Source organism: Ponticoccus litoralis (genome assembly GCF_039769985.1).
In the GTDB taxonomy this organism is placed as follows: domain Bacteria; phylum Pseudomonadota; class Alphaproteobacteria; order Rhodobacterales; family Rhodobacteraceae; genus Ponticoccus; species Ponticoccus litoralis.
On sequence record NZ_JBDNCH010000004.1, the window covers coordinates 114406 to 171346 of the forward strand.

Annotated in this window: 51 protein-coding genes, 5 pseudogenes and 2 riboswitches (2 of these 58 running past the window's edge); of the genes and pseudogenes, 38 read left to right on the plus strand and 18 right to left on the minus strand. The window is 67.7% G+C overall.

The features are described from left to right. The 10 genes from ABFB10_RS21180 to dctP form a co-directional block, all read right to left on the minus strand. Positions 1 to 627 carry the 5' portion of an aspartate dehydrogenase gene (locus ABFB10_RS21180; RefSeq protein WP_347168225.1) on the minus strand. It extends 189 nt beyond the left edge of the window, so only the first 627 of its 816 coding nucleotides appear in the window; it begins with the start codon at positions 625 to 627; its stop codon lies beyond the left edge, outside the window. A 61-nt stretch (positions 628 to 688) separates the two neighbouring features. Beyond that, a complete protein-coding gene (locus ABFB10_RS21185; protein WP_347168226.1) occupies positions 689 to 1747 on the minus strand; it encodes a threonine aldolase family protein in 1059 nt (352 codons plus the stop codon). A 133-nt stretch (positions 1748 to 1880) separates the two neighbouring features. Continuing rightward, complete coding sequence (locus tag ABFB10_RS21190) at positions 1881 to 2618, minus strand: amidase (protein ID WP_347168609.1); 738 nt, start codon at positions 2616 to 2618, stop codon at positions 1881 to 1883. Further along, complete coding sequence (locus ABFB10_RS21195; protein WP_347168227.1) at positions 2590 to 3288, minus strand: amidase; 699 nt, start codon at positions 3286 to 3288, stop codon at positions 2590 to 2592. The genes ABFB10_RS21190 and ABFB10_RS21195 overlap by 29 nt, the downstream gene beginning before the upstream one ends. A 3-nt stretch (positions 3289 to 3291) precedes the next feature. Continuing rightward, a complete protein-coding gene (locus tag ABFB10_RS21200; protein WP_347168228.1) occupies positions 3292 to 3495 on the minus strand; it encodes a hypothetical protein in 204 nt (67 codons plus the stop codon). A 63-nt stretch (positions 3496 to 3558) separates the two neighbouring features. Continuing rightward, on the minus strand, positions 3559 to 4728 hold the full coding sequence (locus ABFB10_RS21205) for a M24 family metallopeptidase (RefSeq protein WP_347168229.1): 1170 nt from the start codon (positions 4726 to 4728) through the stop codon (positions 3559 to 3561). A gap of 11 nt (positions 4729 to 4739) precedes the next feature. Then, positions 4740 to 5744 (minus strand): M24 family metallopeptidase, encoded by a 1005-nt coding sequence (locus tag ABFB10_RS21210; RefSeq protein ID WP_347168230.1) that lies wholly within the window; start codon positions 5742 to 5744, stop codon positions 4740 to 4742. A gap of 237 nt (positions 5745 to 5981) precedes the next feature. Then, on the minus strand, positions 5982 to 7277 hold the full coding sequence (locus ABFB10_RS21215) for a TRAP transporter large permease (protein ID WP_347168231.1): 1296 nt from the start codon (positions 7275 to 7277) through the stop codon (positions 5982 to 5984). Position 7278: 1 nt separating this feature from the next. Further along, a complete protein-coding gene (locus ABFB10_RS21220) occupies positions 7279 to 7887 on the minus strand; it encodes a TRAP transporter small permease (RefSeq protein ID WP_347168232.1) in 609 nt (202 codons plus the stop codon). A 59-nt stretch (positions 7888 to 7946) separates the two neighbouring features. Next, positions 7947 to 8951 (minus strand): TRAP transporter substrate-binding protein DctP, encoded by a 1005-nt coding sequence (dctP, locus tag ABFB10_RS21225; RefSeq protein ID WP_347168233.1) that lies wholly within the window; start codon positions 8949 to 8951, stop codon positions 7947 to 7949. A gap of 162 nt (positions 8952 to 9113) precedes the next feature. On the opposite strand from dctP, the gene ABFB10_RS21230 reads away from it, so the two are divergent. From ABFB10_RS21230 to ABFB10_RS21240, 3 genes are read left to right on the plus strand one after another with little or no spacing between them, the layout of a single operon-like run. Continuing rightward, positions 9114 to 9455: a hypothetical protein gene (locus ABFB10_RS21230; protein ID WP_347168234.1), complete on the plus strand. Its 342-nt coding sequence runs from the start codon at positions 9114 to 9116 to the stop codon at positions 9453 to 9455. A 6-nt stretch (positions 9456 to 9461) separates the two neighbouring features. Further along, a complete protein-coding gene (locus tag ABFB10_RS21235; protein WP_347168235.1) occupies positions 9462 to 9866 on the plus strand; it encodes a maleate cis-trans isomerase family protein in 405 nt (134 codons plus the stop codon). A 57-nt stretch (positions 9867 to 9923) separates the two neighbouring features. Beyond that, the gene (locus ABFB10_RS21240; RefSeq protein ID WP_347168236.1) at positions 9924 to 10580 is read left to right on the plus strand and encodes a GntR family transcriptional regulator; all 657 of its coding nucleotides are present in this window, start codon (positions 9924 to 9926) and stop codon (positions 10578 to 10580) included. Between the two features lie 39 nt (positions 10581 to 10619). Here the strand turns inward: ABFB10_RS21240 and ABFB10_RS21245 are convergent, their stop codons facing one another. After that, positions 10620 to 11576 carry a GlxA family transcriptional regulator gene (locus tag ABFB10_RS21245; protein WP_347168237.1) on the minus strand — a complete coding sequence of 319 codons (957 nt, stop codon included), beginning with the start codon at positions 11574 to 11576 and terminating at the stop codon, positions 10620 to 10622. 110 nt (positions 11577 to 11686) lie between these two features. Here ABFB10_RS21245 and ABFB10_RS21250 point away from each other — a divergent pair. The 8 genes and pseudogenes from ABFB10_RS21250 (at position 11687) to ABFB10_RS21285 (ending at position 21363) form a co-directional block, all read left to right on the plus strand. Further along, positions 11687 to 12938 (plus strand): annotated as a pseudogene (locus ABFB10_RS21250) (sarcosine oxidase subunit beta family protein). A 10-nt stretch (positions 12939 to 12948) separates the two neighbouring features. Then, complete coding sequence (locus tag ABFB10_RS21255; protein ID WP_347168238.1) at positions 12949 to 13230, plus strand: sarcosine oxidase subunit delta; 282 nt, start codon at positions 12949 to 12951, stop codon at positions 13228 to 13230. Further along, positions 13227 to 16173, plus strand: a pseudogene (locus tag ABFB10_RS21260) (sarcosine oxidase subunit alpha family protein). Before ABFB10_RS21255 ends, ABFB10_RS21260 begins: the two are co-directional and overlap by 4 nt. Next, positions 16166 to 16726, plus strand: a complete 561-nt coding sequence (locus ABFB10_RS21265; protein ID WP_347168239.1) for a sarcosine oxidase subunit gamma — start codon at positions 16166 to 16168, stop codon at positions 16724 to 16726. Before ABFB10_RS21260 ends, ABFB10_RS21265 begins: the two are co-directional and overlap by 8 nt. A gap of 153 nt (positions 16727 to 16879) precedes the next feature. Then, the gene (purU, locus tag ABFB10_RS21270) at positions 16880 to 17764 is read left to right on the plus strand and encodes a formyltetrahydrofolate deformylase (RefSeq protein WP_347168240.1); all 885 of its coding nucleotides are present in this window, start codon (positions 16880 to 16882) and stop codon (positions 17762 to 17764) included. A gap of 289 nt (positions 17765 to 18053) precedes the next feature. After that, positions 18054 to 19199 carry an HPP family protein gene (locus ABFB10_RS21275; protein ID WP_347168241.1) on the plus strand — a complete coding sequence of 382 codons (1146 nt, stop codon included), beginning with the start codon at positions 18054 to 18056 and terminating at the stop codon, positions 19197 to 19199. Positions 19200 to 19563: 364 nt separating this feature from the next. After that, complete coding sequence (locus tag ABFB10_RS21280; RefSeq protein ID WP_347168242.1) at positions 19564 to 19824, plus strand: NUDIX hydrolase; 261 nt, start codon at positions 19564 to 19566, stop codon at positions 19822 to 19824. A gap of 48 nt (positions 19825 to 19872) precedes the next feature. After that, on the plus strand, positions 19873 to 21363 hold the full coding sequence (locus tag ABFB10_RS21285) for an inorganic phosphate transporter (RefSeq protein ID WP_347168243.1): 1491 nt from the start codon (positions 19873 to 19875) through the stop codon (positions 21361 to 21363). 415 nt (positions 21364 to 21778) lie between these two features. On the opposite strand, the gene nrdF is transcribed toward ABFB10_RS21285, so the two are convergent. The 4 genes from nrdF to nrdH are packed head-to-tail and all read right to left on the minus strand — an operon-like array spanning position 21779 to position 25536. Beyond that, a complete protein-coding gene (nrdF, locus tag ABFB10_RS21290; RefSeq protein ID WP_347168244.1) occupies positions 21779 to 22756 on the minus strand; it encodes a class 1b ribonucleoside-diphosphate reductase subunit beta in 978 nt (325 codons plus the stop codon). 11 nt (positions 22757 to 22767) lie between these two features. Further along, positions 22768 to 24900: a class 1b ribonucleoside-diphosphate reductase subunit alpha gene (gene nrdE, locus ABFB10_RS21295; protein WP_347168245.1), complete on the minus strand. Its 2133-nt coding sequence runs from the start codon at positions 24898 to 24900 to the stop codon at positions 22768 to 22770. Further along, complete coding sequence (gene nrdI, locus ABFB10_RS21300) at positions 24882 to 25298, minus strand: class Ib ribonucleoside-diphosphate reductase assembly flavoprotein NrdI (RefSeq protein ID WP_347168246.1); 417 nt, start codon at positions 25296 to 25298, stop codon at positions 24882 to 24884. The genes nrdE and nrdI overlap by 19 nt, the downstream gene beginning before the upstream one ends. A gap of 16 nt (positions 25299 to 25314) precedes the next feature. Beyond that, on the minus strand, positions 25315 to 25536 hold the full coding sequence (gene nrdH, locus ABFB10_RS21305; protein WP_347168247.1) for a glutaredoxin-like protein NrdH: 222 nt from the start codon (positions 25534 to 25536) through the stop codon (positions 25315 to 25317). A 94-nt stretch (positions 25537 to 25630) separates the two neighbouring features. Continuing rightward, positions 25631 to 25824, minus strand: a riboswitch (cobalamin riboswitch). A 387-nt stretch (positions 25825 to 26211) separates the two neighbouring features. Then, positions 26212 to 26403: riboswitch (cobalamin riboswitch) on the plus strand. Here nrdH and ABFB10_RS21310 point away from each other — a divergent pair. From ABFB10_RS21310 to ABFB10_RS21330, 5 genes are all read left to right on the plus strand, one after another. Beyond that, the gene (locus tag ABFB10_RS21310; protein WP_347168248.1) at positions 26387 to 26512 is read left to right on the plus strand and encodes a hypothetical protein; all 126 of its coding nucleotides are present in this window, start codon (positions 26387 to 26389) and stop codon (positions 26510 to 26512) included. (Overlaps the previous riboswitch by 17 nt.) Before the next feature lie 95 nt (positions 26513 to 26607). Then, complete coding sequence (locus ABFB10_RS21315; protein WP_347168249.1) at positions 26608 to 27561, plus strand: ABC transporter substrate-binding protein; 954 nt, start codon at positions 26608 to 26610, stop codon at positions 27559 to 27561. A gap of 8 nt (positions 27562 to 27569) precedes the next feature. Further along, entirely contained in the window at positions 27570 to 28700 is a 1131-nt protein-coding gene (locus tag ABFB10_RS21320; RefSeq protein WP_347168250.1) for a FecCD family ABC transporter permease, read from the plus strand. Then, entirely contained in the window at positions 28697 to 29470 is a 774-nt protein-coding gene (locus tag ABFB10_RS21325) for an ABC transporter ATP-binding protein (protein ID WP_347168251.1), read from the plus strand. The genes ABFB10_RS21320 and ABFB10_RS21325 overlap by 4 nt, the downstream gene beginning before the upstream one ends. Continuing rightward, positions 29467 to 30453, plus strand: a complete 987-nt coding sequence (locus tag ABFB10_RS21330; protein ID WP_347168252.1) for a hypothetical protein — start codon at positions 29467 to 29469, stop codon at positions 30451 to 30453. The genes ABFB10_RS21325 and ABFB10_RS21330 overlap by 4 nt, the downstream gene beginning before the upstream one ends. Here the strand turns inward: ABFB10_RS21330 and ABFB10_RS21335 are convergent. Both ABFB10_RS21335 and ABFB10_RS21340 read right to left on the minus strand, forming a co-directional pair. Next, a complete protein-coding gene (locus ABFB10_RS21335; protein ID WP_347168253.1) occupies positions 30405 to 31463 on the minus strand; it encodes an LLM class flavin-dependent oxidoreductase in 1059 nt (352 codons plus the stop codon). The genes ABFB10_RS21330 and ABFB10_RS21335 overlap by 49 nt on opposite strands. A gap of 517 nt (positions 31464 to 31980) precedes the next feature. Beyond that, the gene (locus tag ABFB10_RS21340; RefSeq protein WP_347168254.1) at positions 31981 to 32856 is read right to left on the minus strand and encodes an EamA family transporter; all 876 of its coding nucleotides are present in this window, start codon (positions 32854 to 32856) and stop codon (positions 31981 to 31983) included. 92 nt (positions 32857 to 32948) lie between these two features. Here ABFB10_RS21340 and ABFB10_RS21345 point away from each other — a divergent pair, with 92 nt between their 5' ends. From ABFB10_RS21345 to nadC, 19 genes and pseudogenes are all read left to right on the plus strand, one after another. Then, positions 32949 to 33431 (plus strand): MarR family winged helix-turn-helix transcriptional regulator, encoded by a 483-nt coding sequence (locus ABFB10_RS21345; RefSeq protein WP_347168255.1) that lies wholly within the window; start codon positions 32949 to 32951, stop codon positions 33429 to 33431. 459 nt (positions 33432 to 33890) lie between these two features. After that, positions 33891 to 35012 carry a TonB-dependent receptor plug domain-containing protein gene (locus tag ABFB10_RS21350; RefSeq protein ID WP_347168256.1) on the plus strand — a complete coding sequence of 374 codons (1122 nt, stop codon included), beginning with the start codon at positions 33891 to 33893 and terminating at the stop codon, positions 35010 to 35012. Continuing rightward, a complete protein-coding gene (locus ABFB10_RS21355) occupies positions 34996 to 36072 on the plus strand; it encodes a TonB-dependent receptor domain-containing protein (RefSeq protein WP_347168257.1) in 1077 nt (358 codons plus the stop codon). The genes ABFB10_RS21350 and ABFB10_RS21355 overlap by 17 nt, the downstream gene beginning before the upstream one ends. Before the next feature lie 70 nt (positions 36073 to 36142). Next, positions 36143 to 36685: a TRAP transporter small permease gene (locus ABFB10_RS21360; RefSeq protein ID WP_347168258.1), complete on the plus strand. Its 543-nt coding sequence runs from the start codon at positions 36143 to 36145 to the stop codon at positions 36683 to 36685. Further along, a complete protein-coding gene (locus ABFB10_RS21365) occupies positions 36679 to 37950 on the plus strand; it encodes a TRAP transporter large permease (RefSeq protein ID WP_347168259.1) in 1272 nt (423 codons plus the stop codon). Before ABFB10_RS21360 ends, ABFB10_RS21365 begins: the two co-directional genes overlap by 7 nt. A 13-nt stretch (positions 37951 to 37963) precedes the next feature. Continuing rightward, positions 37964 to 38929 carry a TRAP transporter substrate-binding protein gene (locus ABFB10_RS21370; RefSeq protein ID WP_347168260.1) on the plus strand — a complete coding sequence of 322 codons (966 nt, stop codon included), beginning with the start codon at positions 37964 to 37966 and terminating at the stop codon, positions 38927 to 38929. Beyond that, positions 38926 to 39216, plus strand: coding sequence for a hypothetical protein (locus tag ABFB10_RS21375; RefSeq protein WP_347168261.1), 291 nt, complete (start codon positions 38926 to 38928; stop codon positions 39214 to 39216). The genes ABFB10_RS21370 and ABFB10_RS21375 overlap by 4 nt, the downstream gene beginning before the upstream one ends. After that, entirely contained in the window at positions 39129 to 39833 is a 705-nt protein-coding gene (locus ABFB10_RS21380) for an alpha/beta hydrolase (protein WP_347168262.1), read from the plus strand. The genes ABFB10_RS21375 and ABFB10_RS21380 overlap by 88 nt, the downstream gene beginning before the upstream one ends. 195 nt (positions 39834 to 40028) lie before the next feature. Then, positions 40029 to 41393 carry a YncE family protein gene (locus ABFB10_RS21385; protein ID WP_347168263.1) on the plus strand — a complete coding sequence of 455 codons (1365 nt, stop codon included), beginning with the start codon at positions 40029 to 40031 and terminating at the stop codon, positions 41391 to 41393. Positions 41394 to 41537: 144 nt separating this feature from the next. Then, positions 41538 to 42576: pseudogene (locus ABFB10_RS21390) on the plus strand (AMP-binding protein); the annotation flags it as partial. A gap of 150 nt (positions 42577 to 42726) precedes the next feature. Then, positions 42727 to 43086, plus strand: coding sequence for an AMP-binding enzyme (locus ABFB10_RS21395; protein ID WP_347168610.1), 360 nt, complete (start codon positions 42727 to 42729; stop codon positions 43084 to 43086). After that, positions 43083 to 43325 carry a phosphopantetheine-binding protein gene (locus ABFB10_RS21400; RefSeq protein WP_347168264.1) on the plus strand — a complete coding sequence of 81 codons (243 nt, stop codon included), beginning with the start codon at positions 43083 to 43085 and terminating at the stop codon, positions 43323 to 43325. Before ABFB10_RS21395 ends, ABFB10_RS21400 begins: the two co-directional genes overlap by 4 nt. Then, on the plus strand, positions 43322 to 47212 hold the full coding sequence (locus tag ABFB10_RS21405; protein WP_347168265.1) for an amino acid adenylation domain-containing protein: 3891 nt from the start codon (positions 43322 to 43324) through the stop codon (positions 47210 to 47212). The genes ABFB10_RS21400 and ABFB10_RS21405 overlap by 4 nt, the downstream gene beginning before the upstream one ends. Positions 47213 to 47682: 470 nt before the next feature. Next, positions 47683 to 48000 (plus strand): Dabb family protein, encoded by a 318-nt coding sequence (locus ABFB10_RS21410; protein ID WP_347168266.1) that lies wholly within the window; start codon positions 47683 to 47685, stop codon positions 47998 to 48000. Positions 48001 to 48256: 256 nt separating this feature from the next. Next, positions 48257 to 48772 (plus strand): annotated as a pseudogene (locus ABFB10_RS21415) (chorismate-binding protein); the annotation flags it as partial. Between the two features lie 28 nt (positions 48773 to 48800). Then, entirely contained in the window at positions 48801 to 49169 is a 369-nt protein-coding gene (locus ABFB10_RS21420) for a chorismate-binding protein (protein ID WP_347168611.1), read from the plus strand. Between the two features lie 170 nt (positions 49170 to 49339). Beyond that, positions 49340 to 50392 (plus strand): quinolinate synthase NadA, encoded by a 1053-nt coding sequence (gene nadA, locus ABFB10_RS21425; RefSeq protein WP_347168267.1) that lies wholly within the window; start codon positions 49340 to 49342, stop codon positions 50390 to 50392. 4 nt (positions 50393 to 50396) lie between these two features. Continuing rightward, a complete protein-coding gene (locus tag ABFB10_RS21430; RefSeq protein ID WP_347168268.1) occupies positions 50397 to 51959 on the plus strand; it encodes an L-aspartate oxidase in 1563 nt (520 codons plus the stop codon). Further along, positions 51956 to 52804 (plus strand): carboxylating nicotinate-nucleotide diphosphorylase, encoded by an 849-nt coding sequence (nadC, locus tag ABFB10_RS21435; RefSeq protein ID WP_347168269.1) that lies wholly within the window; start codon positions 51956 to 51958, stop codon positions 52802 to 52804. Before ABFB10_RS21430 ends, nadC begins: the two co-directional genes overlap by 4 nt. A 78-nt stretch (positions 52805 to 52882) precedes the next feature. On the opposite strand, the gene ABFB10_RS21440 is transcribed toward nadC, so the two are convergent. Beyond that, the gene (locus ABFB10_RS21440; RefSeq protein ID WP_347168270.1) at positions 52883 to 53878 is read right to left on the minus strand and encodes a LacI family DNA-binding transcriptional regulator; all 996 of its coding nucleotides are present in this window, start codon (positions 53876 to 53878) and stop codon (positions 52883 to 52885) included. A 210-nt stretch (positions 53879 to 54088) separates the two neighbouring features. Here ABFB10_RS21440 and iolG point away from each other — a divergent pair. From iolG to ABFB10_RS21455, 3 genes and pseudogenes are all read left to right on the plus strand, one after another. Continuing rightward, positions 54089 to 54925: pseudogene (gene iolG / locus ABFB10_RS21445) on the plus strand (inositol 2-dehydrogenase); the annotation flags it as partial. A 322-nt stretch (positions 54926 to 55247) separates the two neighbouring features. Next, positions 55248 to 56132: a sugar ABC transporter substrate-binding protein gene (locus ABFB10_RS21450; protein WP_347168271.1), complete on the plus strand. Its 885-nt coding sequence runs from the start codon at positions 55248 to 55250 to the stop codon at positions 56130 to 56132. Between the two features lie 62 nt (positions 56133 to 56194). Further along, positions 56195 to 56941 carry the 5' portion of an ABC transporter permease gene (locus ABFB10_RS21455; protein ID WP_347168272.1) on the plus strand. 360 nt of this gene lie beyond the right edge of the window, so 747 of the gene's 1107 nt are visible here — the first part of the coding sequence; it begins with the start codon at positions 56195 to 56197; its stop codon lies off the right edge, out of view.

The window sequence follows — 56941 nt, forward strand, 5'->3', positions numbered from 1 at the left end:
CATCCGGGTGCGATCCGGGCCAAGCCCGGCAAGACTGAGCGCCGCCGCGACGTTCACATTGGCCGGGAACGCTTTCGCCACCTCGCTCACCGAGCCTTCGATGATCTGCATCGGCTCGGTCAATCCGGTCAGGTCGAGCCCGGCCTTGGCAAGATACGGGGCGTTTTGCAGCCCGGCGACCGGTTTGCGGGTTTCGATGACGACGCTGTCGATCCGGCCCACGGCAACCGCCTTCAGCGCGTCCAGCCCCAGCATGGCGCCCGAGGGCACGACAATCCGCGCCCCGGTCTTCTTGGCCAGATCGATCAGATCGCCGCGCTGGAGCAGCTGGCTGCAGGACATGACCACAAGCGTCTTGCCGGCCTTCAGAACCGGTTCGGCGAGATCGGCGAACAGGGAGGGCGGCAGGGCTTCCAGCACCCAGTCGCAGCGGTCCGCCATCTCGTCGAAGGTCAGAAAGGGCTGTGGCCGCGTCAAGTCCGCATTCAACGGTGCCAGCCGGTCCGGGTGGCTGGCGGACAGGCCGCACAGCTCGAAACCGGGCACGCTGCCGCTGTCGATCGCGCGGGCGACCCGCGCGCCGATCGCTCCGATGCCCGCGATTCCGATGGTTTGAGTGGTGATCATCTCGTTCCTTGCATGGTTGGACCTGCGCCGGGACCGGAAAGGCTGCCGCGCCGGTGTCAATTCATCTGGGGCTGCCCTGGTCAGTGAAAGCGGCGAAGGCAGTCGGCAAAGGCGTCGACCTCCGCGTCGCTGTCCGCAAAGGACAGGACGATCCGCACGCCCGACCGTTCCCCGAACGACCAGGGTCGCAGGGGAAGCCTTCGGCCCTCAGGTGCTCGGCAAGGGCGGGTGGCAGAACCGCGAAGACCTCGTTGATGTGGACGGGATGCATCAGCCTGACGGCGTCACAGGCGCCCAATGCCCGCGCGACCCGCGTGGCATGGCCATTGGCGCGCGCAGCGTTCCTGCGCCAGAGATCGCCCTCGAGATAGCTTAGCAATTGCGCCGACATGTATCGCATCTTTGACGACAGGTGCCCGGCACGCTTGTGCATGACGCGCAGGACCCGCGCGATTTCGGGGTCGAAGGTGATGACCGCCTCGGCATTCATGGTGCCGTTCTTGGTGGTGCCGAAGGTCAGAAGATCCACGCCGGCCTTCCAGGTCATCTCTGCCGGTGTCGCGCCCAGATGGACCAGCGCATTGGCAAAGCGCGCGCCGTCCATATGGACCTTCAGGCCCGCCTGCCGGGCGATGGCCGACAGCCCTGCCAGCTCGTCCAGCGTGTAGGTCACGCCGGTTTCGGTCGCCTGCGTCAGGCAAAGCGCGCTTGCGTGCATGTGGTGAACATTGCCGATCCCGTGGGCGTCAAGCGCGGCGCGCAGGGCATCGGCGGTAATCTTGTTGTCGGCGCCATCGATCAGGGTGATCCGGCCACCGCCCGAATAGAACTCTGGCGCGCCGCCTTCCGTCGTGACGATATGAGCCTGCGCGTGGCTGAACATCGTGCCGTAGGGCGGAGTCACCGCACCCAGCGCCAGCCCGTTGCCGGCGGTGCCGGTCGGGACCGGAAAGACGAAGCACCTTTTCTCGAAGAAATCCGAATAGGCGCTGTCGAGCCCCTGCGACCAGCGGTCGGAGCCATAGGCCGTCTCGACACCGTGGTTGCATCGCACAAGCGCGTCCATCACCTGATCGCAGACGGGCGCGCCATTGTCGGAATTGAATTTATAGATCGCCATGTCGGACCATTTCGCTGTGAACTTCCTGCGGATTGTCTGAGCGCCGCGGCGCTTCACGGTCGGGTGCCCCCACCGGGGAGGGGATGAGGTGTGGGGGCACCCGCAAGGGCGCCGGACTGAACCGGCGCCCTGTCTACAGATCGACCTTCGGGCGCGGGATCGCGAAGGCGTCGTTGCGTTCCAGCGCATGGGCCGCGCGCAGGACGGTGCTTTCCTCGAAGTAGCGCCCGACCAGTTGCAGCGCGATCGGCAGACCTGCCGAATGCATGGCGCAGGGCATCGTCAGCGCGGGATGGCCCGACATGTTGAAGAAGGTCGTGAAGCGGGTGATCGCGTTGCCCACGGCTTCGTCCACGCCGTCGCGGGTTGTCTTGACCGTGCCCAGAGGCTGCGCGATTTCCGGCGTCGCGGGGGTCAGCATCAGGTCGACCTCGTCGAACAGGGCGTTGGTCCTTTGCCGGTAGACTTCGACAAACCGCTTGGCGCGCACGTAATGCTCGGCCAGCAGCGTCTGGCCGAGGGCAAGACCGGCGCGGAAATCCGTGCCGTACAGCGCGCCACGCTCTTGCAGATATGCCGAATGTGCGCTCAGCGCTTCCGGCATCTGCACGGTCAGCGACACGGCGCGGCTGTGTTCCATGTCCGGGAACCGGACGGCAACCAGCTTGGCACCCTGCGCGACCAGATAGGATTTGACCGCGTCCATGGCGGCGAGGATCTCGGGGTCGGTCCGGTCGTAGTAGAAGTTCTCGGGAATGCCGACGCGCAGGCCGCTGATGTCCCGGTCAAGCGCGGCGGCATAGTCTTCGACCGGGATGTTCTGCGCGCCGGGATCGCGGGGGTCATAGCCCGCGACAATGCCCGAGGAAATCGGCGCAGTCCGCGACGTCGCGGGTCATCAGGCCGACGTGGTCCAGCGTCCAGCAATAGGGCACGACGCCGGTGGTCGGCACCCGGCCAATCGTCGGCTTCAGGCCGACCAGCCCGTTCAGCGCGGCAGGCGCGCGGACCGATCCGCCGGTGTCCGTGCCAAGCGATGCCGGCACAAGCCCGAAGGCGACCGCGGCGGCAGAGCCGCTTGACGATCCACCCGCAAGCCGTGTCGTGTCATAGGCGTTGACGCAGGTGCCATAGACCTCGTTCTCGCCGGTCGCGCCGTAGGCGAATTCATGCAGGTTGGTCTTGCCCATGCTGACGGCACCGGCCTGCCGCATCTGTGCGACGGCGAAGGCATCCTCTGTCGCGATGCGGTCGTGGAACACGCGGGATCCGGCAGAGGTCAGAACACCCGCGACGTCGAAGAGGTCTTTCGAGGCATAGGGCACACCGGCAAAGGCGCTTGCGGTCAGGTCGTCAGCCGTCAGGCGCGCGGCCTCGTCCCGCGCCTGATCGGCGGTCACGGTGATGAAGGCTTTCGACCGTTCGTTATGCGTGGCGATCCGGTCGGCGAAGACATCCACCAGTTCTCCGGGTGTGATCTCTCCGGCGGTCAGTCTGCGTTTCAAACCGCGTACGGTGTCAAAGGCGATCTCGGTCGACATCGTTTATCTCTTCTGCACGGTCAAGGCGGGGGGAGTGGTTTCAAGGTCGATCCTGCGCAGCACGTCGAGCTCGTTCAGCAGGTCCTGGAACCCGGTGATGATGCCAAGCTGCGGGTCGACGAGTTCGTTGATCTCGGCGTCGGTCCAGTCGTGAGACGCCATCTGCGTGCAGATGCCCGTCAGGGTATCCTTGGTCAGTTTCTTCATGGGAAAGCTCATGCTCTTCGGGCAGGGGATGGAGCGCGCCGACAGGCGGCGCGCTCTGATGGCTCAGCACAGGATCAGCGTTTCCGGTGTCTGGCTGGTGAGGATTTCCCCACCCTCTTCGGTCACCATGACGGTGTTGGAGATGAAGTAGTCGGCCACGCTGGTGTTGGTGAACCAGGAGTGCGCGTGAACGACCATGCCGACCTCGATCTTGCGGGTCGAGTTCGGGAACAGGCTGGTGACCATCGAACCGCCGGTCCAGCTGGGCGGGAAGCCGATCCCGACCAGGTAACCGCAGTGGTGGCGGTGGTAATCGTTCAGGCCCGCGCTTGCGGCGACATCGTGCCAGGCCTCATAGGCCTGACCCGCTTCATTGCCCGGTTTCAGCGCCTCGCAGATCGCCTTCATCCCGCGAATGGCCAGGTCGACGGATGCCTCGATACCGGCGGGTGCCGAACCGACATAGGCAAGCCGCCCCATCGGCGCCTGATACTTCCGGTAGGCCGCGCAGGTCTCCATGAAGACCGCATCGCCCGAGCGGAAGACCTCGCCGCGCCAGGTGGTGTGCTCTTCGCCCAGCCGCGAGGTGGGGCGGAAGAAGGGGCCGAAGCCGGGGTACTCGCTGCCCGCAAGGATCATCTCCTTGTGGTAGGCGGCGGAGACTTCGTAATCCGATGCGCCGTCTTTCAACGCCTCGATCGCCGCAAGCGTGCCCATGTCGACCGCATGCGCCGCCTTGCGCGTATAGGACATCTCGAGCGGCGATTTCACCAGGCGCAGATCGTCGATCAGGCCGGAGGCATCGCTCCACCGGGTGCCCGCGCCGTCGTCCTGAATGCGCTCGGCGTGACGCGGTGTCAGGAACAGGCTGCGTTTTTCAATCCCCACGCGACCGCCCCAGAGCCCGAGGTCCTTCATCGCCTGATGCACGTAGTCGGAAAGCTCTTCGTGGTCCTTGTGGCCGTAGAAGGTGGCGTTTTCGACCTGGTTGTCGAAGGTGATCTTTTCCATCGCGCGGCAGGCAAGGCCCATCTTGCCGTCACGGTTCAGGATCAGGACGTGCGCCGCGAAGAAGCCCCAGTGGTCCATCCCGGTCAGGTAGTAGATGCTCTCGGGGACCGAGATCAGGATCCCGTCGAGGTCGTTCCGCTCCAGCACGGTCCGGGCGCGGGCCACCCGCTCTTGCAACTCTTGCTGCGGAAACGGCTTGTTGATCATGTTCAGATCTTTCATCGTCGTCGGCCTTACTTGCTCAGCAGGATTTCGCGGGGGTACTGGGTGATGTAGTCAAAGCCGGTTTCGGTCACGACGATCGAGTCGCCGATGCGGCCTGCGGTGATGCCGTCGACCGAGATGCCGCCGTCGACCGCAAAGGTCATGCCGGGCTGAAGCACGGTCTTGTCGCCGGATTTGAGTTCCGGCGCCTCAAGGTAGGCGACACCGATGGAGCGACCGGTGCGGTAGCCGGTCTCGTAACCGCGCGACCGGTAGACCTCGTTCGCTGCCGCCGCGACATCCTCGGCAGGCACGCCGGGACGGATGGCGGCAAGGGCGGCCTGCTGCGCATCGATGGCAGCCTGCTGGACCCGGCGGTCCTCGTCGCGCACATCCCCGATATGGAACATGCGGTCGAAGCCCAGCTTGTACTGCTTGAACTGGGCCATGTTGCAGAAGCAGAAATACACCGGGTCCAGCCGCTCGTAGGCGCGGACGCTCGCACGGCGGTGCACCATCGACGCGTCCTTGCCGCTTTGCAGGATCTGCAGGTTGTGGATCATCGGCGATACGAAACGATCCCAGCCCTTGTCGGTCAGGAACCCGGCGGCCTTGCGCGATCCCGCCTCGATCACCGCGATGGCGGATTCATACTCGCGGGCGCCTTCCGACAGCGAGTTGTGCGCGGCTTCCATCATCGCGCCCGCGATCTGGCCAGCCTGCTTCATCACCTCGATTTCAAACGGAGTCTTGATCATCCGGATGCCACCCAGCACCGGCGAAATGTCCAGCAGCGGCACGCCGGGATACCGGTCGTCCAGATGGTTGCGCACGATGGCCGGAATGCTGTTGCGCTCGATGTAGATGGCCGAGGGGTTGTCCCCCAGCGCCCCGGCAAGGGCACGGCCCCATGTCCGTTCGCCGATGTCTTCCCAGGTCCGCACGTCTTCCACCCAGGTCATTTCTGCGACCATCTCGGATTCCATCAGCGGTGTGATCACGATGGGCGCATCGTCCGCATCGACCACCAGCATCGAGGGGCGGTACGAATTCGATCCCGAGATAGCCCCAGAAGCCCGCCAGATAGGCCATCGAGCTTTCGTCGGTGAAGACCGCCTTCTGAATTCCGGCGTCTTTCATGCGACGCTGTAGTTCGGCGGTGCGCTGTTTTGCTTGGTCCAACATTGTTTTTTTCCTTGATCAGAAGGCACAGGGGAGCCGTTGCCCCGCCTCGGCGGGGCATTGGAGAAAGCGTTGAAAGGGCGGTCAGGTCAGTCGAGCAACCCGGGCAGGAAGAGTGAGAATTCCGGCACGAAGGTCACAAGCAGCACCATCGGGACATGTCCGAGCAACAGGAACTTCATCGTCGGGCCGATGTAGGTGGCCAGGGGCTGTCCCGTGACTCCGCCCGCCATGTACAGCAGCGGTGCCGTCGGAGGCGTGATATTGCCAAGACCCAGGTTGGTGCCGACGATGGCCGCGAAATGGATCGGATCGACCCCGATTTCCTGCACCACGGGCAAGAGGATGATCGCCGCCAGGATCCCGCCGGACACATCGTCGACGATCATCCCCATGATCAGCAGCAGCAGATTGATCAGCAGCAGGATGACGATCTTGTTGTCCGACACCGTCAGCAGCATCTCGGCGAATTTCGTCGGGATTTCCGCCAGGACCATCCCCCGGCTCATCACGAACAGGAAGAACAGGATCATCAGGATCGCTCCGGTCAGGCGCGCGGCTTCGACCGTCGACTCGAACAGGGTGCGGAACGGCAGCGTGCGGTAGATCAACATCCCGACGGCCAGCGTGTAGACCAGCGCGATAGAGCCCGCTTCCGTGGGCGTTGCGATGCCGCTGTAGATGCCGCCCAGGATGATGACCGGCATGATGATCGCAAGGCTGGCCCGCTTCCCGGTGCGCCCGATCAGGGCCACGGCCTCTTTCGGGGGCAGCTTGTCTTCGACGCGGATCGTCTTGTTGTTCCTGAGGAAGTAGAAGTTGAGAGCGCAGTAGATGATGGCCAGCGTGATCCCCGGCAGCATGGTCGACAGGAAGGCCTTGGCGACGGATTCGCGGATGGCAACGGCAAAGACGATCATCGGAATGCTGGGCGGGATCATCAGCGCAAGGACCGAGGACACGGCGACCAGGGCCGTGGCATGGCCCGGCGGATAGCCTTCATCGATCATGCGCGGCACCATGATCTTGCCGATCGCGGCAATCGCGGCAGAGGCAGAGCCCGAGATCGCGCCGAACAGGGCGCAGGTCACGACGGTCACGGCGCCAAGCCCGCCTTTCGTGCGCCCGACGAAGGCATTCACGAAGTTCAGCAGGCGTTCCGAGATGCCAGAGGCCCCCATGAGCGTGCCGGACAGGATGAAAAGCGGGATCGCAAGCAGGGAAAAGGTGCTGACCTGCGTGTAGCCAAAACCGGCGTGGAAGGAAATGTCGATGCCCTGCAACCAGCCGAAAGCCAATGCGCCAATGCCAAAGGCAAGGCCGACCGGCACTTCGATAAACAGGAGGACAATAACAAGGGCGGTGGCAATCAGGAACAAGCTCATGTCATGCCACCTTCGATTTGGAGAGCAGTGCGCGGGCCTCGAGAAAGGCCTGAAGCAGGTAATAAAGGCACATCATGCCAAAGCCGAAAACCATGCTGAGATCCCAGAGATATTTGGGAAGGCGCATATAAGAGCTCTTTCTGTTCAGAGATATGTTGAAAGAGGCAAAGTCCCAGGCGAATTTCAGGAATATCACCATCGCGATCAGGCAAATGATCGATCCGAACAAGCGCACCGCAAGCAGGACTTTCTCATTTTTGACGATCAGCGAAAGAAGGCCGCCTTCGATATGCTCGCGGTTGCGGGTCGAATAGGCCATGCCGACGAAATACACCCAGACCGCAAGCATCGGGGCCATTTCCTCGATACCCAGAAAGGGCAGTGAAACCACGTAGCGCATGAAGACCTGCGCGGCCATCAGAAGGCCAAGCGAGATCATTGCGACGAACATCACGACACGCATGAGCCAGGCGATGCCGGCCTCGGCCTGATAAAGGCCGCCCAGCCCGGTGTACGGCGCAGTCCGGCGGTCCTCGGCGTCCGGCACCGGAGCGATCGCCGGGGGCGACAGGATGCCGTCCAGGCTGTCGGTGTGATGCAGTTCTTTCATGTGACCCCCCGTTAGTCGCTGCGGGGCGCGAGCTTGATGACCGCGCCCCGGCTTCGGTATTACTCGATGCCTGCGGCTGCCTTGATTTCAGCCATGATTTCGGACCCGATCACCCCTTCCATGTAGGGGTATTCGGCGGCCACGATGAGGCTCTTGTAGGCTTCAAGCTGCTCGGGTGTCAGTTCGACCACCTCGATGCCTGCGTCGCGGATCTGCTCGAACCACTTCGGGCTTTCGGCTTGGGCGCTTTCCCAGGCCCAGGTCGTGGCTTCGTCCGCGGCGGTCTTGATCCAGCCTTGCTGCTCTTCGGTCAGGCCGTCGAACCAGCGCTTGTTCGCATTCCAGAAGGTGTGCTCGAAGTTCTCGCGGGTGAACACATAGGTGCTGATGACGTCCTTGAAGATCAGGACTTCGGAGGGCGGGGAATAGGCCCGGCCATCGATGGCCCCGGTCTGCAGCGCGGTGTGAACCTCGGAGAAGGCCATCGGCACCGGCGAGAAGCCGGTCGCCCTGTACCGCTCGATCGCCATCGGCTGACCGGGCACGCGCATCTTGAAGCCCTTGGCATCGTCGGGGAAATTGGTCGGGACATCGACGCCCTTGCGCACCACGAAGCCGGTGAAGTCGGTCGGGATCGTGCCAAGCAGTTCCATGCCCATGTCGTTCATGATGCCGTTGTAGACGCCGGCCATCACCGAACCCGGGCCGTAGACCTGCTTGCCGGTCTCCCAGTCCTCTGCAACGTATCCCAGGATCGAGACGTCCCAGCGCGGGTCAAGCTCGGAGTGGTTCCAGGACATCGTCATCTGAACGGCGCCCTGCGCGACCTGCTCGACGATGGAGGTCCAGTCGCCAAGATCCCCGCCGGGGTGATGGGACACGGTCATCGTGCCGCCCGACAGCTCGTCCAGGCGAGCGCTGAACTGTTCGGCCACTTTGTAGAAGATATGCTCCTGGTCCATCACATGGGCCAGAATGATCTCCTCGGCGGCGGCGCTGGTCGCAGAGGCTCCTGCGAACCCAAGCGCGAAAACGCCCGCCCTTACAATTTTCGACAGCTGCATGCTGCTGCTCTCCCTATCAGTGAATTCTTCGCCTCGGCCTGCCGTAGCGTATCGACACACCTACACGGAACCGTTACGCTGCATACAGCATGCGCGTCAAATCCTTTTTTTACGCAAGAATCAGCGGATTTGACCCAGCAAACCTGAGAGGATGCATACAGCATGACTTGCAATTCAGATCTGGGTGAGCTTTTCGACGACGGTCGTCATCCGCGCGCCAAGCTTGGCTTCGTGCTGCTTTCCACAGAGCGCACCATCGAAGACGACATGTTCCGCTTGCGCCCCTATGGCGTCGGCGTTCATTTCACAAGAGCTTACAACAAAGATGACATTTCCGTCGAAACGCTGAGCAATCAGGTCGATGATCTGGCCAGGGCTGCCAGCACCTTGCTGCCCGACGGCAGTCTCGACGTGGTGTGTTATGCCTGCACCTCGGCAAGTCTCCTGATCGGAGAGGACAGGGTGATCGGCGAACTGTCCAGGGGCGCGCCGTCCGCCCGGTAGACCACTTTGATTTCGGGCGTTTTGCGGGGGCTCGAGGCCCTGGGCGTGCGCCGGGTTGCGGTGGCGACCCCCTATCTGGACGAAATCAATGCGCGCGAAGCGGACTACATGGAAGATGCAGGGTTCGAGATCAGCGCCATTCGCGGCCTGAACCTCGACAAGGATGCAGATATGGTGCGCGTCAGCCCCCGGGCCATCGGGCGCCTTGCCGCCGCGGTCGACCGACCGGATGCCGAGGCCGTCTTTGTCAGCTGCGGCGCCTTGCGAACACTTGATATTGTTGAAGAACTTGAGAAAGAGTTGGGCAAGCCGGTTATCTGCTCAAATCAGGCGATGATGTGGGATGTGCTGCGCCTTGCCGGTCTGGATGACCGGATCGAAGGATACGGCACCCTGCTGCGGGCGCATTGAACCCGCATGTGAAGAGGCCGCGCGCCGATGTTGTGTACGAGAGGGCAGAAAGACACGATGACCACAGAAACGCAGAAAATGGATGCGGCAACCATACAGCGCATCCTGCTGGAACGAATCTGCCTCCTCGAATACCGGCCCGGTGACCAGCTCAAGGAAGCGGCGCTGGCCTTGGAACTGGGCGTGAGCCGCACGCCGATTCGGGACGCGCTCAATCGCATCAGCCATCTCGGCCTGATCGAGTCGCGCAATGGCGTGGGAACGGTGGTCGTCGGGCTGACGCAGGAACAGCTGCGCCATGTGTACGAAGTCCGGCTGGAACTGGCCTGCCTGATCGGCAAGCTGTCACCGATCGTCCCGAACGCCGAGCATTGCGCGGCGCTCAGGGTGCTGCTGGAGCGGGCGACCGAACTGGCCGAAAACGTCGCCCCCGACGAGTTCGTGAAGATCAATCACGAGCTGAACGAGACGGTGGCCTCGATGATCGGCAATTCCTCGCTGCGCTCGATCTGGCTTCAGGTCTATGTGCAGGCGGCAAGCACCTGGCATCGGTTGGCCGAGACCATCGGCGGGGATGCGACGCAGGCGCTGGTCGAGGAATTGACCGCCCTGCTGACGGCGGCGGAACGGGGCGATTCCGATGCCATCGGGCACGTCCAGCGGATCTACATCGGCTACAGCTTTCGAAAGCTTCAGGAGATCGGGCTGATCTGACGGCAGGGGCCAATCCCGGGCGCGGGCTGCGGCCCCGCCCTATGCCGCGGGCACCGAGGCGCGCCTGTCGATCGAGGGAGGCTCGTTGAACAGCGCCCGATAGGCCTCGGTGAAGTGCGACTGACTGCCAAAGCCCACCATCTGCGCGACTTCGCCCAGCGACAGCCTTGTGGTCCTGACCAGCTCCCGCGATGTTTCCAGCCGCATCCGGCGGTACTGGTCCATCATGCCGATCCCCAGCGCCTCGGTGAACAGGCGCCGAAGGTGACGTTCCGAAACGCCGACCAGCCCGGCGATCTGCTGTTGATCCAGCGGATCGGCGATATGCGTCTCCATCAGTTCGAGCGCCGCGCTCACGGGTTTCGGCAGCGTCCCGTAGCGCGATGCGGTCGAGGGCTTTTGCGGTGTGTCCGTCGGCCTGATCTCGGTCTGGATGAACCAGTCCGAGATGCGCCGGGCAAAACGCGTGCCGTGGTCCCGCGCGATGATCGCATACATCATATCGAGGGGCGCGGAACCGCCGGCACAGGTGTATCGGGTGCGGTCGATCACGAACAGCCGCCGCTCCAGCAGCCAGGATCCCGGCATTGTGGCGAAGGCTTCGTAGTGGTGCCAATGAACCGTGAAGCGGTAGCCGTCCAGCAGGCCCGCCTTTGCCAGGATAAGCGACCCGCCGGAAATGCCGCCCATGGCGACACCGGCGTGATCCGCCCGACGGAGCCATCGAAACAGCACCGGGTCGCGAACGGTTTTGTTGCCGCCGCCCGCGACGACAAGGATCAGGTCGAAGTCGGGCGCCACATCGGCGAAATGCCGGGACGCAAAGCTCGCACCCATGCCGGTGCCCGCGCTGTCTGGGTGCGTGCGCAGAAGCGAAATCTCGTACAGCGCCTGGGTCGAGAACATGTTCGCGGCGCGCAGCGGCTCCAGCACCGATGACGTGGACAACAGGGTGAACCCATCCACCAGCAGCACGGCGATTCGTATTATGGCCACCTGAAAACCCCGGCTTCCACGATTGTCCGATTTTCGACAGCATCAGGCCGAAGGGCAAAAGACATAGGCGGCGCCCATCCCTAGAACAATACCGAAAAAGGAGCGCGGCTATGAAATTTTCTGGCTTCAAAGTGGCGAAAGAGGCTTTGACCGGCCACAAGGGGTGGAAGCCTTTGTGGCGCAATCCCGAACCCAAAAAGTCCTACGATGTGATAATCGTCGGCGGCGGCGGTCACGGGCTGGCCACCGCCTATTACCTTGCGACGCAATATGGCCTGACCAACATTGCCGTTCTTGAAAAGGGCTGGCTGGGTTCGGGAAACATCGGGCGCAATACAACCATCGTCCGCTCCAATTACCTGCTGCCCGGTAACCAGCCGTTCTACGAGTTCTCGATGAAACTCTGGGAGCGGCAGGAGCAGGATCTCAATTTCAACTCGATGATGAGCCAGCGGTCGGTGATCAACCTCGCCCATACAGACGGTCAGCGCGACGCGTTTCGTCGGCGCGGCAATGCCATGCAGCTGTCCGGCGCCGGTGGCACGCTGTTGTCGCGTGACCGGCTGCGCGAGATGCTGCCGTTTCTCAACTTCGACAACGCGCGTTTTCCGATCAAGGCGGGCCTCATGCAGAAGCGCGGCGGCACCGCGCGTCACGACGGGGTGGCCTGGGGCTATGCGCGGGCGGCGGACCTGCGCGGCGTCGACATCATCCAGAACTGTGAGGTCACCGGATTCCGGACCCGGGCCGGACGCATGGTCGGCGTCGAGACCGCGCGCGGCTTCATCGGGGCGAAGAAGGTCGGCGTCGCGGTTGCGGGCTCGTCCTCGCGCGTGATGGCGATGGCTGGCATGCGGCTTCCGATCGAAAGCCACGTCATGCAGGCCTTCGTGACCGAAGGGTTGAAGCCGACGCTTCCGGTACGTGATTTCCTTCGGGGTCGGCCATTTCTACATCAGCCAGTCCGACAAGGGCGGGCTGGTCTTCGGCGGCGACATCGACGGCTACAACTCTTATGCGCAGCGTGGCAACCTGCCGATTGTCGAGGACGTCATCGAAAGCGGCATGGCGCTGATGCCGATGATCGGGCGGGCGCGGCTGCTGCGCAGCTGGGGCGGCGTCATGGACATGTCGATGGACGGCTCTCCGATCATCGACCGCACCCATATCGACGGGCTCTTCTTCAACGGCGGCTGGTGTTACGGCGGCTTCAAGGCGACCCCGGCCTCGGGCTACGCCTTTGCGCATCTGCTGGCCACCGGCACCCCGCACGAGACTGCGACGGCCTACCGGATGGACCGTTTCGCACGCGGCTATGTCATCGACGAAAAGGGCGTTGGCGCCCAACCCAACCTGCACTGAGGAGACAAGAATGCTGATCCCTCATCCGCTTCTCGGGCTGCGCGACAGCCAGGAATTCACCTATCTCGGCGATGCCAGCCTGATGAACCGGCCGGACCCGGTCGCCGACAATGCCGAGGCCGCGTTTTGCGACTACGTGTACCTGCGCGACAACCCCGCCGGGATCCATCGCGAGCTTTGGTACCACGAGCAGGGCGACCGGTCCTGGCTTGTCGTGACCCGCAACACCGTGACCCACGAAATCCTCGGCGCCGAACTGGCCGCCGACGTCAATCTGCGAGGCTCGAAATGACCCGTCTGACCGGCGGTCACATCGACCGCGACACAGCGCTTCCGTTCCGCTTCAACGGCACGACCTATGTCGGCTACCACGGTGACACGCTGGCCTCGGCGCTTCTGGCAAATGGCGTGCAGCTGGTCGGGCGAAGCTTCAAGTACCATCGCCCGCGCGGGATCTTCTCGGCCGGGTCCGAGGAGCCCAACGCCCTTGTCACCCTGCGCGAGGGCGCCCGCTCGGAACCCAACACGCGCGCGACGGTCACCGAGCTCTTTGCGGGGTTGACGGCCCGGTCGCAGAACCACGTGGGTTCGCTGGGGCGCGATCTTCTGGCGGTCAACGACCTGCTGTCGCCCTTCTTCGCCGCCGGTTTCTACTACAAGACCTTCATGTGGCCCAAGGCGTTCTGGGAAAGGCTTTACGAGCCCGCAATCCGCAAGGCGGCGGGGCTGGGGGCCTTGTCGATGCTGCCCGACCCGGACCGCTACGACAAGGGCTTCCTGCATTGCGACCTGCTGGTCATCGGCGGCGGGGCGGCGGGTCTTGCGGCGGCACTGACCGCCGGACGGGCCGGGGCGCGCGTGATCCTCGCGGACGAAGACTTCCGGCTTGGCGGGCGCCTGCTGGCCGAAAGCGATCCGCTGGATGACGCGCCCGCCGCCGATTGGGTGGCCCGGGTGCAGGCCGAACTCGAAACCCTGCCAAACGTGCGGATCCTGTCGCGGACCACGGTCTTCGGGGCCTATGACCACGGCATCTACGGCGCGGTCGAGCGGGTCGCCGACCACCTGCCAGAGCCGGGCGAAGGAGTCCGCCAGACGCTGTGGCGCATCACAGCGCGGCGCGCGGTGCTGGCCGCCGGGGCCATCGAACGCCACATCCCCTTTGCCGACAACGACCGCCCGGGCATCATGCTCGCCGGGGCGATGCGCGCCTATGTCAACCGATGGGCCGCCGCGCCGGTGCGATCGGCCTCGGATGCGGTGGCGGTGTTCACCAATGGCGACGACGGCCACCGCACGGCGATGGACCTGATCGCCAAGGGCGCGAAGGTGCTGGGCGTCATCGACAGCCGGGCGGATGCGCCACGGTTCGGCGACTACGCCGTCTTCGCGGGCGGCACCGTCACCGGCACGCGTGGCCGCAAGGGGTTGAGCGCCATCGAGATCACGCGAAACGGCAGATCCTCCTGGCACGATGTCGGGGCCCTGGCGGTCTCGGGCGGCTGGAACCCCAATGTCCATCTCGCCTCGCACCATCGCGGGCGCCCGCAGTGGAACGACGAGCTTCTGGCCTTTGTGCCGGGTGACACCGGGCCGAGCGGTCTTGTCGCCGCGGGGGCGGCGGCGGGGCAGGGCAGCGCGGCTGCCGCTTTGACAGGCGGGATGCGCGCGGCGCAAACGGCGCTCTTGGATCTGGGCATCACGGCGCGGGACATCGCGCTGCCCTCTGCTGAGGATCGCGTCATGGCCCAGGCCGCGTTCTGGCACGTGCCCGGCAAGAAACGCGCACTGGGTCGATTTCCAGAACGACGTGACCGTCAAGGACATCGCGCTGGCGCATCAGGAGAACATGCGTTCGGTCGAGCATCTCAAGCGGTGGACGACGCTTGGCATGGCGACCGATCAGGGCAAGACCTCCAATATCTCCGCGCTGGCTGTCATGGCGGAACTGACCGGGGCGACCATTCCCGAAACCGGCACGACGATCTTCCGCCCGCCCTACACCGGCGTTTCGCTCTCGGTGCTGGGCGGCGGCGACACGGGGGCGCATTATCGCCCGCGCCGGCTGACGCCCACGCATAGCTGGGCCGAGTCGCTGGGGGCCGAGTTCGTCGAAGTGGGGCAATGGATGCGGGCGCAGTATTTTCCGCAACCGGGCGAGACGCATTGGCGCCAGTCCGTCGACCGCGAGGCCGGGGCCGTTCGCGAGGGCGTGGGCCTGTGCGACGTCACGACGCTGGGCAAGATCGACGTGCAGGGCACCGATGCCGCAGAGTTCCTGAACCGCATTTACGCCAATACCATGGGTACGCTGAAGGTGGGCAGGGTGCGCTACGGGCTTATGCTGCGCGAGGACGGCACGCTTTACGACGATGGCACCTGCGCCCGTCTGGCCGAGGATCACTATGTGGTCACGACGACCACCGCGAATGCCGGGGCCGTGTATCGCAACATGGAGTTTGCCCGTCAGTGCCTCTGGGCGGACCTCGACGTGCAGCTGATCTCGACAACGGATGCCTGGGCGCAAATCGCGGTTGCGGGTCCGAATTCACGCGCGCTGCTAAGCCGGATCGTCGACGGGTTCGATCTGTCCAACGAGGCCTTCCCCTTCATGGCCTGTTCCGGCCTGACGATCTGCGGCGGGCTTCGGGCGCGGCTTTTCCGGATCTCATTCTCGGGCGAACTTGCCTATGAGATCGCCGTGCCCGCCCGCTATGGCAACGCCCTGGTAGAGCGTTTGATGCAGTGCGGCGCGGATCTGGGGGCGACGCCCTACGGGACCGAGGCGCTTGGTGTGCTGCGGATCGAGAAGGGCCACGCGACGGGCGCCGAGATCACCGGCCAGACAACGGCATCGATGCTGGGGCTGGGCAAGATGGTGTCCGCCAAGAAGGATTCGATCGGCGCGGTCATGTCCCGCCGCGAAGGTCTGGCGAACGAACCGCGCCGCCTTGTCGGTCTCAGGCCGCGCAGCCCGGATATTCAGATCCCCGCCGGGGCGCATCTGTTCACAAGGGGCGACAGGCAGGATCTGCAAACCGATCAGGGCTGGGTCACCTCCGCCTGCTATTCGCCCAATCTGGGAAGCCACATCGCGCTTGGATATCTGGAGAACGGCGATAGCCGTCTGGGCGAGGTGATCACCGCGGCCAACCCTCTGGAAGGGCAGGACTGCGACGTCGAAGTCGTGTCCGCCCAGTTTGTCGACCCCGAAGGAGTGCGCCTCCGTGACTGATCTCATCCCGATGACCGCCCTTGGCGCGACCGAGCCCCGCCGCGAGACCCACGGCGCCCTGACCCTTGTCGAGAACGCCGACCTCGCGCTGGCGTCCCTGACCCTGCGCAGGGGGCAAAGCGCGCCAAGCCCCTTCGGCCTGACCCTGCCCCCCGCCGGGCAGGCGGTTGCGGGCGCCAATGCCGGGGCATTCTGGATCGACCGCGACCAGTGGATGATCGAGGGGCCCGGTCAGGGCGCCTCCGACTTTTGCGCCGGGGTCCTGGCCGAGGCCCCGGCGTGTTCGGTCAGCGAGCAGACCGACGGGTTCACCGCCTTCGAGATCACCTCAAGCGGGGGCGCGGGCTTCGTCGAGCCCTTGCTGGCAAAGCTCGTCAACCTCGACCCGAAGGGCTTCACCCCCGGCAGCGTTGCGCGCACCAACCTCGAACACATGAGCGTCTTTCTCCTGCGCCGGAGCGATGACCATCTGGCCGTGATCGGGATGCGCACCTATGCGCAGGCGCTGTGGCATGCGCTTGCGACGGCGGCACGCGGCTGGGGCGGTCGATGACCGCGCCCCCTGCCGCTGCCACCGCCGGCGCGGGAAAGCCGCCGCTGCGGGCGGCCCGATCCGCCGGCCCTGCGGGCCCGACCCAACCCTAACCCTGACCCACAGACAGACAGACCGCGCCGCCACACGCGCGCGGTCATCGCGGAGAAACCCATGACCAAATACTGCCTGACCGTGACCTGCCCGGCCCGTCGCGGAATCGTCGCCGCCATTTCCACCTTCCTGGCGGAGCACGGCTGCAACATCACCGACAGTTCCCAGTTCGACGACCTCGACACGGGGCGCTTTTTCATGCGCGTGGCCTTCGAGGCGGAAGCGGGGACGACCCTTTCCGAGCTGGAGGGCGAGTTCGCGCAAATCGTCGAGACGTTCTCGATGCAGGCCGCGTTCCACGATGTCGCCCGGAAGATGAAGGTGGTGATCATGGTCAGCCGGTTCGGGCACTGCCTGAACGACCTGCTGTACCGCGTCAGGATCGGCGCGCTGCCGGTCGACATCGTCGCCGTGATCTCGAACCACATGGACTATCAGAAAGTGGTGGTGAACGCGGATATCCCGTTCCACTGCATCAAGGTCACAAAGGAAAACAAACCGCAGGCCGAGGCCGCCATCATGAAGGTCGTCGAAGAGGCGGGGGCCGAACTGATCGTGCTGGCGCGTTACATGCAGGTGCTGTCCGACGAGATGTGCGAGACGATGTCGGGCCGGATCATCAATATCCACCATTCCTTCCTGCCGTCCTTCAAGGGCGCGAATCCCTACAAGCAGGCCTTCGAACGCGGGGTGAAGCTGATCGGCGCCACCTCGCACTACGTCACCGCCGACCTGGACGAAGGCCCGATCATCGAACAGGACATCATCCGCGTGACGCATGCCCAGTCCGCATCCGACTACGTCTCGCTTGGCCGGGATGTCGAGGCGCAGGTGCTCGCCCGCGCGATCCACGCCCATGCCAATCATCGCGTCTTCCTGAACGGCAACAAGACCGTGGTGGTGCCCGCAGGCCCCGGTTCCTACAGCTCGGAGAAGATGGGCTGACCCGACGCCAGGGCCGCAACCGGTCATCAAGCGCGTCAGGCGCAGGATCCGGGCCCACAGACCGGCTTCCCCGCGCCCGGCGGCGGGGGGGCTGTGTGACGTCGATGCGGTGGGCGGCGCGGGGGCGGACAGCCGCGCGCCGCCCGGGGCGCAGGCCGGGGCCGGGTGGCGGAATGCCCTCGCACCCGGCAGAGACCTTGGATAGAAGCCGGGGGGCGACGCATTGCGGCGCCTTTTTTGCACGGCCCCGCGACGCCACGCGTGTGGCAGGAAGAGGGGAGTGCCCGGTATGAGTATTTTCAGATCCCTTGGCCCGGCGGTTGGCCATACCCCCCCGGCAGAGGCGCTTCGGAACGGGTTCGGGGCCTTCGCCGCGCTTGTGGTCATCGCCGTCTTCGTGCTGTCGCCCCTGGTCGACCTGTCCACCGGGCTGTTCCTCATCGCGCCCTTCGGGGCCACCTCCGTCCTTCTGTTCGCGGTGCCCAACAGCCCGCTGGCCCAGCCCTGGTCGGTGGTCGTCGGCAACACGCTGGCGGCCATCGTCGGGGTCGCCGCCTGCCTCTGGATCCCCGATCCGACCCTGCGGATCGCGGTGGCGGTCGGCGGGGCGATCGTCGTCACCATCCTTGCCCGGGCGGTGCATCCCCCGGCGGGCGCGGTGGCCATGGTGGCCGCCATGAGCCCCGAGACGGTAGAGGCGATGGGGTTCACCTTTGCGCTGACGCCGGTGGCGGCGGGAAGCCTTGCGCTGGTCGCCACGGCGGCGGTCTACGCGCGCCTGACCGGGCGGCGCTACCCGTTCCGCCAGTTCAACGAACCCAACACCCACGGCACGGACGAACCCGGCGCGCTCGAACGGATCGGTCTGGGCGAGGCAGAGCTGACCGCGATCCTCGAACGCTATCGCCAGTCCTTCAACCTGGGCGTCGAGGACCTGGCCCGGCTGATCGGCGCGGCGGAATTGCAGGCCGCCAGCCACGAGGTCGGCCCGCTGACCGCCGCCGACATCATGTCGCGCGACCTGATCACGGTCGGCCCCGGGACCCCGCTGGTCGAGGTGGCAGAGCTGTTCCGGCGCCACCGTTTCACCTCTCTTCCGGTGGTGGCCGAGGATGGGCGGTTCCTTGGGGTCATCTTCCAGATCCACCTGATCTCGCGGGTCAGGGAGGACGCGCTGCGGCTGGACCGGCGCTTTGTCGCGGCCATGCGGCGCCTGCTGGACCCTGCGCGGCGGCAGCCGGTGCGGGCGGGCGACATCATGAGCAGCGCCGGGGCCCGGGTTGCACCGGATGCGCCGCTGACCGTGCTCTTGCCGCTGCTGGCCGAGGGCGAGGCCGATGCCGTTCCGGTCATCGAAGACGACCGGATCGTCGGCATCGTTACGCGGACCGATGCGGTGGCCGCCATGGCGCGCCTATCCATGCGCCGCCCCTGACCTTTCGCGGGGCTTTGGCGGGGCCACGTGGCCGGTAGACTTGAAACCGGGCCGCAAAGCGTCATGTTTAGACCGGCAGGGCCGCTTTGTGCGCAAAGCCGCCTGCGGGTTTCTTGCAGTTGCGAAAGGTATTCTTTGAAGCATCGGATTTTCAGTTTTTTCACGGACTATGTGCTGCCACTTGTACGGCGACCAGACATGATCCAGATCGCGGCCCTGTGTTATCGTGGCGAGGGGGCGGGGCGCGAAGTGCTTCTGATCACCAGCCGGGACACCGGGCGCTGGGTCATTCCCAAGGGCGGACTCATGCGCGGTACGGGACGCCGCAGAGGCCGCGGCAGAGGAAGCCCGGGAAGAGGCGGGCGTGCGTCCCGTCGCGATTCCCGCCGAGGCGATCGGCGAATTCCGCTACCTGAAGACCAAGCGGTCGGGCCTGCCGATCCCGGTCCGGGTTCTGGTCTACCCGATGGAGGTCGCGGGCCTTGAAGAGCGTTTTCCCGAAGCCGGTCAGCGCCGCCTGGCATGGCACGCGCCGCGTGACGCGGCGACACTGGTCGCGGAACCGGGCCTTCGGGAGATATTCGAACGTTTCCATACGGCATCTTCCGACGTCGCCTTGTTGTAAATCTGTTACATTGCCGTTACCCGCGTCTGCGTATTGCGGGAGTGAGTAATGTCGCACAACGATCTGGACCCCAGCCACCTCGAGACACTGGACCGTGACCTCGGACGGCTTTCGACGCTAGAGCAGGCCACGGCCTATGTCAGCCGACCGGTCATCGGGCTGGGAGTCGGGCTGGTCTTCGTGGTCTTCGCCGCGCTTCTGGCGGCGCTGATCTTCGGGCAGGCGAACAACACGCTGGTCGTGGTGATCGCGGCGGCCTTCGGGGCCTACATGGCGCTGAACATCGGCGCCAACGACGTGGCCAACAACATGGGCCCCGCGGTGGGCGCCAACGCGCTGACCATGGGCGGGGCCATCGCCATCGCGGTGGTCTTCGAAAGCGCGGGCGCCCTGATCGCGGGCGGCGACGTGGTCTCGACCATCGCCAAGGGCATCATCGCGCCGGAAAGCATGGGCACGCCCGGCGCCTTCATCACCGCCATGATGGCGGCGCTGCTGGCCTCGGCGCTCTGGGTCAACCTTGCCACATGGATCGGCGCGCCGGTCTCGACCACGCATTCGGTGGTCGGCGGCGTGATGGGCGCGGGCATCGCCGCGGCGGGCTTTGCCGCCGTCAGCTGGGGGCAGATGGGCGCGATTGCCGCAAGCTGGGTGATCTCGCCGATGCTGGGCGGGGCCATCGCCGCCGGGTTCCTGTGGTTCATCAAGTCGAACATCATCTACACCGAGGACAAGATCGCCTCTGCCCGGCGCTGGGTCCCGGTTCTGGTGGGCATCATGGGCGGCGCCTTTACCGCCTATATCGCGCTGAAGGGCCTGAAGCAGCTGGTGAAGATCGACCTCGGCGCGGCGCTGTTGATCGGTCTGGGCGCCGGGGTCCTGATCTGGCTGGTGATGATCCCGGTGATCCGCCACCAGTCCGAGGGGCTGGAGAACCGCAACAAGTCGCTCAAGGTGCTGTTCGGCATCCCCCTGATCGTCTCGGCGGCGCTGCTCAGCTTCGCCCATGGCGCCAACGACGTGGCCAATGCGGTCGGGCCTCTGGCGGCCATCGTGCAGGCCTCGAGCACCGGCGATTTCACCCATGCCTTCGGCATCCCGATCTGGGTCATGGTGATCGGCGCCATGGGGATTTCCTTCGGCCTCTTCCTCTTCGGGCCGAAGCTGATCCGCATGGTCGGCAACCAGATCACCAAGCTGAACCCGATGCGCGCCTATTGCGTGGCGCTTTCGGCGGCGATCACGGTGATCGTGGCCAGCTGGCTGGGGCTGCCGGTCAGCTCGACCCATATCGCCGTGGGCGGCGTCTTTGGCGTGGGCTTCTTCCGGGAATGGGACGCAGAGCGCCGGATGCGCAACGTCAAGGCCGCCGTGCCGAAAGAGATGCGCCCGGCCCCCGAGGAACGGCGGCGGCGCAAGCTGGTGCGGCGGTCCCATTTCATGACCATCATCGCGGCCTGGGTGATCACGGTCCCGGCGGCGGCGCTGCTGTCGGCGGCGATCTTCACGGTGATCCGCGGCGTGCTGGAAGTCTCGTAACCGCCTGCGCGGGGCCTTTTCCCGTCGCGCCGGAGGGGATGTGCGGCCTGCCTGCAAGATGCCTCGCCTCGGGTGGCAGGCGCTGGCAGGCAAGCCGGGTGAGGGCCGGGCGCCAGCGCCTCCGACCGCACCGCCCCAAGGGCTCAACGGCGCGGATGACGGGCAGGGCGCAGCGGCGCTGAGGGCCAGCTATCCGGTCGGAAAACAGGTGCCCGGCCTCGCCGCCGCGGGCGGCGTCAGGGCAGGGGGCGCTAAAGCCGCGTCACGCAGGGGTGGTGCTGTCGGGCGCGGCCCCGCGGGCACACAGGCCCCGAGCCGCCGCCGGATCACGCCCTACCCGCCGATCTGCGCTTTCGTCCAACGCCCCCCTGTGCCGGTCCGCCCCGGGCCGGAGCGGGCCGACAAGCGACGGGCGTCAGAAATCCCAGTCGGCGTCTTCGGTCGCGACGGTCTTGCCGATGACGTAGCTCGACCCAGACCCCGAGAAGAAGTCGTGGTTCTCGTCCGAACCCGGCGACAGGGCCGCCATGATCGCGGGGTTCACCCGGCAGGTCTCGTCCGGAAACAGCGCCTCGAAGCCGAGGTTCTGCAGCGCCTTGTTGGCGTTGTAATGCAGGAAGGCCTTGACGTCCTCGGTCAGGCCCAGCGGATCGTAGAGCTGCTGGGTATAGCGCGCCTCGATGTCGTAGAGGTCGAAGAGCAGCGCAAAGGCAAAGTCCTTCAACTCGGCCCGTTCGGCCTCGGGCAGGCGCTCCAGCGCGCGCTGGAACTTGTAGCCGATGTAATAGCCATGGATCGCCTCGTCCCGGATGATCAGCCGGATCAGGTCGGCGGTATTGGTCAGGCGCGCACGGCTGGACCAGTGCATGGGCAGGTAGAAGCCCGAGTAGAAGAGGAAGCTTTCGAGGAACACGCTGGCGATCTTCTTCTTCAGCGGGTTCGCGGTGGCGTCGTATTCGTCGAGGATCAGGCGGGACTTGGCCTGAAGGTGTTCGTTCTCCGCCGACCAGCGGAAGGCCTCGTCCACCTGAACGGTCTGGCACAGGGTCGAGAAGACCGACGAATAGGACCGCGCGTGCACCGCCTCCATGAAGGCGATATTGGTCAGCACCGCCTCTTCGTGCGGCGTCTGGGCGTCGGGCATCAGGGCCGGGGCGCCTACCGTGTTCTGGATCGTGTCCAGCAGCGTCAGCCCGGTGAAGACCCGGATCGTCAGGGTCTGTTCGTCCTCGGTCAGCTGCGACCAGCTTTGGATGTCGTTCGACAGCGGCACCTTTTCCGGCAGCCAGAAATTGGCGGTCAGGCGGTTCCAGATTTCCAGGTCCTTGTCGTCCTGAAGGCGGTTCCAGTTGATCGCGCGGGGGACGGGGCGGGTGTGGGTCATGTCTTTCATCGTCTCGTTCCTCAAAGCGTGCAGGACACGCAGCCCTCGACTTCGGTGCCTTCCAGCGCGGCCTGGCGCAGGCGGATGTAGTAGATTGTCTTGATGCCCTTCTTCCAGGCGTAGATCTGCGCGCGGTTGATATCGCGGGTGCTGGCCTCGGCGGGGAAGAACAGGGTCAGCGACAGGCCCTGGTCGACGTGTTCCGTCGCCGCGGCATAGGTGTCGATGATCGCCTCGGGGCCGATGTCGTAGGCGTCGCGGTAATACTCGAGGTTCTCGGCGTTCATGTAGGGCGCCGGATAGTAGACGCGGTCGATCTTGCCCTCCTTGCGGATCTCGATCTTCGCGGTGATCGGATGGATCGAGGAGGTCGCATAGTTGATGTAGCTGATCGAGCCGGTGGGCGGCACCGCCTGCAGGTTGCGATTGTACAGCCCGTGCGTCATCACGTCCTTCTTGAGCGCGACCCAGTCCTTCTTGCCCGGCAGCTCGATGCCGAACCGCTTGAACAGCGCCTTCACGGATGGCTGCTCGGGGCGCCAGCTGCGGTCGGTATACTTGTCGAAATAACTGCCGTCGGCATAGGCCGAGGTCTCGAACCCCTTGAAGCTGCGGCCCTTTTTCTGCGCCAGCCGGCAAGAGGCGGTCAACGCGTGGAACAGGATGGCGGCGAAATAGGCGCTGGTGAATTCCACGCCTTCGGGGCTGCCGTACTGGATATGCTCGCGCGCAAGGAAGCCGTGCAGGTTCATCTGCCCAAGCCCGATGGCGTGGCTTTCGTCGTTGCCCTTGCGGATCGAGGGCACCGAGTCGATGGCCGACATCTCGGACACCGCGTTCAGCGCCCGGATCGCGGTGCCGACAGAGGCGCCCAGATCGCCGCCATCCATGGCCCGCGCGATGTTCATGGACCCGAGGTTGCAGGAGATGTCGGTGCCCATGTGCGCATAGCTGAGGTCGTCGTTGAACTCCGACGGCTCGTTCACCTGAAGGATCTCGGAGCAGAGGTTCGACATGGTGATCCGGCCCGCGATCGGGTTCGCGCGGTTCACCGTGTCCTCGAACATGATGTAGGGATAGCCGCTTTCGAACTGGATTTCGGCCAGCGTCTGGAAGAAGGCGCGCGCGTTGATCTTCTTCTTGCGGATCTTCGGGTTGTCGACCATCTCGGCGTATTTTTCGGTCACCGAGATTTCCGAGAAGGCACAGCCGTAGACCCGTTCGACGTCGTGCGGCGAAAAGAGATACATGTCCTCGTTGCGCTTCGCCAGCTCGAAGGTCACGTCGGGGATCACCACGCCAAGCGACAGCGTCTTGATGCGGATCTTCTCGTCGGCGTTCTCGCGCTTGGTGTCGAGGAAGCGCAGGATGTCCGGGTGATGCGCGTGCAGATAGACCGCGCCCGCACCCTGCCGGGCGCCCAGCTGGTTGGCGTAGCTGAAGCTGTCCTCCAGCAGTTTCATCACCGGGATGACGCCCGAGGACTGGTTCTCGATCCCCTTGATGGGCGCGCCGTACTCGCGGATGTTGGTCAGCATCAGGGCCACGCCACCGCCGCGCTTGGACAGTTGCAGGGCCGAGTTGATGCCGCGCCCGATGCTTTCCATGTTGTCTTCCAGCCGCAGCAGGAAGCAGGACACGAATTCGCCCCGCGCGGTCTTGCCGGCGTTCAGGAAGGTCGGCGTCGCGGGCTGGAACCGGCCCGAGAGGATTTCCTCCATCAGCTGCATGGCCAGCGTCTCATCGCCCTGCGCCAGCGCCAGCGCGTTCATCACGACGCGGTCTTCGTAGCGTTCGAGGAACCGCTGCCCGTCGCGGGTCTTCAGCGTGTAGGAGGTGTAATACTTGAACGCGCCAAGGAAGGTCGGAAAGCGGAACTTCTTGGCAAAGGCGGCCTCCCAGATCCTGCGCAGGAAGTCCCGGGGATACTGTTCCAGAACCTGCGCCTCATAGTAACCCTCGTCGACGAGGTAGCCCAGCTTCTCTTCCAGCGAATGGAAGAAGACCGTGTTCTGGTTCACATGTTGCAGGAAGTACTGCCGCGCCGCCATGCGGTCGGCTTCGAACTGGATGTTGCCCTCTGCGTCGTAGAGGTTCAGCATCGCGTTCAGCGCGTGGTAATCAAGGCCTTGGGTCAGGCTGGCGTCAAGCATCGGGTTCCCCAGAAGGTTTGCAGCCCGTCACGAACACGGGCGATGTCGGCGTCGGTCCCCGCGAGTTCGAACCGGTAGAGCACGGGCACGTTGCATTTTCGGGCGATGACCTGTCCGGCCATCGCGAATGTCTCTCCGAAGTTCCGGTTGCCGCTGGCGATCACGCCGCGCAGCAGGGTCCGGTTCGCTTCGATGTTCAGAAACCGGATCACCGGCTTGGCCACCGCGCCGCGCCCCGCCCCGTCCGCGTAGGTCGGACAGATCAGCACGAAGGGCGCGGTCATCAGCGGCGGCGCGGCATCGCCGCGCAGGGGCAGCCGGGTGGCGGGAAGGCCGAGCCGCTCCACGAACCGGGCCGTGTTGCCCGAGCCGCTGGAAAAATAGGCGAGGCCCCCCATGACCGACCGCCCGGCGTCAGGACAGGCGGCTGATCATGTCGGGACGGAACCCGGCCCAGTGCTCGTCGCCCGCGACGACAACCGGCGCCTGCCGGTATCCAAGCCCGGTGACCAGTTCCATGGCCGCGGCGTCCTCGGTCAGGTCGACGAGGCGGAAATCGATGCCGCGCGCGGTCAGGGCGCGGGTGGTTGCGGTGCATTGCACGCAGGCGGGCTTGGAATAGACGGTGATACTCATGCGGTTGTCCCTTTGCCGGTTTGCTGCCTGTGGGCGAAGCGGACACGGGGACAGGGCCAAACGACCTATCCGCGCGCCCGGGCCCTCCGCCGCGGTCGTCGTTCATGCTCTGGCAGGTCTCCTGACTTGCGGCTCAAACGTTTCCTGTCCGCCTTCCCGGTGCCGTCCGACACCAGTGGAATGGACAGAAACTCGCCGTTTACAGTTGCGGGGGCAGTGCCGGACCCTCACCGGCTTCCCTCTTAGCCGACGAGTCACCCCGCCGGAACCAAAGCAACTGCATATTGCGATCCGGGGCAGGGGGGTGTCAATATATTGAAGGTCGTTTTCCGGGGATAAGTCGACGTCCGGTATCGGCAGGGGCTTTTCGGGTCCGTTATCCTGCCTGTCGCCCGGGCGGGAAGCGGCGGGCCGACCACCGGAGGATGCCCCGTCGCGAAGGCCGGGCTGTGGCGCGCCGGGCCCGGCTTTCCGCGCCCGCTGGTCCTGCGGCGAACAGCGCGCATCCACAAGGCCCCCGCCGCCGCGCGCCGGGCATCGGCCAGCATGCTCCGCGGACGGGCTGTCGGGGGTCCATCAGTTCCAGCGCCACCGAATATCCCGATGCGCCAATGCGTTACCCCCTCACGGCCGGGGACCCGCTGCCTTTGCTGTTGCCGCGGAGCGCGATCTCTGTATCTTCCGGCCTGCCACGGTTCCGCAACGGCGGATGAAAAGGGAACGCAGGACGGGGAGACCCGGGCTGCGGCTGCCCTCGCAACTGTAGGCGGCGAGTTCGCGATCGTGCCACTGGCCCCCGGGCCGGGAAGGGATCATCGAACGTCCGAGCCGCGAGCCGAGGAGACCTGCCATGGCAGACGCAACCGCCGACGAGGGGCTCGGCAGGGTGGCAGCCATGGCCATGGGGCCGGACGCCGAAGGGCGCCGGGTCCGGCGCCGTGATGCACCCCAAGAGCACCTCGGGAAACAAAACTGATCGAGGTGATCGCATGTTGTTCAAATCCACCCTCTTCGCCGCGGCTGTCGCGCTGGCGACCTCGGTGCCCCTTTGGGCCGAAACCATCACCGACGATGTCGGTACGCTCGGTCGAGGTCGATCTTCCGATCCAGCGCGCGGTGATCTTCAACCGCTACTCGGTGGAATTCGCCCGCGCCATCGGCGCCATCGACCAGGTTGTCGGCACCGGCGCCAGCACCTATCGCGACCCGGATTACTGGCCCGAGTTCACCGAGGCCGACGTGGTCGGGCAGGGGCAGAACGAACCGAACTACGAGGCGATCATCGCCAAGAACCCCGACCTGGTGATCCTGCCGCGCAATGGCGTCTACGAAGAGGCGGCGCGCCAGCTGGAACCCTTCGGCATCCCGGTCATGGTCATCACCGCCTGGGACACGCTGAAGCATGTCGAGAACGTCGAGCTGATGGGCAAGCTTTTCGGCCGGGAAGAGCAGGCGGCGGATCTGGTGGATTACTACGTCGGCTACCAGACCCTGCTGGCCGAGCGTCTGGACGGTGTCCCGCCGGTGCCTGTCTACCTCGAGGAAAAGCGCCCGCTCGTGACCGTGACGCCGGGGTCCGGCTGGCATGACATGATCGCCGCCGGCGGGGGCGAGAATGTCTTTGGCGATATCGTCATCGAGGATCAGGCGGCCTCGCGCGGGAACGTCAACGCCTTCACCATCGACCCCGAGGAAATCGTCCAGCGCCAGCCGCAGCTGATCGTCAAGCTGGAGCCGGGTTCCTACACCACGATCCCCGAGGCGCAATACGCGACGACATGGGCCGACCTGACCGGCCGCGAGGAAATCCTGTCCTCTCCGGCGGGGCAAAGCGGCAATGTCCACGTCATCAACTACTACCTCGCGGGCGGGTCGTCCAAGATCACCGGCGCCCTGCAGATCGCCAAATGGGCGCACCCCGAGCTGTTCGCCGATATCGACCCCGAAGAGGCGATGCGCCGGTGGATCGAGGACTTCCAGGGCCTGCCCTACCAGCCCGGCATGACCTATCGGGCCGGGTTCTGAGTGGGTCCATGCGGACCTTGTCGACAGGCGGGGCGGTGCAGGCCGCCCCCAGCGCCACTCCGACCGTCGCCACCGCCGCCTCTGTCGGCGATCTCTATCGCGCGTCCGGCAGGCGGCGCGCCACGGTCGTGGCGCTGTCCTTCGTCCTGCTGATCGTGGCCGCGGCGGCGGTGGCGGTGCGCGGCATCAACGAAACCGGCATCGGCACGCTGGCGCTGGTGGTGCTGGAGCGGCTGAGCTTCGGTCACCTCGATCTGGTAGAGGATGAACAGGCCGCCCGCGTCCTTTTGTTCCTGCGCCTGCCGCGCGTGGTCATGGCCATGGTCGCCGGGGCGGCGCTGTCGGTGTCGGGCGTGCTGATGCAGGCCATCACCCGCAACCCGCTGGTCAGCCCCTATACCATCGGCGTGTCCTCGGCGGCGGGCTTCGGTGCCTCTGTCGCGATCATGTTCGGCGTCGGCGTGCAGGCGGCGGGGGTCTACTTCGTGCCGCTCTCGGCCTTTGCCTGCGCGCTGCTCTGCGCGGTCTGCGTCTTCTCGCTGGCCTGGTGGCGGGGCATGGGGGCGCAGGCGATGATCCTGACCGGGATCGCGCTGATGTATCTGTTCAGCGCCATGACGGCGGCGGTGCAGTTCGTCGCGACCGAAGAACAGTTGGCCCGCGTGGTGCACTGGACCTTCGGCAGCCTGAACGGCGTGCAATGGGACGCGGTGGGGCTGTGTGCGGTGCTGCTGGCGGTGATCCTGCCGGTGATGCAGCGCAAGGCCTGGCAGCTGAACGCGCTGACCGTGGCGGGCGACGACGTGGCGCAGTCGCTGGGCATGAACGTGCCCCGGCTTCGGGTCACGGCGATCCTGCTGTCGGTCGTGGCGGCGGCGGGTGTCATCAGCTTTGTCGGGGTGATCGGCTTTGTCGGGCTGATCGGCCCGCATCTGGCGCGCATGATCATCGGCGGCGACCACCGCCTGCTGATCCCCTTCGCGGCGATCTGCGGCGCGGCGCTGCTGCTGGTGGCCGACACCGTGGGGCGGCTGGCCTTCAGCCCGACCGTCCTGCCGGTGGGGATCGTCGTGGCCTTCGTGGGTGTGCCGATGTTCCTGCACCTCGTCATTTCCCGCAAACGGGAGACCTTCGCATGACCACGCTTCAGGCCGGGGGCCTGTGCCAAAGGATCGGCGGGCGCACCGTCCTCGACGAGGTCAGCCTCTCTGTCGGGCCGGGGGAGATCCTTGGCCTGATCGGTCCGAACGGCGCGGGCAAATCGACGCTGGTGCGCGCCCTGCTGGGCCAGTCCCGCCCGGATCGCGGCGCGGTCCTGTTGGGCGGCCAGCCCGTGCGCAGCCTGTCGGCGCGCGCCTGTGCCCGGCAGATCGCCTATGTGCCGCAGCGACCGCCGGACGGCTTTCCGGTGACGGTCTTCGATACCTGCCTGCTGGGGCGCACGCCCTACATGGGCACGCGGCCCCGGGCCGGGGATATCGCGGTGGTGGAAAGCGTTCTCGACCGGCTTGACCTTGCCGGGCTGGCCTTCCGCACCATGGATGCGCTCAGCGGCGGCGAGCGTCAGCGGGTCATGCTGGCCCGCGCGCTGGCGCAGCAGACGCCGCTGATCGTTCTGGACGAGCCGACCAGCGCGCTGGACATCGGCAACCAGCTTGCGACGCTGCGCCTGCTGGCGGACGAGGTCCGCGTGCGCGGGGTCGGGGTCATCGTCGCGATCCACGACCTGTCTCTGGCGGCGCGTTTCTCGACCCGGATCGCGCTGCTGCACGAAGGCCGGCTGGTGGCCGAGGGGCCGTGGAAAACCGCCCTCACCCCGCAGACCATCCGCCAGACCTACGGGGTGGAGGCCGAGATCGGCCAGCTGCGCGATGCGCCGGTGATCGCGCCCTTCGAGGTGCGGGCATGAGGGACGAAGGCCCCGGATTCCAGGTCACGCCGGTGCGGGCAATGGCAGAGGCCTTGCCCGCACCGCACTGGCCCAACCGTCCCACCACCTTAGCAGAGACCATGCGGGTGGTCGGGCAGCTGGGAGAGCGGTTTGTCGTCAGCGGGGCAGAGCACCGCGACGGCTGGCTTGCGGCAACGGCCCTGTCTGACGCGGAGATTGCAGGCGAGGTGGCGGCCCGGGGCCGGGCTGCCGGGGTCGAGGATGCGAAGGCCGGCGCCGTCCTGTTCCTGCAGACCTACGCCTACCGGGTGGCCGCGCCGCTGCTGGCGGCATGGGTTCTGTTCGGGCGTCTGCCCGATATCTCTGCCGGGAACGTGCTGCTGCGTTTCGGCGCGGACGGGCGCCCCTCGGCGCTGGCCCTGCGCGAACCGCGCATGACCGGGCTGCCGCACGACAGGCTGCCCGATGCCGAAGGCGCGGCCTCGGGCGATCTGACAGGCGCCGCGATCCGGCTGCTGCTGGCGGAGCACCTGCTGCCCCTGCATGACCGCGTCAGGGCGCAGTACCGCCTTGGCGGCTTGCTGGCCAAGGGCGCGGTGACCTCGCAGATCGGGCTGATCCTGACATGGATCGACGCGCACAGCACGGTGCCGCTGGGCCAGAACCGCCGGGATCGGCACTGGACCTCTTCGAACGGGCGGGCGACAGCCTTGCCGGTCAGGGCAGGGCGGGCGAGATGCTGCACCTGTCCTCGGGCGGGGCCGAGGGCATCGCCTTCCGGCGCGGGACCTGTTGCACTGGCCTACAAGGCCCCGCACAAGGGTTATTGCGGCGGCTGCCCGCTGAAGAAACCCGCCGAGATCCGCGCCTCGCAGGAAAAGAAATTCGCCGAGCGTCCGACAGGTGATCTGCTGGCCGACTGGCAGCTTCCCCGGTCCGCTAGCCCGGCGGGTCAGTTCCCGGCCCCGGCGAGCAGGTCCGGCACGGGCGGCACGCGGTAGCCTTCGAAGGCGGGCATGACCTCGGTGGCAAACAGCGTCATGGCGGCCTCTGCACGGGGCATCGGGATCAGCCCGTTGGCGTCGAAGAAGCAGCGCAGGTTGCGGCAGCCGGTGCGGGCGATCAGCGCCTCGATCTGCTGGCGGCAGGCCTCGGGCGTCCCGGCAATGGCAAAGCCCTCCAGCATCGCGGCCCGGTCGCGGGGTGGGGCAGGGGGCTGGCCCCGCTCGGCGGCCCGCGCGGCGCGCCGGGCATTCAGCACCTCGGTCAGCCGGTCCAGCGCGGCCATGGCCGCCGCTTCGCTGGGTGCGGGCAGGACGTAGCGCGACAGCGAAGAGGCCGCCATCGGCCCGGGCCCTGCGCCAAGGCGCCTGAGCGCGTCCCGGAAAACGGGAATCTGGCGGGACTCGTTCGGCTCGAGGCTCAGAAGCAGCGGAAAGCCATGCCGCGCGGCCACCGCCACCGTCTCTTCCGAGACACCGGCGACGAAGACAGGCGGATGCGGGCGCTGCACGGGCGGCGGCCCGACCTCGGTTTCCGCAAAGGGCCGGGCGGGACCGTCAGAGGCGACGCGGGGCTCCGTCCAGGCCCGCAGCATCACCGTCAGCGCCTCGACGAACCGGTCCCGGGCCGTGCCGGGATCGATCCCGAGCCTGTTGAAGGTCGCCGGTTCCGTGCCGCGACCGATGCCGACATCGACCCGCCCGCCGCTCTGGAAATCCAGCTGCGCGATCTGTTCCGCCAGCATCAGCGGGTGGTGCAGCGGCAGCACGAGGATCGAGGTCCCGAAGCGCAGCCGCTGGGTCCGGCCAAGGATCTCTGCCCCAAGCAGCGGCAGGTGCGGATAGGGCAGGCCGGTCCGCCGGAAATGGAACTCGTTGAACCAGATCCCGCCATAGCCCTGCGCATCGGCCCGTTCCACCAGCCGCATCAGCGCCGCGTGATCCCCCAGCGTCCCGTCCCGGGCAAAGCCCGCCAGATCGAAACGCAGCCTTTGCGCGTCTTGCATCATGGTGCCCGGCCCGATGGGGATCTCGGCTGCTCTGGTGGTGCAAAGCCCATGCGTAACGCTCCCTAGCCGGTCCCGGTCCGGCCTTCTGACCTTCGCCGTTGTGGCGGGTCTTTTGCCGCGCGGCCCTGCTGCGCCCGGCCTCTGTTTCTGCCCCCGGGCCAGCGATGCTGACGGGAGCTGTGGCTTCAAGGTTGCACAGGCACCCCGGCAGCGCCCCCGCCGTGGCCCGGTCCTTTCGGCCCGGGCGGACCCGAAGGCCCCCGAGGGGTAGCCGCAGACCGGAGGTCCTGCAAGCCGCAAGCGGTCGCAGGCCAGAAGGCCGGACCGGGGCCGGTTCCGTCAGGCGGTCATGCGCCGTCTCAACCGCGCGCCGCGCCGGTCGGCGTCGGGGCGGGGTTCGGGCGGCGCGTGGCATTCCCGTCCGCCCCGAAGGCGCCATGGCGCCGCACCGGATGACCGGGCGACCCGATCCCGCCAAGGGGTCTTCCGGCGCGCGGGGGCGCCGCCCTCCGCCCCGTCAGGCCCGCGTGGCCACCGGGGCGGCGGCCTGCAACTGGGCGCGCTGTGCGCACCAGACACTCGTCAGCACAAGCAGCATGCCGATGGTCTGGACGGCGCTCAGCGTCTGGCCAAGGATCGCAAGGCCCAGCAGCGTCGCGGCGACGGGGCTGAGCAGGCCAAGCGGCGCGACGGTCGCGGGGTCCAGCCGGGCAATGCCCCGGAACCACAGGAAGTAGGTGGCGGCGCCGCCGATCAGCCCCAGCCAGACAAAGCCGAATACCGCAGCGGTGTCGAGCGGCGGCAGGGCGGGTTCGACCAGAAAGGCAACCGGCAGCAGAAGCAGGCCGCCCGCGGTCAGCTGCCAGGCGGTGAATGTCAGCGCGGGCACCGGCGGTTGCCATCTGCGGGTCAGCACCGTTCCGAACGCCATGGAGATCGCCCCGCCAAGGGCCGCAAGCAGGCCGACCCAGTCAAGCGCCGCGCCCGGGGTGAGGACAAGCAGCCCGACGCCGAGAAGCCCGCCGATCCCCGCGATCACGGCGGCGGGCCGGATGCCCTGATCCAGCAGCAGTTTCGACAGGTACAGCACGACCAGCGGCTGGACCGCCCCCACCGTGGCCGCAACACCTCCGGGCAGGCGGTAGGCGGCCACGAAAAGCAGCCACCAGAAGACCGAGAAGTTCAGCGCGCCCAGCAGGAAGGACCGCGCCAGCCATATGCCGCGCGGCAGGCTGCGGGTCACGACAAGCAGCAGAAGCCCGGCGGGCAAGGCCCGCAGCATGGCCACCGTCATCGGGTAGCCATCGGGCAGAAGCTCGGTCGTGACGATATAGGTGCTGCCCCAGATCGCCGGGGCGAGCGCCGTCAGGATCAGGTCGGTTCTGCGGGCCATGACGGCCTCCTCTCATTTTATCTCGACTTCAAGATAAATGCACATCTCTTGATGTCAAGATAACTCTCCGCTACCCTGCCACGGTGGATGATGTGGACCGGATACTGGAGCAATGGCGGCAGGCGCGCCCCGACCTCGATGTCGGGGCCATGGGGCCGCTGGGGCGGCTGTCGCGAGTCTCGCACCACGTGTCGCGCCGCATGGCCGAGACCTTTGCGCGCCACGGGCTGAACGCCGCCGGATTCGACGTGCTGGCCACGCTGCGCCGGTCGCCGCCGCCGCATGCGCTGTCACCGGGCGCGCTGATGGCCTCGATGATGATCACCTCGGGCACGATGACCAACCGGATCGAGCAACTGGCCAAGGCCGGGCTGGTCACGCGGACCTCCGACAGGGCAGACGCCCGCCGGGCGGTGGTGCAGCTGACCCCGAAAGGCTTCGATCTGATCGACAGGGCGATCGCCGATCATGTCCAGACGCAGGCGGCCCTGCTGTCAGGGCTTTCCGATCAGGATATCGCCCGGCTCGATACCCTGCTGCGCGCCCTGCTGGAAAGCGTCGGGGAGGGCGACTAGCCTCCGGTCCCGGAAACGGGGTGCATCCCGGCAAAAAAGTCCCGAAAGGGGGCCGTCGGACCGGCAGCAGGGCTGCATTGATCGCGCGGGTCCGGTCTGTCCTGCCCGCCTGAAACACACAGGCGCCACAGGATTACATGAGCGCAGCAGGCTTTTTCGCTTGTGCTTGCCCTTGCAAAACGGCATTGACACACCTAGCGAACGATCTGCAGCCGGGTATCCCGCCGGATCAACAAGCCAAAATCGACCATCCTGCGCCAATGCGACCCGGGCAACGGGCCTGCCAGCGATGTCGGCACATATCGGCCAGCTTTCCGCCAGCTTTTCCAGAACTCGAAGAACGAGAGGACAAAGCATGGCATCCACGCGTGGACGGCTGGCCCGTGGGTCGGCTTTTTCCTGATGTCGACGGCCCTTGCGACCCCGCTGGTCGCGCAGTCGGCGCCAGACGGAAGCTCGATGGCACTCGGGACCATCGTCCTGACCGCCGAGGAACAGATCAAGCAGGCGCTCGGGGTCTCGACGATCACCGAAGAGGATCTGAAGGAACAGCCCGTCGTCAACGACGTGGCCGAGATCATCCGCAAGATGCCGGGTGTGAACCTGTCGGGCACCTCGCCCTCGGGCCAGCGCGGCAACCAGCGCCAGATCGACATCCGCGGCATGGGGCCGGAGAACGTCCTGATCCTGATCGACGGCAAGCCGGTTCTGTCGCGCACCGCGGTCAAGCAGGGCCGGTCCGGCGAGCGTGACACCCGCGGCGATACCAACTGGGTGCCGGTCGAGTTGGTGGAAAGCATCGAGGTCATCCGTGGCCCGGCGGCGGCCCGCTACGGGTCGGGCGCGGCGGGTGGCGTGGTCAACATCATCACCAAGGCCCCCGAGGAAGACCTGCTGCAACTGGGCATGAAGTTCAATGTCCCCGAGAACGATCAGGAAGGGGCCACCCAGCGCTACAACCTGCTCTGGGCCAAGCGGCTGAACAGCGACGTCGCGCTGCGTTTCACCGCAAGCTACAACAAGACCGAGGGCGACGACCCCGAGCTGAACGCCGAGACGGTCGAGGGCGAGGTCTGCACCGACCGCAGCGGCAACGAGGTGGCCTGCAGCTACCCCGCCGGGGTCGAGGGTGTGGTGAACAAGGACGCCACCCTGCTGTTCAGCTGGACGCCGACCGACACCGACAAGGTCGACCTCGAATTCGGCTACTCCCGGCAGGGCAATATCTACGCCGGTGACGTGCTGCTGGGCAGCGGCCTGACGGACGGCGGCACCTCTTTCGCCGACAGCCTTGCCGACGAGGGCGCCGAGACCAACGTGATGGAGCGCAAGACCTTCGCGCTGACCCATACCGGCGACTACGCATGGGGCGGGCTGATGAGCTTCGTCCAGTACGAGCGCACCAACAACCGCCGCCTGTCCGAGGGGCTCAACGGCGGCGGCGAAGGCGCGATCAACAGCGACAGCGACTGGGACGAGGCGGTGCTGGACATCGTGTCGGGCAAGTCCGAGCTTTACCTCGACCGCACCGTCTTCGTACCGGCCCTCTGCCCTGACGCTGGGCATGGAGGTGCGCTATGAAAAGCTGGACCTGTCGGACTATACCGCCAATGGCATCAGCTTCGACTACGGCAACACCAGCGCCGACCCCGACCAGAACGATCCGGTGACCGAGCAGCTGAACGTCGGTCTCTACTACGAGCACAATATCGAGGCGACGGACCGGCTGACGCTGACCCCCTCGGTGCGGCTGGACTGGGCCGACAGCTTCGGCCACAACTGGTCGGGCGGTCTGAACGCCTCTTACGCGCTGACGCCGGAATGGACGATCAACGGCGGCATCGCCAAGGCGTTCAAATCGCCGAGCCTCTACCAGATGTCCGAGCAATACGTCTACCGGACCCGCGGCAACGGCTGCCCCTACTACATCGACGGCGCGGGCAATCTGGACCGCTACAGCCAGTGCGTGGTGCTGGGGAACGACAACCTGAAGCCCGAGACCTCGATCAACAAGGAAATCGGCATCGCTTATGCCGGGGCCAACGGCATCAACGCGACGCTGACCTATTTCCACAACGACTACCGCGACAAGATCCAGTCCAGCACGACGCGTCTGGGCTCGTTCACGGACGGTGGCACCACCTACAACATGTTCCAGTGGGACAACGTGCCCGAAGCCGTGGTCTCGGGCGTCGAGGGCAGCTTTGCCATGCCGCTGGGCGACCGCTTCGACCTGGCCATCAACGGCACCTACATGATCGACTCCGAGCAGAAGATCCCGCTGGATGGCGGCGCGACCATCAAGGCGCCGCTGTCGCTGGTGCCGGAGTACACGATCAACGGCTCGCTGTCGTGGCAGGCGACCGACCGGCTGACGGTCATCCCCTCCTTCACCCACTTCGGCAAGATCGAGGCCTCGCCCTACAGTGCCACGACGGGTGGCGCGAACGGCGACCTGCAGGACCGCGATCCCTATACCCTGTGGAACCTCGCCATGACCTATGAATTCGACAACGGTTTCGACCTGTCGGCGGGGGCGACCAACATCTTCAACACCTCGATCAAGCGGTCGGGCGACGGGGCGAACACCTATAACGAGCCCGAGCGGGCCTTCTATGTCGGGCTGACGAAAACCTTCTGAGCAGGGCACGGACCACGACAGGCCGCCGTCCGGGGGACCGGGCGGCGGCACCTCACCGAAAGACACCGCCATGACCCTTCCCCCGGATCGCCTGCGCCGCCTCGACGCCCGTCTCGCACGGGTCGAGACCGCGCTGTCGGCGGGCCTGCTGGGCGTCATGCTGGCCTGCATGGCCGCCGGTGCCGCGATGCGCAGCCTCGGACAGCCGCTGGTCTGGGCCGACGAACTGGCGGTCCTTGCCATGGCGGGTGCCGCCTTCTTCGGCGCGGCGGCCTGTCTGGCCGAGGGCGGGCATCTGTCCGTCGACCTGCTGCGCGCGCGGCTGGGCGAGGGCGCCGGGCGCGGGCTGGCGCGGGCCGTCGACGCGGCCCTGCTGCTGCTTCTGCTGGGCTTCGCCGCCTGTCTCTGGACCTGGCTCGACCCGGTCGGGCTGATCGCGGCGGGATCCGGCGCGGCGCTGGCGCAGGAGAGCTTCAACTTCACCTATACAGAGCCGACGATGACGCTGGGCCTTGCCAAGATCTGGTTCTGGCTGCCGATGGTCCCGGCCACGCTGGGCGCGATCATTCATGTCGCCCTCAGGCTGGCGGGGCAGGGGGCGCGCGCGTGCTGAGCCTGCTGCTCTTTGCCGTGCTCTTGCTGGCGGGGATGCCCGTGGCCTTCGCCATGATCGCGGGCGCCGTCGCGCAGATCGTGCTGGGCGGCAATGCCGTGCTGCTGCTGAGCCTGCCGCAGCAACTGTTTCAGGGCGTCGAAAGCTATGGCCTGCTGGCGCTGCCGATCTTCATCCTGCTCGGAGAGCTGATGAACGCCAGCGGTGCGGGGCGGCGGCTGTTTGCACTGGCTGCGCTGGCGACGGGGCGGATGCGCGGCGGGCTGGCGCAGGCGGTGCTGCTGGCCAATGCGCTGATGGCGGCGGTCCTCGGCTCGACCGTGGCGCAGATCACGCTGATGTCCCGCCTCGCGGTGCCAGAGATGACCCGCGCCGGTTACCCCCGCGACACCAGCGCCGCGCTGACCGCCGCCGGGGGGCTGCTGGCGCCGGTCCTGCCGCCCTCGATGCTGCTGATCGTCTACGGGGTCATCGCCCAGGTTCCGATCGGCGACCTGTTCCTGGCCGGGATCGGACCGGGGCTGGCGATCCTTGGCGTTTTGGTGCTGGTGACGCTCTGGCAGGGCCGGGGCGGGCGCTTTCCCGCCGCCCCTTCACCCCAAGCGCCGCGCCTGCAGGTGCTGGCCGGGGCGCTGCCCGCGCTGGCCATCCCCGGGGCCATGATCGGTGCCATCCTGACCGGCCTCGCCACCGCCGCCGAGGCCGGGGTGGTCGCGATCCTCGCCGTCGTGCTGGTGGGGGCGCTGGTCTACCGCGAATTGCCGCTGCGCGCCCTCTGGCCCGCGCTGACCGTCACCGCCCGCAACAGCGCCGCCATCCTCTTCCTGATCGCCGCCGCGGGGCTTTATGCATGGGTCGCCGCCTGGGAGAACCTGCCCGCCCAGGTCGCCGCGCGCATGGCGACGCTGACCGACGACCCGCTGGTCTTCCTCTGCCTGCTGAACCTGCTGCTTCTGGGCATGGGCGCCGTCACCGACCCGCTGCCCGCGCTGATCCTCGTGGTGCCGGTGCTGCAACCGGTGGCCACCGACCTCTATGGCATCGACCCGATCCACTTTGGCCTGATCGCCTGCATCAACCTGACCGTCGGCCTGCTGACGCCGCCGGTGGGGGTCGGGCTTTATACCGCCGCGCAACAGACCGGCGTCGCCGCCGGGCGGCTGTCGGTGCTGCTGCTGCCCTATCTCGCCGGGGTGCTGGCCGTGCTGGCGCTTCTGACCCTCTGGCCCGGGCTGTCGCTTGGCCCGCTGCGCCTTCTGCAATGAACCGGAGACCCGCATGATCCGTCGCATATCCCTTGCCGCCCTTGCCCTGATGGCCGCGCTGCCCGCAGGGGCCGAAGACTACCGGCTGGGCCTGATCACCCCGCCCGCGCACCAGTGGACGCAGACCGCGCAGGCCGCCGCCGCAGAGATCGCCGAGGCGACCGAGGGGCGGGTCAATATCCTCGTGATGCCCTCGGGGCAGCTGGGGAACGAGGCGCGGATGCTGCAGCAGCTTCAGACCGGTGCCATCGACTTCGCCTTCCTGACGGCGGCGGAATTCGCCAACCGCGACGACGACTTCGGCATCTTCTACGCGCCCTTCCTTGCGCAGGATACCGAGACCGCCGCGCGGCTGCTGAAAGGCGCGGTGGCGCAGACCCTGCTGGACCGGATGGGCGCATTCGGCCTGCGCGGGCTGGGCTGGGGCATGGCGGGGATGCGGCAGGTGGTGACCGCCGCCGAGGTCACGGCAGAGGGCGGCGCGGCGCAACTGGCGGGCCAGCGCATCCGCACCGTGCCGCTGGCGCCCGAGATGGACTTCTGGTCCGGGCTGGGCGCCGCCCCCACGCCGATGCCGCTGCCCGCACTCTTCGACGCCTTCGCGAACGGGCAGGTGGACGCCATGCAGATCGACCACGAAGGCACATGGAACGCGGGTTACTGGCGCCATGCGGGCACCGTGATCGACTCGCGGCACATGATCTTCCCGATGGCCGCCGTAGCCTCCGCCCGCAAGTGGCAGGCCATGGCCGAGGGCGACCGCGCGGTGGTTCAGGACATCATGGCGCGGCAGATCGCCGGGATGGTGGCGCTTTATGGCGAGATCGACGCCGCCTCACTGGCAGGCCTGCGCGAGGCCGGGGTGCCGGTGATCTCGGTCGGGCGCGACTGGTTCGGCCCGGCGGTGGATGCGTGGTACGCCGAGTGGCGCCAGAAGGCACCGCTGCTGGAAGACCTCGAACGGGAGGCGGCGGAATGATCCGGCTTGCGGCGCTGCTGGCCCTGCTCTGCGCCGGGGCGCAGGCGCAACCCTCGATGGAGCCTCTGGGGCCCTCGATCCTCGACACCGGCTCGACGGAGGTGAGCGTGCATGACTTCGACCTGCCCGCACCGGGGGCGCCGCGCATCGCATCGGCGTTCTGGTGCCCGATGGCCCGGCGCCCGAAGGCGGCTTTCCGGTGGTATTCCTGCTGGATGGCGGGGCCGTTCTCGACCGCCTCACCGACGCGCGGCTTGCGGGCCTGCCGCAGGACAACCCCGCGGTGATCGTGACGCTGGGCCACCGGACCGACCAGCGTTACGCCACCGCTGAGCGTGCCCGCGACTACACCCCGCCCGGCTCCGACGGCGGCCCGGTCGAGGACCCGCGCGGTCGCCCCGGCGGCGGTGCGGCGGACTTCCTTGCGCAGATCTCGGAGGCGGTGCTGCCGCGCGTGGCCCGGATCGCGCCCATCGACCTGTCGCAGTCGACGCTCTGGGGGCACTCCTACGGCGGGCTCTTCGTGCTCTACGCCGCCAGCCGTCCCGAGGCGCCCTTTGCCCATTACGTCAGCGCCAGCCCGTCGCTCTGGTGGGATCACGGGAATTTCCTGATCCGCATCACCGCGCAGATCGAAGCCGGGCGCTGGTCGTCCCGCAGGCTGGAGTTGCACCACGGCGGGCAGGAACGGAAGCGCGCCAGCAGCCCCGCCAACCCGAATGCGCAGAAGCTGGTGCAGATGCGCGCCGCCCTGCCGCCCGATGCCCTGCAGGGGCTGGACGCGGCGCTGCGCGCGGCAGGCATTCCCGGCGGCGTGACCACCTTTCCGGGTCTCAGCCACGGCGAAAGCTTCGGCGCCTCGGTCGATGCGACGCTGAACGCCGCCTTTTCCGCGACGGATTAGCGCTGACGGGCCGTAGAACCACAGCCGCGCGGGCCCGCAGGCCGCGCAGGCCCCTGATCCAGAGGCTGCAACCCGGCCTCGCGCCATGTCCCGGACCACCGGGGCACAGCGAAGAAGCCACAGCCTTGCTGAAGCCAAACGGGGACAACAGTGACCAGACCGGGCGCCCCGCCCGGCTTTGACAAAGGCTATGAGATGACACAGAAAATCCTTTCCGGACGCTGGACGCGCGGCGTTGCCCTGTCCGCCCTGATGATCGCCGCCGCCGGTGCCGTCGCGGCAGAGCCCTTCGCGGGCCTTGGTGCCTTCGACGGACGCATCGGCGCCTCGGGTCCCGACCGTGGTCCGATCGTCGCGGGCGGTCAAGCGATGATCCGAGGGCCGCGGCCTTGCGCCGAACCAGCCCGTCACCCTGCGGCAGGGCGGCGAGGTGCTGGAGGGCTCGCCCTTCACCGCCGATGCCGAGGGCGGCCTTCAGGCGCAGGTCACCATCCCCGAGGGCGCCGCGCCCGGCGTCTACCCGGTGGTGGTGGAGCTTGGCGGCGAGGCCCCCTTTGCCACGGTCATGGAGCTGAAGGTCTCTGCCGTGCCCGGTACCGGGTCAATGCCGGGGCCTATGATCTCGAGGTCGCCAAGGTGGCCACGCGCCCCTACCAGGTCGCCGTGGGCGAGGGCGCACTTTTCGTGACCAGCGCCGTTGGCCGTCCGCCGGTCAGGGAATCCGAACTGGTGAAGCTGGACCCTGCCACGCTAAAGGTCATCGCCCGCACCGCGCCCGAGGCCGCGCCCGCGCGTCAGGACGGGTCTGACGGCGGCCTCTTTGCGGTCTACGGCCTTGGCGTGGCGCCGGGGCAGGTCTGGGTCACCAACACCCGGCAGGACACCGTCGCGGTCTATGCCTCTGACGACCTGAGCCTGCTCAAGCAGTTCGAGCCGGGCACCGTGGGTCACCCGCGCGATGCGGTCCACCACGACGGCAAGGTCTACGTCACCGCCACCTTCGAGCCGACGGTGCATGTCTTCGATACCGAAAGCCTTGAAGAGCTGGAGCCGATCGCGCTCAGCTCGTCGCGGCGCGGGCAGGACTTCACCACCGCCAGCCTGTCGCTGGCCGCCGAGGCGGGCAAGCTCTTCGTCGCCTCGCTGCGCAGCGAAGAGGTCGCCGTGATCGACCTCGCCACCGGCGAGGAGACCGCCGTCTGGCCGGTCGACGGCTCCAAGGGGACCATCGGTCTTGCCGCCAGCCCGGATGGCAGCCGTGTCTACACCGTGGCGCAGGGCAACGACATGGTCAGCGTGCTCGACGGCACCACCGGCGCGGTGCTGCGTCAGGTGAATGTCGGCGCCAGCCCGCTGAACGCGGTGGTCGATCCCGCCACCGGCCATGTCTATGTCGCCGTCCGGGGTGGCAATGCCGTGGCGGTGCTGGACGCCGAGGGCGCGCTGATCGCCAACCTCGAGGTCGGCGCCACGCCAAACCACCTGACCACGGATGGCGCGGGCCATGTCTTCGTCGTGGATCAGGGCACCGGCAGCCTGACCCGCGTCGCCGCGCAGTAAACCGACCGGGGGCCGCCCTTCGGGCGCGCCCCCCACGTCCCTGACAAGAGCCCGCCCATGACCCGACCGACCCAGACCCGGCCCGAGGCCTTCGTCGCGCGTTACCGCGCGGCTGGCTACTGGCGTGGAGAGACCTTCCCCGCCATGCTGCGCGCCCGTGCAGAGGCGCACCCGGACCGCATCGCCATCATCGGCGGCGAAACCCGGTGGAGCTACGCCGACCTGAACACCCGCGCCCGCCGCTTCGGCGCGGGGCTTCTGGCGCTTGGGCTGGAACCGGGCGACCGCGTGCTGGTCCAGATCGGCAACACGCCCGCCTTCTTTCAGGCGGTCTTCGGCGCCTTCGCGGCGGGGCTGATCCCGGTCTACGCGCTGCCCGCGCACCGCCGCACCGAACTGATGCATCTTGCGGGCAGGGCGCAGGCGCGGGCGGTCATCGTGCAGGACCGCATAGAGCGGCACGACCACGCCCGCATGGCGGTGGCGCTGAAGCCGGACCTGCCCGGCCTTGCCCATGTCATCGTGGCGGGCGAGGCGCCCGAGGGCACCCTGCCGCTCGACACCGTCGCGGACGATCCCGCCACGCTGCCCGCCGACCCCGATCCGCAGGCCGTGGCCTTCTGCCAGATTTCCGGCGGCTCGACCGGGCTGCCGAAGCTGATCCCGCGCACCCATGACGATTACCTCTACTCGATCCGCGCCAGCAACGCGATCTGCGGCATCACCGCCAACAGCGTCTACATGGCGGCGCTGCCGGTGGCGCATAACTTCACCATGTCCTCGCCCGGCACCTTCGGCGCCTTGTACGCCGGGGCGCGCGTGGTGCTGTGCCCCGCGCCGATGCCGCAGGAGGCCTTCCGCCTGATCCGGGCCGAGGGGGTGACCATCACCGGCCTCGTCCCGCCGCTGGCGCTTTTGTGGCTGGAAGCGAGCCGAGGCGCAGGCCCCGGACATTCCCAGCCTCGACACGCTACAGGTCGGCGGCGCCAAGTTCCTGCCGGAAAGCGCGCGGCGCGTGGCGCCCCTGCTGGGATGCCGCCTTCAACAGGTCTTCGGCATGGCCGAGGGGCTGGTGAACTACACCCGCGCCGAGGACCCGGACGCACTTGTTACCGGCACGCAGGGCCGCCCGATCAGCGAAGGCGACGAGGTGCTGATCCTCGACGACGCGGGCAACCCGGTTCCCGAGGGCCAGCCCGGCAACCTGCTGACGCGCGGCCCCTACACGATCCGGGGCTATCACGACGACGCCTCTGCCAACGCCCGCAGCTTCACCGGGGACGGCTTTTACCGCACCGGCGACATCGTCCTGCGCCTGCCGTCCGGGCATCTGGTGGTGCAGGGCCGGGCCAACGACCAGATCAACCGCAACGGCGAGAAGATCAGCGCCGAAGAGGTCGAGGACCTGCTTCTGGGCCATGAGGCGGTCTTCGATGCCGTGGTCGTCTCGATCCCCGATGCCCGGCTGGGAGAGCGCGCCTGCGCCTTCGTCCAGCCGCGCGGCGCGGCGCCGAGCGCCGCCAGCCTGCGCCGCTACATGCGCGGGCGCGAGGTGGCCGCCTTCAAGATCCCCGACGAGATCCGCTTTGTCGACGGCTTCGCCACCACCGCCGTCGGCAAGATCAGCCGCCGCCAGCTGCGCGAGATCCTGCGCGCCGAAGTGCTGGCCGAAGAGAAGGAAACACAGAGATGACCGCGACGACCGAAGCCCTGACGCTGGACCGGATGCGCGCCGATATCGCCGAAGCGCTGGACCTTGGCCCGGAAGAGGTGCCGGTGGACGAACATCTCGGCGATCTGGGGCTGGATTCCATCGCGCTGATCCGGCTGCTGGTGGGCTGGGAGAACATCCAGCCCTCGCTGCCCTCGTCGAAGCTGTATGAATGCGAAACGCTGGAAGAGTTCTGGCAGATCGCAAAGGCGGCGCAGTGACCACCTGGCAGCCGCTGACAGAGGCGCAGGCGGGCATCTGGTACGCGCAGGCGCTGACCCCCGAAAGCCCGGTCTTCATGACCGGGCAGGCGCTGCATATCCGCGGGCCGCTGGACGCGCGCGCCATGGCGCAGGCGGTGGCGCAGCTGGGCGCCGAGGCGCAAAGCCTGTCGCTGCGGGTCCGCGCGGGCCGCGACGGGCCGGAACAGCGCATCGACCCTGAAGCCGCGCCCCGGCTGTTGGTCATGGACCGCTCGGGCGCCACCGAAGCCACGGTGATGGCCGAGATCATGGCCGAGGCGCAGCGCCCGACCGACCTTGAACGCGGGCCTCTCGCGGGGTTCACGCTCTGGCGGCTGGGGGCCGCGCACCACATCCTGTCGGAGCGCATCCACCACATCGCCGCCGACGGGCAGGCCATGGTGCAGGTGACGCAGCGACTTGCCGCGCTCTACGAGGCGCATGTCGCGGGCACCGACCCCGGCGAGGCGCTGACCCCCTTCGCCCGCGCGCTGGAGGACGACGCGCGTTTTGCCAGCGCGCCCGCCCGCGCGCGCCAGCGCAGCTTCTGGCACGCGGCGCTGGCCGATCTGCCCGAGGTCGAAAGCCCCGCGACCGGGCAGGGGGCCGCTGCGGGCCTCTGGTTTCACCGCGCCGAACGGGCCTTGCCCGCTGCGGCCAGCGGCGGGGTCCAGAGCCTCGCCGAGGCCGCCGGTGTGCATTGGACGGACGTTCTGACCGCGCTCACCGGGGCCTATGTCGCGCGCCACCTGCCCTCTGTCGCGACCGGGGAAGGGGCCTCGGCGGTGCTGGGCATCCCCCTGCAGAACCGCATGGGCCGGACCGCGCGCACCGTCTCGACGCAGGTCAACGTGCTGCCGCTGCACCTTTCGGTGGACGAGGACGCGCCGCTGGCCTCCTGGCTGGCGGGGGCCGGGGCGCAGCTGGCCGCGATGCGCCGCAATGGTCGCTACCGGGGCGAGGTGCTGGCGCGCGACCTTGGCCGGATCGGCGGCGGGCGCAGGCTGTGGGGGCCGCTGGTCAATATCCTGCCCTTCGACGCCTGCCCGAGGCTTGCAGGCTGCGACACGCGCCTGCAGATCACCGGCGCCGGATCGGTGGACGACGTCACCTTCTGCTTCCGGGGAGATCCGGACACTGGCCTGCTTGTGCAGGTCGACGGCAATGACGCGCTTTACTCCCGGCCCGAGGTCGCGGCCCATGGCGCCCGTCTTGCCGCCTTCCTGAGCCGCGCGGTCTCTGCCCCGCGTCTTGCGGAGGTGCCGACCCTGACCGGCGCTGAAGAGGCGACCGCGATCCGGACCCGCAACGCCACCGCCCACCCGGTGCCCGAAACCACCCTGACCGCCCTGATCGAGGCGCAGATGCGCGCCACACCCGGGGCGCCCGCGCTGGTCTTCGGCGCGGAGACGCTGGACTACGCCGCGCTCGACCGCCGCAGCGCTGCCGTCGCCGCTGGCCTTGCGGCGCGCGGGATCGGCCCCGGCAGCCTTGTCGGCGTGGCGCTGCCGCGCTCCGTCGACCTGATCGTGGCGCTGCTGGGGGTCCTGCGCGCTGGCGCGGCCTATGTGCCCTTCGACCCCGAGGACAGCAGCGCGCGGCGCGCCGACATGGTGGCGCGGGCGGACCCGGCGGCGATCCTCGCGCAGCCGGGCTTTGCGGGCGGGGTGCCGGTGCTGGCCGTGGGCGACCTGCAGGGCCCCTGCGACCCTGTCCCGGCAGGGCCCACAGATCCGGCCTACGTGCTCTTCACCTCCGGCTCGACCGGGCGGCCCAAGGGCGTGGTGGTCGAACACCGCGCCATCGTGAACCGTCTCTTGTGGATGCGCGAGACCTACGGCTTCGGCCCCGGCGACCGCATCCTGCAGAAGACCCCCGCGACCTTCGACGTCTCGGTCTGGGAGTTCTTCCTGCCCTTCCTGTCCGGTGCCACGCTGGTCGTGGCGCCCCCAGAGGCGCATCGCGATCCCGTGGCGCTGGCGGCGCTGGTGTCGCGGCACGCCATCACCGCCATGCATTTCGTGCCCTCGATGCTGGAGCTGTTCCTTGCCGCGCCCGCCTCGCAGGGGCTGACCATCCCCCGGGTCTTCGCCAGCGGCGAGGCACTGCCGCGCGCGCTGGCCCGCGCCTTTCACGACCGCATCGACGGCGCGCTGCACAACCTTTACGGCCCGACAGAGGCCGCCGTGGACGTTACCGCGCAAGAGACCGCGCCGCCGCGCGAGGGCGATGGCGAGGGCGACGGCGGCAGCCTGCCCATCGGGCGCCCGGTCTGGAACACCCGCTGCTACCTGCTGGACGCGCGCCAGCGCCCGGTGCCGGATGGCACGCCGGGACGGCTCTGGCTGGCCGGGCGGCAGCTGGCGCGCGGCTACCTCGGCCAGCCGGAACTGACGGCAGAGCGCTTCCTGCCCGACCCCTTCCACCCCGGCGAGCGCATGTATGACACCGGGGACCTCGCGACCTCGGATGCCAGCGGCTGCCTGACCTTCCTCGGGCGCGCGGACGGGCAGGTGAAGATCCGCGGCGTGCGCGTCGAACCCGCCGAGGTCGAGCAGGCGCTGCGCGACGGCGGGCTGGTGCGGCAGGCCGCCGTTTCGGTGCGGCGCGACGGGGCAGGGGGCGCGCAGCTTGTGGCGCATATCGTGCCCGAACCGGGCGTATCGGTGCAGGCCATCCGGGCCGACCTTGCCGCGCGCCTGCCGTCCTCGATGCTGCCCGCGCATCTGGTGTCGCTGAAGGCGCTGCCCCTGACCCCCAGCGGCAAGCTGGACCGCAAGGCCCTGCCCGCGCCGCAGGCCACGACGCCCGGCCATGTGCCGCCGCAAGGGCCGGTGCAGCGGCTTCTGGCAGGCCTCTTCGCGGAGATCCTCGGCCTGCCGTCCCAGCCCTCTGCCGACACCGACTTCTTCCTTGCGGGCGGCGACAGCCTGCGGGCGGTGCGCCTGTCCCTGCGTCTGGAAGAGGAACTGGGCCATGACCCCGGCCTTGGCGCGATCCTGCAAAACCCGGTGCTTGCGGATCTGGCACGGCGGCTGGACAGCCGGGGCCCGTCTTCTGAACGCCCCGACGCCGGCCTTGGCCCGGTGCTGCATCTGTCGCGCGGCCCCGCCGCGCCGGTCTTTGCGGTTCACCCGGCGGGCGGGCTGGCATGGTGCTACCGCGGCTTTGCCCGGGCGCTGGCGCAGCACTGGCCCGAGACCCCGGTGATCGGCCTGCAATCGCCGCTGCTCGACCCCACGCAAGCAGCGCCCGACAGCCTCGACGCGCTCGCGCGGCTGTACCTCGACCGGGTCGAAGGCCTTTGTCCCGAAGGCCCCCTGTCGCTGCTGGGCTGGTCGCTTGGGGGCATCATCGCCCATGCCATGGCCGCCGAGGCCGAGGCCCGCGACCGCACCGTGCACAGGCTGGTGCTGCTGGACGCCTATCCCTCGGACTGCTGGCGGGCCGAGCCCGAGCCGGACGAGACCACCGCCCTGCGGGCGCTGCTGACCATGGCCGGGCACGATCCCGAGGATCACCCGGACCTCGTGACGCGCGCCGCGATCCTCGGCTTCCTGCGCGACCGGGCGCATCCGCTCGCCCTGCTGCCCCACTCGGTTCAGGAGGGGGTGATCCGCTCGGTTCAGGCCACCAACGCCCTTGTGCGCCGCCATCGAGAGCGTCGGGTGAAAGCCCCGCTGCAGCATGTGACCGCCCTGCGCGACCTCGGCACCGGCACCCGGCACCCGGACCTCTGGCGGCCCTATGCCGCGCACGTCGACGTCCTGAGGCTGGATTGCCGCCACGGCGACCTGATCCTGCCCGGGATGGCGGAGCGGATCACCGCCGACATGGCAGGGCGGCCTTTGCAGGCATCGGGGTAGGGGACCGCTTGGGATGGGCCGGGCGATCAAAACGGCCCGAGCCATCGCCGCTGCCGTCGCGCGGGCCGTCGCGCGGGCCGGTGAGGCCGGTGAGGCCGGTGAGGCCGGTCGCAACCTTTTCGGATGTCACCATGCAAGCGCCACCGCTCCGGCGCAACAACCGGATTTCGGGGCGCTTTCCGGCTTTTGGCGCGGCGCACGGGGGGACGGCGGAAGCGCGCTTGCCTGTCCCGAGCGAACCGCGCGCGCTGCCTCGGCGGCGCGGGGCAGGCGGCGACCCTCGCCCGCCCGGGGCCCGGACGGCTGGCTCTTGCGGCCCGGAAACCCATGGCCCCGGCATAGGGCGCGCGCTTGCATCCACACACTATCCGGTTGAACGACGCGACGCAGGGCTTACAAGTCGCTGCACGGAAGAATCCGGGCCGCGCGCCAGAGAGATCCGCATCTTTGCAGAACCAGACCGGGGTAACATGATCCGTCACATCGTCTTCTTCACCGCCCGGAACGACGGCAATATCGAGGCCATCCGCAAGGGGCTGCAAAAGCTGACAGGCATCCCGCATGCCCAGCACCTCGAAATCGCGCTGAACAAGAAGTCGGACCCGACCAGCAAGGAAATCGACGTGGTGGTCTATGGCGAATTCGCCGACGAGGCCGCGCTGGCGGCCTACAAGGCGCATGAAACCTATGCGCAGTCGATCCGCGACGTGAAACCCCTGCGCGAGCTGCGCTTCGCGGTGAATTACGACCAGACCCAAGCCATCACCCGTCCCGATGACACGGACTGACGCCGGATCCCGGGACGGCGGCGCCCGCATCGTGCTGCGCGACGATCTGGCGGGCACCGAGATGCGCTTTGCCGCACCCGCCGAGGTGATCCGCGCCGATCATGCCGGCGAGGTGGCGGACGCGCTGGCCCGGATGGAACGCGCGCGGGCCGCGGGCAAGTGGTGCGCCGGTTACGTGAGCTACGAGGCGGGCTATGCGCTGGAGCCGGCCCTGCAGGACCATATGCCGGAGGGACGGCGTGTGCCGCTGGTGCTGATGGGTGTCTTCGATGCGCCCGAAAACGGGCCTGTCAGGGCGCGCGGGCAAGAGGCCCCGGCGCTGACGGATTTCCGGCCCGGGTGGTCCTTCGACGACTACGCCCCCCGGTTCCAGCAGGTCCACCAGCACCTGCGCGCGGGCGATTGCTATCAGGCGAACCTGACCTTTCCGGTGACGGCGCGGTGGCAGGGCGATCCTGCGGCCCTCTTCGACGCGATGACCCATCGGCAACCGGTGCGCTATGCCGCCCTGGTCGAGCTTGGCGGCCCGGTCATCCTGTCGCGCTCGCCCGAGCTGTTCTTCGAGGTCGGAGAGGACGGCTGGATCGAGACCCACCCGATGAAAGGCACCATCAAGCGCGGGACAACCCCCGAGGAAGATGCCGCCCTTGCCGAATGCCTGCGCAACGACGAGAAGAACCAGGCCGAGAACCTGATGATCGTCGACCTGCTGCGCAACGACATCTCGCGGATTTGCGAACTGGGGTCCCTGTCCGTGCCGGAACTCTTCCGCATCGAAAGCTACCCCACCGTGCACCAGCTTGTCAGCCGCATCCGGGCGCGGCTGCGGCTCGGGCCTAACGGTCACGGATATCTTCGCGGCGCTTTTCCCCTGCGGCTCGATCACCGGCGCACCGAAGATCCGCGCGATGCAGATCCTGCGCGGGCTGGAGCCGCGTCCGCGCGACATCTACTGCGGGGCGATCGGCTTTGTCTCGCCCGCCGGGCGGATGCGGTTCAACGTGGCGATCCGGACGCTCAGCCTCTACGAGGACGGCGAGGCGGTCTTCAATGTGGGCGGCGGCGTCGTCTACGATCCCGAGGTGGGCTCGGAATACGCGGAATGCCTTCTGAAGGCCCGTTTCGCCGCCGGAAACGCGCTGGAACCGCAGCCCTGCGCCGCGACGTGACACCGGAACCGGGTACGCGGGCCTCTCACAGGAGGGAGGCTGTCCGTGGAATTTTCCGTCCGCCTCTGCTTGCCCTTAAGTCATGCGGCCCGTAGACAGCTTCTAGCCCGCGCCTCCCGCGTGCGGTCGCGCCCTGCCGGGCGCAGGCCAGAACCTGAGGATACCCGCTCTTGCTCGATCAGATCGCGCTGCGCGCCGAACTCGCCGATCACTACGATCTCGCCCCTTCCACCGATCTCGCCGCCGAGATGTCCGGGATCTATGCCCGCATGGACCGCGTCGTGGCGCCGCCCGACTGGGCCGTCTTCGCGCCCTATGTCGCCGCCATCAACCGGCTGAAGGCCGAGCGGAACGCGGTGATCCTTGCCCACAACTACATGACGCCCGAGATCTATCACGGGATCGCCGACGTCGTGGGTGACAGCCTGCAGCTGGCCATCGAGGCGACCAAGGTCGAGGCCGACGTGATCGTGCAATGCGGCGTGCATTTCATGGCCGAGACCTCGAAGATCCTGAACCCGGCCAAGACGGTTCTGATCCCCGACATGGATGCGGGCTGTTCGCTGGCCGAAAGCATCACCGCCGAGGGCATCGCCGAGATGCGCGCCAAGTATCCCGGCGCGCCGGTGGTCACCTATGTGAACACCACCGCCGAGGTGAAGGCCGCCTCGGACATCTGCTGCACCTCGTCGAACGCCGCCCAGATCGTCCGCGGGATCGAGGGCGACACGGTCATCATGACCCCGGACAAATACCTGGCGCAGAACATCGCGCAACAGGTGCCGGAAAAGCGCATCGTCTGGTGGGACGGCTCCTGCATCGTGCACGAGCAGTATACCGCGCAGGACCTGCGCGACTTCCGCGAATGGAACCCCGGCACCCGCATCATCGCCCACCCCGAGTGCCCGCCCGACGTGGTGGCCGAGGCCGATTACTCGGGCTCGACCAGCGGCATCATCGACTATGTCACCGCCGAGCGGCCCGAGAAGGCGATGCTGGTAACCGAATGCTCGATGGCCTCGAATATCTCGGACGCGTTGCCGGATGTCGATTTCGTCGGCCCCTGCAACATGTGTCCCTACATGAAGAAGATCACGCTGGAAAAGGTGCTCTGGTCGCTGCACAGGATGGAAGGCGCGGTCGAGGTCGACCCCGCCGTCGCCGACAAGGCCCGGGTTGCCGTGCAGCGCATGATCGACCTGTCGCGGAAGCTGTCCGGCTGATCCGATGACCCCGATCGACACCCCGCGCGTCCTGATCGTGGGCGCGGGCCTTGCGGCGCACTACGCGGCGCTGCGGCTGGCCCCGCATCCGGTGCTGATGATCTCTCCCGAACCGCTGGGCTCCGGGGCCTCGTCGGCCTGGGCGCAGGGCGGCGTGGCGGCGGCGATGGACCCGGCGGACAGCGCCGAGGCCCATGCACGCGATACGGTGCGCGCCGGCGCCGGGACCGTGGATGCGCAGGTGGCGCGGACGGTCACCGCCGAGGCGCGCGCGCATATCCTCGACCTGACCGGGCTGGGCACGCCCTTCGACCGGACCGCAGAGGGCGGCTATGTCCTGTCGCGCGAGGCGGCGCACAGCTTTGCCCGCGTCGTGCGGGTGCGGGGCGATCAGGCCGGGGCCGAGATCATGCAGGCGCTGACCGCGCAGGTCCGCGCCGCGCCGCATGTGCAGGTGCTCGAAGGCGTCATGGCCACCGGACTGGTCATCGAGAAGGGCCGCGTGCGCGGGATCGAGGCCGCGCGCTGCGCGCAGGGTCTGACGCAGTCGGTCAAGCTGCGCGGGGCCGCGGTGCTGCTGGCGGGCGGCGGCTCGGGCGGGCTTTATGCGCTGACCACCAACCCGCCACGCATTCGCGGGCAGGTGCTGGGCATGGCGGCGCGGGCCGGGGCGGTGATCGCCGATGCCGAGTTCGTGCAGTTCCATCCCACCGCCATCGCGGGCGGTCTGGACCCGGCGCCGCTGGCGACCGAGGCGCTGCGCGGCGAGGGGGCCGCACTGATCGACCGCGAGGGCGCGCGCTTCATGCCTGCGGCGCATCCCGATGCCGAACTGGCGCCGCGCGACGTCGTGGCCCGCGCGGTCTTTGCCCAGACGCAGGCCGGGATGGCCCCGGCGTTGGACACGCGAAGCGTCCTTGGGCCACGCCTCCTGACCGAGTTTCCCGCCGTCGCGGCAGCCTGCCGGGCCCTTGGGATCGATCCGGTGACGCAGCCGATCCCCGTCGCCGCCGCCGCGCATTACCACATGGGCGGCATCGCGACGGACGAGGCGGGCGCCAGCACGCTGCCGGGCCTCTGGGCCTGTGGCGAGGTGGCCTCGACCGGGTTGCACGGCGCGAACCGGCTGGCCTCGAACGGGCTGCTCGAGGCGCTGGTCTACGGGCGCCGCGCCGCGGATGCGATTGCACAGGGGCTGGTCGCGGGCGATGCCCAGCCGGTCGGTCTGCCGGATCTCGCCCCGGTGCCGGACCCCGATCCGGCGCTGGTCGCCCGGCTGCGGCAGGCGATGACCGAGGGCGCCGGTGTCATCCGCGACGCCGCGGGCCTGCGGCACACGCTGGACACCATCGCATCGGTCGAGGAGGCGCAGCCCGACTGCGCCGCGCTGCTGAACATGACCGCAACCGCCACGCTGATCGCCGCCGCCGCGCTGGCCCGGGAAGAGAGCCGGGGCGCACATTTCCGCGCCGACCACCCCGAGGCCCGTGCCGCCGGCGAACGCTCTTTCTTCACCCTCGCGCAGGCGCTGGAGATCCGCGCCCTGGCCCGAAAGGACTCCGCATGACCGCCACCCCCTTGCCCGACATGATCCTTGAACCGCTGGTCCGCGCCGCCTTGCTGGAGGATCTGGGCACCTACGGCGATATCACCACCCGCACGGTGATCCCGGCTGCGACGCGCTATACCGCGCGGCTGAACGCGCGCGAGGCGGGGGTCGTCTCGGGGTTGCAGGTCGCGGCGCTGGCCTTCCGGCTGGTCGACCCGGCGCTTGTGATCACGGCGCACAAGGCTGACGGCGACAGCATCGCACCCGGTGACCTGCTGATGGAGATCGAGGGCCGGGCGGCCTCGATCCTCTCGGCCGAACGGGTCGCGCTGAACTTTGCCGGGCGGCTGTCGGGCATCGCAACGATGACCGCCGCCTTCGTGGCCCGGACGCAGGGGACCGCGACCCGCGTGACCTGCACCCGCAAGACCACGCCCGGCCTGCGGCTGGTCGAGAAGCAGGCGGTGCTGCATGGCGGCGGGTTCAACCACCGGTTCTCGCTGTCGGACGCAATCCTGATCAAGGACAACCACATCGCGGCGGCGGGCGGCATCCGCCCGGTGCTGCAGGCGGTCAAGGCGCAGGCCTCGCACATGATCCGCTGCGAGATCGAGGTCGACCGGCTGGACCAGCTGGCCGAGGTGCTGGACGAGGGCGGCGCCGAGGTGGTGCTGCTGGACAACATGGACACAGCCACCCTGCGCGAGGCGGTGGCCATGGCCAAGGGGCGCGTGGTGCTGGAGGCCTCGGGCAACATGCGGCTGGACCGGATCGCCGAGGTCGCGGCAACCGGCGTCGACTACATCTCGTCCGGGGCGCTGACGCATTCGGCGCAGACGCTGGACCTCGGCCTCGATTTCTGAAGCTGCCCGGCGGCACGGGCGTCACCCCGACGGGGTGACGTCGGCCCGTCCCTCCGGCCTGCCACCGCCAACGGGCGCCTAGGCGCTTTCGCGCACCACCAGCCGCCCGAGAAAGGCCCGGTCGAGATTCGTGGTCTCGGCGCTTTCCAGAACGTCGACCAGGTATTCGGCCATCTCCGTCAGGGGCTGGCGGTAGGTGGTCAGCCGGTAGTTGTGGCTGGACGCCTGCGGCACGTCGTCGAAACCGATCACCGCGATGTCGCCCGGCACATCCAGCCCCAGCCGATGGCGGATCGTGTCGATGGCCCCAAGCGCCAGCGCGTCGTTTTCGCAGACAAGGATATCGGGCCGGTCGGCTGCCGCGCGCTGCGCGAGGGCCGCGTAGACAACCTCGGCGCTGAGCTGCGGGTCGTAGGCGTCGACCGCATGGCTTTCGGGCTGAAAGCCACGCTCCTCCATCCAGATCCCGGCGAAGGTCTCCTTGCGCAGCAGGTGGGCCGAGGTCGTTCGCGGCCCGGCAAGGTAAAGCGGCTGCCTGTACCCCCGGTTCAGCACGTAGCGGGCAATCTCGCGGGTCGCGGCCACGTCGTCGACACAGATCGAGATCGTCTCGGGGTTCTCGGAACTGCGGGCGAAGATGATCAGCTTCTTGAAACGGCGGGCCTTGTGGGCGGCCTCCAGCACCTCGTCGTCGAATTGCAGGCCGATCAGGATCGTCGCGTCGACGCGGCGCTGGCTGGCGTTCATCAGGGCCGGGGCGGCATCGTCGGGGTCCAGCGTGTTGACCAGCAGCGTGTCCCAGCCCCGGGTGCGCAGGGCGCGGGTCAGGCGCTCCAGCATCACCAGCTTGTGCGGGTTGGCGAAGTCGTCGATCAGCAGCGCCACGAGGTTCGACCGGGTCGAGGCAAGCGCCGCAGCGTGCAGATCCGGCACGTAGTTCAGCCGCTCGGCGGCCTCCAGCACCTTTGTCCGCGTGCGCGGAGAGATCGAGGCGTCCTTCTTGAAGGCCCGGTTCACCGTCCAGCGGGACACGCCTGCCGCCGCCGCCACGTCGTCGGCCGTTACGTTCTGCATGGTTCGGCCTTCGGTCACGGGTGTCCGGGTCTCCTGATTCGCGGCGGCGTGGCGCCGGTCCCTGTTGGGGGTATTCACCGTTCTATCCGTAAAATCCAGCGTTTGCACGCATTCTGCACCCGCGTGCAAATTGTGTTTGCACGCGGGTGCAAATCGGATATCCCTACGGCAACGCGGCGCCGAAACGCCCGCACCGTCTGGGAGGACTTCATGCTCAAGGTTGGTTTGCTCGGCGCTGGCCGTATCGGTCAGGTGCACGCCGTCAACATCGCGAACAACGCCCGATCGACCCTTGTGGCGGTCTCGGATGTCCACGAAGAGGCGGCGACGAACCTGGCCGCGCAGCACGGCGCCGGGGCCCGCAGCTCGGACGAGATCCTTGCCGACCCCGCCATCGACGCGGTGCTGATCGCAACCTCGACCGACACGCATTCCACCCTGATCGAGGCGGCGACCGCGGCGGGCAAGGCGGTGCTTTGCGAAAAGCCGGTCGACCTGTCGCTGGCGCGCGCGCAGCAGTGTCTGGCGGCTGTGGCCGGGACCGGCCAGCCGGTCATGATCGGCTTCAACCGCCGCTTCGACCCCAATTTTGCCGCGCTCAAGGCTGCCAGCCTCGCCGGTGAGATCGGCAAATCCGAACTGCTGTCGGTCACCTCCTTCGACCCGGCCCCGCCGCCGGTCAGCTACATCAAGGTCTCGGGCGGGCTGTTCCGCGACATGATGATCCACGACTTCGACATGGCGAACTTCATCATGGGCGAGCGTCCGGTCACTGTGCGCGCGGTGGGCAGCGCCATCGTCGATCCCCAGATCGGCGCGGCGGGCGACGTCGACACCGCCGTCGTCACGCTGACCTATGCCGATGGCCGGATCGCGGTGATCAAGAACAGCCGCCGCGCGGTCTACGGCTACGACCAGCGGGTCGAGCTTCTTGGGTCCGAAGGCCTGCTTCAGGCGGGCAACATGCTGGAGAACACCGTGGTGAGGTCGACCGCGGCGGGCGTGTCCTCTGCCAAACCCACGTATTTCTTCCTCGAACGCTACATGCCCGCCTATGCCGCCGAGTGGGAGGCCTTTGTCGCCGCCCTCCTCGGATGGCGGCGCCCTGCCGGTGACGCTGGAGGACGGCATCGCCGCGCTGGCAATGGCCGAGGCCGCCACGGAATCCGCGAAGACCGGGCAGGCCGTGCCGCTTCGGGGCTGACATCCGACGTCCCGCCGCGGTGCCCGGGGAGGGGCGCGCGGCGGGTTCACCGCATCCGGCGCAGGCGCGCCGGGTCCATGCGGCGGCAGAAAGACCGCCGCGCATTATCCAAGGGAGGATATCCGAATGAACAAGCTTCTCGCTTCGGTCGCAACCGTGGCCGCGATGGCCGTGGCCGCCCCGGCTCTGGCCGCCGACATCATCGTCGTCGCCCACGGTCAGGCCAACGACCCCTTCTGGTCGGTCGTCAAGAACGGCGTGCAGAAGGCCGGCGAAGACACCGGCGCCAATGTCGAGTTCCGCTCGCCCGAGACCTTCGACATGGTCCAGATGAGCCAGCTGATCGACGCCGCCGTGAACCAGGAGCCGGATGGCCTGGTGGTCTCGATCCCCGATGGCGATGCGCTTGGGCCGTCGATCGAACGCGCGGTGGCCGCAGGCATCCCGGTGATCTCGATGAACTCCGGCTCTGACGTGGCCCCCGATCTGGGCGTGCTGCTGCACGTCGGCCAGTCCGAGTACGACGCGGGCGTTGCGGCGGGCAAGAAGCTGGCCGAGATGGGCGGCACCAAGGGCATCTGCGTCAACCAGGAAGTGGGCAACGTCGCGCTCGACCTGCGCTGCGAGGGCTTCACCGAGGGCTTCGGGCAGGAGGTCACGGTCATCCCGACACAGAACGACCCGACCGAGGTGGAATCCAAGGTCCGCGCGGCGCTGGAATCCGACCCGGACGTCGATACGGTGCTGGGCCTTGGCGCCTCGCTGGTGGGTGAACCCGCCGTCGCCGCCGTCAAGGCGCTGGGGCGTGAGGACGTTCTGGTTGCCTCCTTCGACCTGTCCGCCGGTTTCCTTCAGGCGGTGGCCGACGGCGACGCGGCCTTTGCCATCGACCAGCAGCAGTTCCTGCAGGGCTACCTGCCGGTCGCCTTCCTTGCACTGAACGCGGAATACGGCCTGATGCCGGGCGGCAACGTGCCCTCGGGCCCGAACCTCGTGACGCAGGACTCGGCGGCGCAGGTCATCGACCTGTCGGCGCAGGGCATCCGCTGATCCACTGACAGCGGGCCGCGCGCAGGGCGCGCGCGGCCCATGCATTGCAACGGGAGGGGACCATGGCAGCCGATACCGAGGCCCATGTGGATGAGCGCATCCGCGCGGAATCCGTCACGACGAAACTCATGAAACGGCCGGAACTGGGCGCCATCGGGGGCGTGATCCTCGTGACGCTGTTCTTCCTGATCACCGCCGACAGCGCCATGTTCACGCTGTCGGGCATCATGAACTTCATGACCCCTGCCGCGCAGCTTGGCATTCTGGGCATCGCGGCGGCGATGCTGATGATCGGCGGCGAATTCGACCTGTCCATCGGGTCCATGGTGGCCTTCGCGGGCATGGTCTTCGGCGTCTTCACCGTCAATATGGGGCTGCCGCTGATCGTGGCGATCCCGCTGACCATGGTCTTTGCCGCGGCCATCGGGGCGGTCAACGGCTCCATCGTGCTGAAGACCGGGCTGCCGTCCTTCATCGTGACGCTTGCGGGGCTGTTCATCCTGCGCGGCGCGGCGCTGGTCGGGCTGAAGATCTTCACCGGCGGCTCGACCCAGTTGCGCGGCGTGCGCGACGCGGTCGAGGACGACTGGCTGGCGCCGATCTTCTCGGGCGAGGCCTTTGGCGGGCTGTTCGCATGGCTTGCTAAGGCCGGGCTGATCGAAACCTTCAAGAACGGCACCCCCAAGGTGCCCGGCATCCCGGTCGAGATCCTGTGGTTCATCGCGCTGGCGCTGGTGGCGACCTACGTCTTGCTGCGCACCCCGGCGGGCAACTGGATCTTCGCCACCGGCGGCGACAGCAACGCTGCC

Coding starts and splice junctions, on each gene's coding strand:
- ABFB10_RS21185 (WP_347168226.1), bottom strand. CDS start 1,747: ATGGCGATCTATAAATTCAATTCCGACAATGGCGCGCCCGTCTGCGAT.
- ABFB10_RS21195 (WP_347168227.1), bottom strand. CDS start 3,288: ATGTCGACCGAGATCGCCTTTGACACCGTACGCGGTTTGAAACGCAGA.
- ABFB10_RS21200 (WP_347168228.1), bottom strand. CDS start 3,495: ATGAAGAAACTGACCAAGGATACCCTGACGGGCATCTGCACGCAGATG.
- ABFB10_RS21205 (WP_347168229.1), bottom strand. CDS start 4,728: ATGAAAGATCTGAACATGATCAACAAGCCGTTTCCGCAGCAAGAGTTG.
- ABFB10_RS21210 (WP_347168230.1), bottom strand. CDS start 5,744: ATGCTGGTGGTCGATGCGGACGATGCGCCCATCGTGATCACACCGCTG.
- ABFB10_RS21215 (WP_347168231.1), bottom strand. CDS start 7,277: ATGAGCTTGTTCCTGATTGCCACCGCCCTTGTTATTGTCCTCCTGTTT.
- ABFB10_RS21220 (WP_347168232.1), bottom strand. CDS start 7,887: ATGAAAGAACTGCATCACACCGACAGCCTGGACGGCATCCTGTCGCCC.
- dctP (WP_347168233.1), bottom strand. CDS start 8,951: ATGCAGCTGTCGAAAATTGTAAGGGCGGGCGTTTTCGCGCTTGGGTTC.
- ABFB10_RS21230 (WP_347168234.1), top strand. CDS start 9,114: ATGACTTGCAATTCAGATCTGGGTGAGCTTTTCGACGACGGTCGTCAT.
- ABFB10_RS21240 (WP_347168236.1), top strand. CDS start 9,924: ATGACCACAGAAACGCAGAAAATGGATGCGGCAACCATACAGCGCATC.
- ABFB10_RS21255 (WP_347168238.1), top strand. CDS start 12,949: ATGCTGATCCCTCATCCGCTTCTCGGGCTGCGCGACAGCCAGGAATTC.
- purU (WP_347168240.1), top strand. CDS start 16,880: ATGACCAAATACTGCCTGACCGTGACCTGCCCGGCCCGTCGCGGAATC.
- ABFB10_RS21275 (WP_347168241.1), top strand. CDS start 18,054: ATGAGTATTTTCAGATCCCTTGGCCCGGCGGTTGGCCATACCCCCCCG.
- ABFB10_RS21285 (WP_347168243.1), top strand. CDS start 19,873: ATGTCGCACAACGATCTGGACCCCAGCCACCTCGAGACACTGGACCGT.
- nrdF (WP_347168244.1), bottom strand. CDS start 22,756: ATGAAAGACATGACCCACACCCGCCCCGTCCCCCGCGCGATCAACTGG.
- nrdE (WP_347168245.1), bottom strand. CDS start 24,900: ATGCTTGACGCCAGCCTGACCCAAGGCCTTGATTACCACGCGCTGAAC.
- nrdI (WP_347168246.1), bottom strand. CDS start 25,298: ATGGGGGGCCTCGCCTATTTTTCCAGCGGCTCGGGCAACACGGCCCGG.
- nrdH (WP_347168247.1), bottom strand. CDS start 25,536: ATGAGTATCACCGTCTATTCCAAGCCCGCCTGCGTGCAATGCACCGCA.
- ABFB10_RS21310 (WP_347168248.1), top strand. CDS start 26,387: ATGGCAGACGCAACCGCCGACGAGGGGCTCGGCAGGGTGGCAGCCATG.
- ABFB10_RS21315 (WP_347168249.1), top strand. CDS start 26,608: ATGTCGGTACGCTCGGTCGAGGTCGATCTTCCGATCCAGCGCGCGGTG.
- ABFB10_RS21320 (WP_347168250.1), top strand. CDS start 27,570: ATGCGGACCTTGTCGACAGGCGGGGCGGTGCAGGCCGCCCCCAGCGCC.
- ABFB10_RS21325 (WP_347168251.1), top strand. CDS start 28,697: ATGACCACGCTTCAGGCCGGGGGCCTGTGCCAAAGGATCGGCGGGCGC.
- ABFB10_RS21330 (WP_347168252.1), top strand. CDS start 29,467: ATGAGGGACGAAGGCCCCGGATTCCAGGTCACGCCGGTGCGGGCAATG.
- ABFB10_RS21335 (WP_347168253.1), bottom strand. CDS start 31,463: ATGATGCAAGACGCGCAAAGGCTGCGTTTCGATCTGGCGGGCTTTGCC.
- ABFB10_RS21340 (WP_347168254.1), bottom strand. CDS start 32,856: ATGGCCCGCAGAACCGACCTGATCCTGACGGCGCTCGCCCCGGCGATC.
- ABFB10_RS21350 (WP_347168256.1), top strand. CDS start 33,891: ATGGCACTCGGGACCATCGTCCTGACCGCCGAGGAACAGATCAAGCAG.
- ABFB10_RS21355 (WP_347168257.1), top strand. CDS start 34,996: ATGGAGGTGCGCTATGAAAAGCTGGACCTGTCGGACTATACCGCCAAT.
- ABFB10_RS21360 (WP_347168258.1), top strand. CDS start 36,143: ATGACCCTTCCCCCGGATCGCCTGCGCCGCCTCGACGCCCGTCTCGCA.
- ABFB10_RS21370 (WP_347168260.1), top strand. CDS start 37,964: ATGATCCGTCGCATATCCCTTGCCGCCCTTGCCCTGATGGCCGCGCTG.
- ABFB10_RS21375 (WP_347168261.1), top strand. CDS start 38,926: ATGATCCGGCTTGCGGCGCTGCTGGCCCTGCTCTGCGCCGGGGCGCAG.
- ABFB10_RS21385 (WP_347168263.1), top strand. CDS start 40,029: ATGACACAGAAAATCCTTTCCGGACGCTGGACGCGCGGCGTTGCCCTG.
- ABFB10_RS21400 (WP_347168264.1), top strand. CDS start 43,083: ATGACCGCGACGACCGAAGCCCTGACGCTGGACCGGATGCGCGCCGAT.
- ABFB10_RS21410 (WP_347168266.1), top strand. CDS start 47,683: ATGATCCGTCACATCGTCTTCTTCACCGCCCGGAACGACGGCAATATC.
- ABFB10_RS21430 (WP_347168268.1), top strand. CDS start 50,397: ATGACCCCGATCGACACCCCGCGCGTCCTGATCGTGGGCGCGGGCCTT.
- nadC (WP_347168269.1), top strand. CDS start 51,956: ATGACCGCCACCCCCTTGCCCGACATGATCCTTGAACCGCTGGTCCGC.
- ABFB10_RS21440 (WP_347168270.1), bottom strand. CDS start 53,878: ATGCAGAACGTAACGGCCGACGACGTGGCGGCGGCGGCAGGCGTGTCC.
- ABFB10_RS21450 (WP_347168271.1), top strand. CDS start 55,248: ATGGCCGTGGCCGCCCCGGCTCTGGCCGCCGACATCATCGTCGTCGCC.